40 protein-coding genes (1 of these 40 running past the window's edge) are annotated in these 52302 nt (G+C 65.4%); 28 read left to right on the top strand and 12 right to left on the bottom strand.

Going from position 1 to position 52302, the window contains the following annotated elements; all coding sequences use genetic code 11:
• The first annotated feature begins 142 nt into the window (after positions 1-142).
• Complete coding sequence (gene dnaN, locus PQV96_RS21110) at positions 143-1261, top strand: DNA polymerase III subunit beta (RefSeq protein WP_273624164.1); 1119 nt, start codon at positions 143-145, stop codon at positions 1259-1261.
• Positions 1262-1437: 176 nt separating this feature from the next.
• On the top strand, positions 1438-4053 hold the full coding sequence (gyrB, locus tag PQV96_RS21105) for a DNA topoisomerase (ATP-hydrolyzing) subunit B (protein ID WP_273624163.1): 2616 nt from the start codon (positions 1438-1440) through the stop codon (positions 4051-4053).
• A gap of 62 nt (positions 4054-4115) precedes the next feature.
• On the opposite strand, the gene PQV96_RS21100 is transcribed toward gyrB, so the two are convergent.
• Complete coding sequence (locus PQV96_RS21100; RefSeq protein WP_142082655.1) at positions 4116-4877, bottom strand: NYN domain-containing protein; 762 nt, start codon at positions 4875-4877, stop codon at positions 4116-4118.
• Positions 4878-4948: 71 nt separating this feature from the next.
• Here PQV96_RS21100 and PQV96_RS21095 point away from each other — a divergent pair, with 71 nt between their 5' ends.
• The 9 genes from PQV96_RS21095 to PQV96_RS21055 all read left to right on the top strand — a co-directional run bounded on the left by PQV96_RS21095 (position 4949) and on the right by PQV96_RS21055 (position 14785).
• Complete coding sequence (locus PQV96_RS21095) at positions 4949-6445, top strand: DUF3375 domain-containing protein (RefSeq protein WP_273624162.1); 1497 nt, start codon at positions 4949-4951, stop codon at positions 6443-6445.
• A gap of 107 nt (positions 6446-6552) precedes the next feature.
• Complete coding sequence (locus PQV96_RS21090; protein ID WP_273624161.1) at positions 6553-7203, top strand: DUF4194 domain-containing protein; 651 nt, start codon at positions 6553-6555, stop codon at positions 7201-7203.
• The gene (locus PQV96_RS21085) at positions 7200-10517 is read left to right on the top strand and encodes an ATP-binding protein (protein WP_273624160.1); all 3318 of its coding nucleotides are present in this window, start codon (positions 7200-7202) and stop codon (positions 10515-10517) included. Before PQV96_RS21090 ends, PQV96_RS21085 begins: the two co-directional genes overlap by 4 nt.
• Positions 10514-11707 carry a Wadjet anti-phage system protein JetD domain-containing protein gene (locus tag PQV96_RS21080; protein WP_066693905.1) on the top strand — a complete coding sequence of 398 codons (1194 nt, stop codon included), beginning with the start codon at positions 10514-10516 and terminating at the stop codon, positions 11705-11707. The genes PQV96_RS21085 and PQV96_RS21080 overlap by 4 nt, the downstream gene beginning before the upstream one ends.
• A gap of 93 nt (positions 11708-11800) precedes the next feature.
• The gene (locus tag PQV96_RS21075) at positions 11801-12202 is read left to right on the top strand and encodes a YkgJ family cysteine cluster protein (RefSeq protein WP_142082650.1); all 402 of its coding nucleotides are present in this window, start codon (positions 11801-11803) and stop codon (positions 12200-12202) included.
• Positions 12203-12229: 27 nt separating this feature from the next.
• The gene (locus PQV96_RS21070; protein ID WP_273624159.1) at positions 12230-12472 is read left to right on the top strand and encodes an ATP-binding protein; all 243 of its coding nucleotides are present in this window, start codon (positions 12230-12232) and stop codon (positions 12470-12472) included.
• Between the two features lie 52 nt (positions 12473-12524).
• Positions 12525-12962 carry an OsmC family protein gene (locus tag PQV96_RS21065; protein ID WP_273624157.1) on the top strand — a complete coding sequence of 146 codons (438 nt, stop codon included), beginning with the start codon at positions 12525-12527 and terminating at the stop codon, positions 12960-12962.
• A 157-nt stretch (positions 12963-13119) separates the two neighbouring features.
• Positions 13120-13248: a hypothetical protein gene (locus tag PQV96_RS21060; RefSeq protein ID WP_273624156.1), complete on the top strand. Its 129-nt coding sequence runs from the start codon at positions 13120-13122 to the stop codon at positions 13246-13248.
• Between the two features lie 133 nt (positions 13249-13381).
• Complete coding sequence (locus PQV96_RS21055) at positions 13382-14785, top strand: homoserine dehydrogenase (RefSeq protein ID WP_273624155.1); 1404 nt, start codon at positions 13382-13384, stop codon at positions 14783-14785.
• A 113-nt stretch (positions 14786-14898) separates the two neighbouring features.
• Here PQV96_RS21055 and PQV96_RS21050 read toward each other — a convergent pair whose 3' ends face one another.
• Both PQV96_RS21050 and PQV96_RS21045 read right to left on the bottom strand, forming a co-directional pair.
• On the bottom strand, positions 14899-15534 hold the full coding sequence (locus tag PQV96_RS21050) for an FMN-binding negative transcriptional regulator (RefSeq protein WP_273624154.1): 636 nt from the start codon (positions 15532-15534) through the stop codon (positions 14899-14901).
• A gap of 1 nt (position 15535) precedes the next feature.
• Entirely contained in the window at positions 15536-16018 is a 483-nt protein-coding gene (locus tag PQV96_RS21045) for an OsmC family protein (RefSeq protein WP_273624153.1), read from the bottom strand.
• A 77-nt stretch (positions 16019-16095) separates the two neighbouring features.
• Between PQV96_RS21045 and pdxR the strand changes: the two genes are divergently transcribed.
• Positions 16096-17568 carry a MocR-like pyridoxine biosynthesis transcription factor PdxR gene (gene pdxR / locus PQV96_RS21040; RefSeq protein WP_273624152.1) on the top strand — a complete coding sequence of 491 codons (1473 nt, stop codon included), beginning with the start codon at positions 16096-16098 and terminating at the stop codon, positions 17566-17568.
• Positions 17569-17579: 11 nt separating this feature from the next.
• Here pdxR and PQV96_RS21035 read toward each other — a convergent pair whose 3' ends face one another.
• Complete coding sequence (locus tag PQV96_RS21035; protein ID WP_273624151.1) at positions 17580-18437, bottom strand: SIR2 family NAD-dependent protein deacylase; 858 nt, start codon at positions 18435-18437, stop codon at positions 17580-17582.
• Positions 18438-18670: 233 nt separating this feature from the next.
• Here PQV96_RS21035 and PQV96_RS21030 point away from each other — a divergent pair, with 233 nt between their 5' ends.
• Positions 18671-19258: a gamma carbonic anhydrase family protein gene (locus tag PQV96_RS21030; protein ID WP_273624150.1), complete on the top strand. Its 588-nt coding sequence runs from the start codon at positions 18671-18673 to the stop codon at positions 19256-19258.
• 112 nt (positions 19259-19370) lie between these two features.
• Positions 19371-21239 carry a B12-binding domain-containing radical SAM protein gene (locus tag PQV96_RS21025; protein WP_420482172.1) on the top strand — a complete coding sequence of 623 codons (1869 nt, stop codon included), beginning with the start codon at positions 19371-19373 and terminating at the stop codon, positions 21237-21239.
• 134 nt (positions 21240-21373) lie between these two features.
• Here the strand turns inward: PQV96_RS21025 and PQV96_RS21020 are convergent, their stop codons facing one another.
• The 3 genes from PQV96_RS21020 to PQV96_RS21010 form a co-directional block, all read right to left on the bottom strand.
• The gene (locus PQV96_RS21020; RefSeq protein WP_242638067.1) at positions 21374-21724 is read right to left on the bottom strand and encodes a hypothetical protein; all 351 of its coding nucleotides are present in this window, start codon (positions 21722-21724) and stop codon (positions 21374-21376) included.
• Positions 21725-21934: 210 nt separating this feature from the next.
• Positions 21935-22996 carry a sensor domain-containing diguanylate cyclase gene (locus PQV96_RS21015; RefSeq protein WP_207373532.1) on the bottom strand — a complete coding sequence of 354 codons (1062 nt, stop codon included), beginning with the start codon at positions 22994-22996 and terminating at the stop codon, positions 21935-21937.
• Positions 22997-23110: 114 nt separating this feature from the next.
• A complete protein-coding gene (locus PQV96_RS21010; protein WP_207373531.1) occupies positions 23111-23353 on the bottom strand; it encodes a hypothetical protein in 243 nt (80 codons plus the stop codon).
• 302 nt (positions 23354-23655) lie between these two features.
• Here PQV96_RS21010 and dinG point away from each other — a divergent pair, with 302 nt between their 5' ends.
• From dinG to PQV96_RS20950, 12 genes are all read left to right on the top strand, one after another.
• Positions 23656-25995 (top strand): ATP-dependent DNA helicase DinG, encoded by a 2340-nt coding sequence (gene dinG, locus PQV96_RS21005; protein ID WP_273624146.1) that lies wholly within the window; start codon positions 23656-23658, stop codon positions 25993-25995.
• A gap of 50 nt (positions 25996-26045) precedes the next feature.
• Positions 26046-26408: a zinc ribbon domain-containing protein YjdM gene (locus PQV96_RS21000; protein ID WP_273624145.1), complete on the top strand. Its 363-nt coding sequence runs from the start codon at positions 26046-26048 to the stop codon at positions 26406-26408.
• A 164-nt stretch (positions 26409-26572) separates the two neighbouring features.
• On the top strand, positions 26573-27076 hold the full coding sequence (locus PQV96_RS20995) for a pyridoxamine 5'-phosphate oxidase family protein (RefSeq protein ID WP_273624144.1): 504 nt from the start codon (positions 26573-26575) through the stop codon (positions 27074-27076).
• A gap of 111 nt (positions 27077-27187) precedes the next feature.
• Positions 27188-27874 carry a 3'-5' exonuclease gene (locus PQV96_RS20990; protein ID WP_142082613.1) on the top strand — a complete coding sequence of 229 codons (687 nt, stop codon included), beginning with the start codon at positions 27188-27190 and terminating at the stop codon, positions 27872-27874.
• Between the two features lie 180 nt (positions 27875-28054).
• On the top strand, positions 28055-31705 hold the full coding sequence (locus PQV96_RS20985) for a WG repeat-containing protein (protein WP_273624143.1): 3651 nt from the start codon (positions 28055-28057) through the stop codon (positions 31703-31705).
• A gap of 317 nt (positions 31706-32022) precedes the next feature.
• The gene (locus tag PQV96_RS20980; RefSeq protein WP_273624142.1) at positions 32023-34035 is read left to right on the top strand and encodes a TonB-dependent receptor plug domain-containing protein; all 2013 of its coding nucleotides are present in this window, start codon (positions 32023-32025) and stop codon (positions 34033-34035) included.
• A gap of 3 nt (positions 34036-34038) precedes the next feature.
• Positions 34039-34581 carry a YfiR family protein gene (locus tag PQV96_RS20975; RefSeq protein WP_273624141.1) on the top strand — a complete coding sequence of 181 codons (543 nt, stop codon included), beginning with the start codon at positions 34039-34041 and terminating at the stop codon, positions 34579-34581.
• Positions 34578-36485 carry a putative bifunctional diguanylate cyclase/phosphodiesterase gene (locus tag PQV96_RS20970; protein WP_273624140.1) on the top strand — a complete coding sequence of 636 codons (1908 nt, stop codon included), beginning with the start codon at positions 34578-34580 and terminating at the stop codon, positions 36483-36485. Before PQV96_RS20975 ends, PQV96_RS20970 begins: the two co-directional genes overlap by 4 nt.
• Before the next feature lie 359 nt (positions 36486-36844).
• A complete protein-coding gene (gene leuA, locus PQV96_RS20965) occupies positions 36845-38530 on the top strand; it encodes a 2-isopropylmalate synthase (protein WP_273625295.1) in 1686 nt (561 codons plus the stop codon).
• Positions 38531-38668: 138 nt separating this feature from the next.
• Positions 38669-39172 carry a C40 family peptidase gene (locus PQV96_RS20960; protein WP_044397179.1) on the top strand — a complete coding sequence of 168 codons (504 nt, stop codon included), beginning with the start codon at positions 38669-38671 and terminating at the stop codon, positions 39170-39172.
• A 48-nt stretch (positions 39173-39220) separates the two neighbouring features.
• The gene (locus PQV96_RS20955; protein ID WP_273624139.1) at positions 39221-40330 is read left to right on the top strand and encodes a 3-deoxy-7-phosphoheptulonate synthase; all 1110 of its coding nucleotides are present in this window, start codon (positions 39221-39223) and stop codon (positions 40328-40330) included.
• Between the two features lie 246 nt (positions 40331-40576).
• On the top strand, positions 40577-45109 hold the full coding sequence (locus PQV96_RS20950) for a sensor domain-containing phosphodiesterase (protein WP_273624138.1): 4533 nt from the start codon (positions 40577-40579) through the stop codon (positions 45107-45109).
• A 764-nt stretch (positions 45110-45873) separates the two neighbouring features.
• Here PQV96_RS20950 and PQV96_RS20945 read toward each other — a convergent pair.
• On the bottom strand, positions 45874-46134 hold the full coding sequence (locus tag PQV96_RS20945) for a hypothetical protein (RefSeq protein ID WP_273624137.1): 261 nt from the start codon (positions 46132-46134) through the stop codon (positions 45874-45876).
• Between the two features lie 95 nt (positions 46135-46229).
• Positions 46230-46784, bottom strand: a complete 555-nt coding sequence (locus PQV96_RS20940) for a Spy/CpxP family protein refolding chaperone (protein ID WP_273624136.1) — start codon at positions 46782-46784, stop codon at positions 46230-46232.
• 350 nt (positions 46785-47134) lie between these two features.
• Here PQV96_RS20940 and PQV96_RS20935 point away from each other — a divergent pair, with 350 nt between their 5' ends.
• Complete coding sequence (locus PQV96_RS20935) at positions 47135-48208, top strand: recombination-associated protein RdgC (protein WP_273624135.1); 1074 nt, start codon at positions 47135-47137, stop codon at positions 48206-48208.
• 86 nt (positions 48209-48294) lie between these two features.
• On the opposite strand, the gene PQV96_RS20930 is transcribed toward PQV96_RS20935, so the two are convergent.
• The 3 genes from PQV96_RS20930 to PQV96_RS20920 form a co-directional block, all read right to left on the bottom strand.
• Positions 48295-49413, bottom strand: a complete 1119-nt coding sequence (locus PQV96_RS20930; RefSeq protein WP_420482171.1) for a glycerophosphodiester phosphodiesterase — start codon at positions 49411-49413, stop codon at positions 48295-48297.
• A gap of 139 nt (positions 49414-49552) precedes the next feature.
• Positions 49553-50719, bottom strand: a complete 1167-nt coding sequence (locus PQV96_RS20925) for an acyl-CoA dehydrogenase family protein (RefSeq protein WP_273624134.1) — start codon at positions 50717-50719, stop codon at positions 49553-49555.
• Positions 50720-50780: 61 nt separating this feature from the next.
• The gene (locus tag PQV96_RS20920; protein ID WP_273624132.1) at positions 50781-51968 is read right to left on the bottom strand and encodes an acetyl-CoA C-acyltransferase family protein; all 1188 of its coding nucleotides are present in this window, start codon (positions 51966-51968) and stop codon (positions 50781-50783) included.
• Between the two features lie 287 nt (positions 51969-52255).
• Here PQV96_RS20920 and PQV96_RS20915 point away from each other — a divergent pair, with 287 nt between their 5' ends.
• On the top strand, positions 52256-52302 hold the 5' end (the start) of the coding sequence (locus PQV96_RS20915; protein ID WP_273624131.1) for a TetR/AcrR family transcriptional regulator. 658 nt of this gene lie beyond the right edge of the window; 47 of the gene's 705 nt are visible here — the first part of the coding sequence; the start codon lies at positions 52256-52258; its stop codon lies beyond the right edge, outside the window.

Raw genomic sequence — 52302 nt, 5'->3', positions numbered from 1 at the left:
CGCCTCCGTGCAAACCACGCCCACTACAAACACTTTGCTGCCCCTGTTCAAGGGCAAAATGGCGTGCTGTGCAGCACGGGGAGGCGCGACCGGCGCCGCTGCTGTCCAAGCACCGTCCTAAAAACCACAAGAGGTTGATGACATGATCGTCCTGAAGGCAACACAAGATAAGGTTCTCGCGGTACTCCAGTCCGTGGCGGGCATCGTGGAGCGTCGGCACACGCTGCCCATCCTGGCCAACGTGCTGATCCGCAAAACCGGCAATGCGCTGCAGCTGACCACCAGCGACCTCGAAATCCAGATCCGCACCACCGCCGAACTGGGTGGCGACACGGGCGACTTCACCACCACCGTGGGCGCACGCAAGCTCATCGACATCTTGAAGACCATGCCCGGTGACCAGACCGTCAGCCTGGAGTCGCAGCAGTCCAAACTGATCCTGAAGGGCGGCAAGAGCCGCTTCACCTTGCAAAGCCTGCCCGCCGAAGACTTCCCGCTGGTGCAGGAATCTGCCGCCTTCGGCCCCGTGTTTGCCGTGCCACAAAAGACGCTGAAGGACCTGCTGGGCCAGGTGTCGTTTGCCATGGCGGTGCAGGACATTCGCTACTACCTCAACGGCATTCTGTTTGTGGCCGAGGGCAAGACCCTGAGCCTGGTCGCCACCGACGGCCACCGCCTGGCCTTTGCCAGCGCCACGCTGGATGTGGAAGTGCCCAAGCAGGAAGTCATCCTGCCGCGCAAGACCGTGATCGAACTGCAGCGCCTGCTGTCTGATGCGGGTGGCGAGAACCAGCCGCACATCGAGATGCAGTTCGCCAACAACCAGGCCAAGTTCACCTTTGGCGGCATGGAGTTCGTGACCAAGCTGGTCGAGGGCAAGTTCCCCGACTACAACCGCGTCATTCCCAAGAACCACCAAAACAGCGTGACCCTGGGCCGCGCGCCGCTGCTGGCCAGCCTGCAGCGCACCGCCATCATGACCAGCGACAAGTTCAAGGGCGTGCGCCTGAACATCGAGCCCGGCACCTTGCGCGTGGCATCGAACAACGCCGAGCAGGAAGAGGCGGTGGACGAGCTCGACATCGACTACGGTGGCGACGCCATCGAGATTGGCTTCAACGTCACCTACCTGATCGATGCCTTGGCCAACATGGGCCAGGACATGGTCAAGATCGACCTGCAAGACGGCAACAGCTCGGCGCTGATGACCATCCCCGACAACGACACCTTCAAATACGTGGTGATGCCCATGCGCATTTGACAGGCGCGCCATGCGTGATGCGGCACCTTCGGGTGCCGTATCCCCTTTTGCAAGCCACCGAAATTGCTATTTAATTTGTAGCTTCTAGCGCTTATTACATCTGCCCTAGAAGCTGATTTGACTCTTATTGACCAATTGCGAGACTCCCAAAGTCTCCACGGATTCCAAGGCCCACCATGACCGTTGACAACATTCCTTCCGAGCCCGAAGCCACCGGCGTCTCCGGCCATGTTGAGCCCACACTCACCAAGATCGACACCAACCAGGCAGGGGCCAGCGAGAGCTATGGCGAAGGCGCCATCACCATCCTTGAGGGCCTGGAGGCCGTGCGCAAGCGCCCCGGCATGTACATCGGCGACACCAGCGACGGCACCGGCCTGCACCACCTGGTGTTCGAGGTGGTCGACAACTCCATCGACGAAGCCCTGGCCGGCCACTGCGACGACATCGTCGTCACCATCCACACCGATAACTCCATCAGCGTCACCGATAACGGCCGCGGCATCCCCACCGGCGTGAAGATGGATGACAAGCACGAGCCCAAGCGCAGCGCTGCCGAGATTGCCCTGACCGAGCTGCACGCGGGCGGCAAGTTCAACCAGAACAGCTACAAGGTGTCGGGCGGCTTGCACGGCGTGGGCGTGAGCTGCGTGAACGCCCTTTCCAAATGGCTGCGCCTGACGGTGCGCCGTGAAGGCAAGGTGCACCAGCTCGAATTTGCGCGCGGCGTTGTGCAAAACCGCCTGCTCGACACCGTGGACGGCTTTGAAGTCAGCCCCATGAAGGTGACTGGCGAGACCGACAAGCGCGGCACCGAAGTGCACTTCCTGCCCGACACGGAAATCTTCAAAGAGAACAACGACTTCCACTACGAGATCCTGGCCAAGCGCCTGCGCGAACTCTCGTTTTTGAACAACGGCGTGCGCATTCGCCTCAAGGACGAGCGCAGCGGCAAGGAAGACGACTTCTCGGGCGCCGGTGGCGTGCGCGGCTTTGTCGAATTCATCAACAAGGGCAAGACCGTTCTGCACCCCACCTCGTTCTACGCCGCAGGCGAACGCCCGGCCGAGAGCTACGGCGGCATCCCCGGCACGCACATCGGCGTGGAAGTGGCCATGCAGTGGAACAGCGCCTACACCGAGCAGGTGCTGTGCTTCACCAACAACATCCCCCAGCGTGACGGCGGCACCCACCTGACAGGCCTGCGCGCCGCGATGACCCGCGTCATCAACAAGTACATCGAAGAAAACGAGCTGGCCAAGAAGGCCAAGGTCGAAGTCACCGGCGACGACATGCGCGAAGGCCTGTGCTGCGTGCTCAGCGTGAAGGTGCCCGAGCCCAAGTTCAGCAGCCAGACCAAAGACAAGCTTGTGTCGAGCGAAGTGCGCGCGCCTGTGGAAGACATCGTGGGCAAGCTGCTCACCGACTACCTGCAAGAGCGCCCAGCCGACGCCAAGATCATCTGCGGCAAGATCGTGGAAGCCGCCCGCGCCCGCGAAGCCGCCCGCAAAGCCCGCGAAATGACCCGCCGCAAGGGCGTGCTCGACGGCATGGGCCTGCCCGGCAAACTGGCCGACTGCCAGGAAAAAGACCCGGCGATGTGCGAGATCTACATCGTCGAGGGTGACTCCGCCGGCGGCTCTGCCAAGCAAGGCCGCGACCGCAAGTTCCAGGCCATCCTGCCCCTGCGCGGCAAGATCCTGAACGTGGAAAAAGCCCGCTACGAAAAGCTGCTGACCAGCAACGAAATCCTGACGCTGATCACCGCCCTGGGCACCGGCATCGGCAAGGCCGGTGGCACCACCGGCGGCGACGACTTTGATGTGGCCAAGCTGCGCTACCACCGCATCATCATCATGACCGACGCCGACGTCGATGGCGCCCACATCCGCACCCTGCTGCTCACCTTCTTCTACCGCCAGATGCCCGAGCTGGTCGAGCGCGGCCACATCTACATTGCCCAGCCACCGCTGTACAAGGTCAAGGCGGGCAAGGAAGAGCTGTACCTGAAGGACGGCCCCGCGCTCGACGGCTTCCTGCTGCGCATTGCGCTGAACCACGCCAGCGTGACCACCGGCGGCGCCAACCCGCAAACCCTGACCGGCGAGACCCTGGCCGAGCTGGCGCGCAAACACCAGATCGCTGAAAGTGTCATCGCCCGCCTGGGCAACTTCATGGACGCCGAAGCCCTGCGTGCCATTGCCGACGGCGTGAGCCTCAAGCTCGACACCGTGCAAGACGCCGAAGCAAGCGCCGTGGCCCTGCAAGCCAAGCTGCGCGAGTTGAACACCACCGGCGCCCCCGCCGAAGTGGCCGGCGAATTTGACGCCCGCACCGACAAGCCCCTGCTGCGCATCAGCCGCCGCCACCACGGCAACATCAAGAGCAGCGTCATCACGCAAGACTTCGTGCACGGCGCCGACTACGCCGCCCTGGCCGAAGCCGCCGAAACCTTCCGCGGCCTGCTGGCCGAAGGCGCCAAGGTAATGCGTGGCGAAGGCGACAAGCAGAAGGAAGAAAAGGTCAGCGACTTCCGCCAGGCCATGAAGTGGCTGATCAGCGAAGCAGAACGCACCACCAGCCGCCAGCGCTACAAGGGCCTGGGCGAAATGAACCCCGAGCAGTTGTGGGAAACGACAATGGACCCCAACGTGCGCCGCCTGCTGCGCGTGCAGATCGACGATGCGATCGAGGCCGACCGCGTGTTCACGATGCTGATGGGCGATGAGGTGGAACCGCGCCGGGACTTCATTGAAACCAACGCCTTGCGCGCTGGAAACATCGACGTTTGACGAAAACGATTCACCATGAAAATCGAAAACGCCATTTTCGATTTTCATGGTTCGCGTGGCTTTTACACCGTTGGCTTCTCCGTTAGTCGGGCAGTCCAGTGCCCTCCTGTCTCTTGTTGGACCTTCAACAAGTCGTAGGTCTTGAGCATGTCGAGCAGTCCTGAGTGACCATAGCTCTTGGGAGAAAACGACGGATCCGCGCGCTTGAGGTAGGAACCCAACCCTCCTACGCTCACGTTGCCTTCGGGGGTGTCTGCTGCCAAGAGCGTGACTGCTTCCACAATGAACTTGGGGCGCAGCTTGGGGGCTGGCTTGACTAGCTCAGCCTTGCTGGGTTGCTTGAGCGCGACAGACTCTGCTGCCGTAAGCTCGGATTCCGGCGCAGGTTTCACCCATTCAAAGAACTGGTCGCTCGCGTTGCGCAGCGCATCGGGCGACTTGGCCTCACCCACGATATGCACCGTCGCGCCCCGTTCTCGCAACTTGCGGCACAGATAGGCAAAATCAGAGTCGCTGGTGACGATGCAGAACGTCGTCGCGCGGCCGTCGAACAGCGCTTCCATGGCATCCAGCGCCAAAGCAAGGTCGGACGTGTTTTTTCCCGCCGCGTACTGGTACTGCAGGCATGGAGTGAACGCCAGGCGCACCAGCGCTTCCTGCCACTTGTTGGCCAACGTACTATGGTTGCCATAGCCCCTGCGCAGAACTACACGACCAAACTGCGCCACAACGCGCAGCGCGTACTCCAAAATCTCAGGGCTGGTGTTGTCGCAGTCCACCAGCACTGCGACACGCGACTCCGCATCGCCCATGTGATTTGCCATCGTGTGTGTCCTCCCGTGTGAAAAGTGTTGAATACTTGGCGCAAACCATTGGAACATCTCCGGCTTCGCATATGCCAACCCTCAACCAGCAGCGCACCCACAAGTACATCGCAGCCCGCCAGCAGCACCCGGCCTGGCTGCTGCTGGCCTCGCGGCGGGCACCGCTGGTGCTCAGTTGCCTGGACGCGCTGTTTGAACACCAGCGCGATGGCGTGCCGTTCGATGCCGCCGTGCAGGCGCTGGCGGAGATGCTGGTGGTGCATGCCAATGAGGTGGATTTTGAGATCGACAGCGACGACACCCTGAGCCAGGCCCGGCGCGAGGTGCGCGAATGGATTCGGCGCGGGCTGGTGGTAGAGCGTGAGGGGCGGGTGTTTGAGACCGATGCACTGAAAACCGCTCTGCGCTTCATCGCACAGCTGGACGGGCGCATGATGACTTCCACGGCATCACGTCTGGCGGTGGTGCAGCGCGAGATCGACAACCTGGCCGCCGCGCTCAACCCCGACCCGCAAAGCCGCACCGAACATTTGCAGCGCCGCATTGCCGACCTGCAGCAGCAGCTCGACAACGTGCAGGCGGGGCGCATCGCTGAACTCACGCCAGAGCAGGCCGTAGAAGGCATTCGCGAGGTGTATGCGCTCTCCGTCAGCCTGCGGGCGGACTTTCGGCGGGTGGAGGATTCGTGGCGCGAGGCCGACCGTGCGCTGCGCGAGGCCATCATCAGCGCCCGTCACCACCGGGGCGCGGTGATGGACCAACTGCTGGACGGTCACGCCAACTTGCTCAACACGCAAGAGGGCCGCGTGTTTGACGGTTTCCACCAGCAGCTTTCCAACCAGACCGAGCTGACCGAGATGCGCCAGCGCATCCGCCAGATCCTGGCGCACCCGGCTGCGGACAAGGCGCTGGATGGCCTGCAGCACAGCACGTTGCGCTTGCTGGTGCAGCAGCTCATCAGCGAAGCCAAGGCCGTGCAGACTGTGCGGGCGCGCAGCGAGCGCGAGGTCAGCCAGTTCATGAAGACCGGCCAGGCGGCCGAGAACCAGCGCGTGGGCCAGTTGCTCAACGACGTGCTGGAGCAGGCCCTGCGCATCGACTGGCAGCGCCAGGCCGTGCGCCGCCAAAGCGCGCCGCTGCCCCCGCTGGGCGTGGCCCTGGGCAGCGCGCCGCTGGTGGAGCGGCTGCGTACCAAATCACTCGACGGCGGCGAGCAGACAGAACTGCTGCTGACCACGGCCTACGCCGACCTGGGCCAGATGGACAGCGAGTTTTGGCAGGCCTTTGAAGGGCTGGACCGCGACGCCTTGGTGCAGCGCACTTTGCAAACGCTGGCAGACCGTGGCCAGCCCATGACCTTGGCCGAACTGGCCGCCGCGCTGCCACCGGGCGAACACGACCTGGAGACCTTTGCACTGTGGCTGGCCATGGCACGCGAGGCGGGGGTGGAGTTGCAGCCGGGTGAGGAACACATCGAAACGCAGGATGGCGACCAGCACTGGCGCTTCACGGTGCCGCGCGTGGCACTGGATGGCACACAGTTGGCGCACAGGGAATGGGAGCTGTGATGGGGCAAGAGCCGGATATTTTTGACCGCATGGCCGCGCAGGCGGCAGGTGTTGGGGTACCGCAGTCACTATCAAAAGAGGAGCTACCCGCGCTTTCTGAAAGCGCCTTGGCACCACAAACCACATCAAAAACCCCGCCCAACGTGCGCCAGGCGCTACAGTTTTTGCTAGCACATGGCTGGCTTGAATCTGCCGCCAAGCCCAAACTGTTCCACCTGATTGCGGCGCAAACGGCACTGTTCGATACGCTGCTGGAGCCCCTGGACTTGCGCGTGGTGGTGGACGACGTGCGCGGCCTGGCCTTTTTGGCGGTGGTTCCTGACTACGCAGGCGACGATACCGACGAAAGCGAGCAGGACGACTGGACACACCCGCTGATGAAGCGCCAGCGGCTGACGCTGGAGCAATCGCTGCTGCTGGCCCTGTTGCGGCGCGAGTTTTTGCAGCGCGAGCAAGAAAGCGGCACCGGCGCGGTGGTGCGCATCACGGTAGACAGCCTGCTGCCGCAGCTCGAAACCTACCTCGGGGCGATGGGCAGCGAGATGCAAGAGCGCAAGCGCCTGCTCCAGCTGCTGGAGAACCTGCGCACCCACGGCATGGTGAGCGAGGTGGATGCGCAAGACTGCATCACCATCCGCCCCATGATCGTGCATCTGCTCAACCCCGAGAACCTGCAAACGCTGCTGCTGCGCCTGCGCGAGGTGGCTGAAAAAGGCGGTGCACAAGGCAGTGCAGCCCAGCCAGAGGGCACACCATGAGCGCTGACGCCTCCTTCATCCTGCAAGAGCTGCACCTGTACCACTGGGGCGCGTTTGCGGGCCGCCACCAAGTGGCCATCGACCCTGGCAACAGCGCCATCATCGGCCCCACGGGCAGCGGCAAAACCACGCTGGTGGATGCGCTGATGACGCTGCTGTGCGCCAGTCCGCGCTACAACCTGGCCTCGACCGGCGGGCACGAGAGCGACCGCGATCTGGTGAGCTATGTGCGCGGTGCCAGCGGCCAGGGCAACGACAGCGGCGACCACATTGCACGCGCCGGGCGCTGCACCACAGGCGTGGCCGCCAAGCTGGTGCGCCAGGGTGCGGCGGGCCAAGAGACGGTGTGGCTGGGCGCACTGCTGTGGTTTGACGGCAGCAGCCAGTCGGCCAGCGACATGCAAAAGCGCTGGTTCTTTGCACAAGGGCCGCAACACAGCCTGGACCTGTGGCTGGAAGAGCAGCACAGCGGCGGTGCCAAGGCACTGACCCGGCTGGCCAAAGACACTGAGGGCCTGCAGATGTTCAGCAGCAAAGCCCCCTACCTGGCCAAGCTGCACAGCTTTTTTGAGGTGGGGCCCAACGCCTTCACGCTGCTCAACCGGGCGGCGGGCCTCAAGCAGCTCAACAGCATCGACGAGATTTTTCGGGAGCTGGTGCTGGACGATCACTCGGCCTTTGACGATGCGCAGAAGGTGGTCGATGGCTTTGCCGAGCTGGCCTCCATCCACGCCGATCTGGAGTTGGCCAATGCGCAGTGGGTGTCGCTATTACCGCTGCGCGAGTTGGCCACGCGAGAGCAGCAACAGGCCCAGCACCTGTCGCATTTGCAGACGCTGCAGCAACAGCTGCCGCAATGGTTTGCCGCCCAAGGTGTGCAATGGTGGGGCCAGCGCATAGCGCAGCTAGAGGCCCAGATGGCCGAACGCACCACGCAGCTACAGGCCGCACAGCAGCATGTGGATGCAGCACGAAAGCGCGAACAGGACTTGCACGGCCAATACCTGCAAGCCGGAGGTGCCAACATCGACGTGCTGCGCGAGAACATGGACCACGCACGCAAGGAGCTGGCGCGCATTGAGGGCAACTTGGCCCAATACCAAGCGCTGGTGCACAACCTGGGGCTGGGCGAGAACGCCAGCGCCAACGATCTGGCCCGCCACCAAGCGCAAGCCCACGCAGCGATGGAGCAGATCGACGCCGAACAGGCCGAGCTGCAAGCCCAGGCCGAGCACGCCATTGCCCAGGCCCACAACGCACACACCCGCCTGCGCGAAACCCAGGCCGAATACGACGCCGTGCGCCAGCGCCCCGGCTCCAATCTGCCGATGGAGTTTCAGCGCTTTCGCGCCGAGCTGGCCGACTACCTGGGCCTGCCGGAAAGCGACCTGCCCTTTGCCGCCGAGCTGGTCGAAGTGCGCCAAGCCGAACAAGTGTGGCGCGGTGCGATTGAGCGCGCACTGGGCAGCCACCGCCTGCGCATTCTGGTGCCCCAAACAGCCATGCACACCGCACTGCAGTGGGTGAACCAACGGCACAACCGGCTGCACGTGCGTCTTTTAGAGGTCCGCGATGCCACGCCCGCAACGTTCCTGCCCGATGGCTTTGCGCGCAAACTCAACCTCAAACCCGCCACACCCGCCGCGCACCTGAACACGCTGCGCCACCTGCTGCACGGCCTGGACCGCCACTGCGTGCCCGATGTGCAAACGCTGGAGCGCACACCCCACGCCATGACGGCGCAGGGCCTGATGTCCAGCCAATCGGGCCACTTCGACAAGCAGGACCAAAAGCGGCTGGACCAGGACTGGATGACGGGGTTTGACAACCGCGACCGGCTCGCGCATTTGCTACAACAAAGAGAGCAGCTTGCGCTGGAATATCAAGCGCTAGAGGCCCAAAAGACCCAAACCCTGAACGCCCAGCGCCAGGCGCACGAACAACGCCAACTGTGGGCCGCCCTGCAAGCGCTGCAGCACGACGACCTGGACACGGCGGCGGCCGAGGCACAGTGGCAGCACAAAGCGCAGCAACTGCAGGCGCTGCTGCACCCCGGCTCAGACACCGCGCAGGCCAAACACCGCTGGGACGCAGCGCAAGCGCACACCCGCGCGGCAGAGGAGCAACTGCGCGAACTGCAAACAGCCCAAACGCAAGACGACACCTTGCGGGCCGCCGCGCAAAAGAAGCACAGCGCCTACCAGGCACGCAGCGCTGGCGGGGCCGTGGTGGCGGCGGACTTGGCCGCAGACTTTGCGGCGAATCTGGCCCGCGCCGGGCACCGCCTGCCCGCGCTGGATGGCGACAACCTCGAAACCCAGGAGCGCGACGCCAGCGCCACCGTGCAAGCCAAAGCCGCCGAGGCCAGCAAAAAGCTGAACACCCTGCACACCGACATCGTGCGCCAAATGGGCAAAGCCAAGCACGAAGACCGGGGCGCACTGGCCGACCATGGGCCAGAGGTGGAGGCGCTGCCCCACTACCTGCAGCGCCTGCAAGCGCTGGAAGAAGAAGCCCTGCCGCACAAGCGCCAGCGGTTTCAGGAATACCTCAACAACACCTCGCAGCAGGGCGTGGACACCCTGCTCAACGGCATCGCCGCGCAGGTGACCGACATTGAAGAGCGCATTGCCCAGCTCAACGAAACGCTGCAGCGCGTGGACTTTCAGCCCGGCCGGTATTTGCAGCTAGAGCCCCGCGCCGTCGTCCACCAAAGCCTGCAAGAGCTCAACCGTGCCCAGGCCCAGCTGCGCACCGAAAGCCTGCGCGACGATGGCGGCCAAAGCCACTACCGGGCGCTGCGCGCCATCGTGGAGATGCTGCAAACCCACGCCAGCAACCGCCGCAGCAAGGCCGCGCAAGCGCTGCTGGACGCCCGCTACCGCCTGCAATTTGCCGTGCTGGTGCTCGACCGGGCCAGCGGCCAGATGCTGGAGCGGCGCACCGGATCGCAAGGCGGCAGCGGGGGCGAGAAAGAAATCATCGCCAGCTACGTGCTCACCGCCTCGCTGAGCTACGCGCTGTGCCCCAGCGGCGCCAGCCGCCCGGTGTTTGGCACCATCGTGCTGGACGAAGCGTTTTCCAAAAGCTCGCAGGCCGTGGCAGCGCGCATCATCCAGGCGCTGCGCGAGTTTGGCCTGCACGCGCTGTTCGTCACCCCCAACAAAGAAGTGCGCCTGCTGCGCAACCACACGCGCAGCGCCGTGGTGGTGCACCGGCGCGGCGCACAGGCCACGCTGGCATCGCTGCGCTGGGAGGAGATTGACGCCTTTCGCCGCAGCGCGCAAAGCACTTCCTCTGGCAATGCGGCATGAAGTCGCCACAAGTCCTGGCCGCCAAACTGGCCCAGCAATGGCACAGCGCCGACTGGCGTGAGCGCCAGCTATTGGGCGGTGGCACGGCATGGCCGCTGACCCTGCCCATCGGCCAGCCCGACACGGCCGTTTTTTTGAACGACGCCGCCGCGCTGCGCAGCCATTTGCAGCAGTGGCGGGCGGTAGAGCAGGACGGCCTGGGCCATGTGCAATGGCAAGAGCGGCGCTACCGGGGCAGCAGCGACGCCATTGCCGTGCCCACCCACTGGCAACTGGCCAAACCCTCGCAGTGCATCGCCGCCATCCGCCACTTCAAGGTGCTGGGGCATGCGCAAGTCCACAGCGACTACGCCCGGCTCAGCACCCTCATCGCCGGGGTAGAGCGCCCCGGCTTTCAGCGCCTGCTGGTGCGCCGCCTGGTGCAGTGGCGCGATGTGCCCGTCGATGCGGTCATGGCCGCAGCGCACATGGCCCTGCAACTGGAGCCCGGCTGCGCCCAAGGCAAACCCCTGCGCGCACTGGCGGTGCAGGGCAATGACACCAAGTTTTTTGAACGCCACGCCAGCCTGCTCACCGCCCTGCTGGACGAGCGCTTTGACGGCGAAGCCAGCCGCCAGGGGCTGGTGGGCTTTTTGGGCGCGCTGCCCGAAGACGACCACTGGCTGCTCATCGCCCCGCTGGCCCCCGGCCTGCTGCCCTTTGCGCAAATGCGCGTGCGCGCCAGCGAGCTGCTCACCACGCCACTGCCCGGCAGCCGCATCCTGCTGGTAGAAAACGAACGCTGCCTGCACCAACTGCCCGCGCCAGTGCAGGACACGATCGCCGTGTTGGGCGCGGGCCTGAACCTGGGCTGGCTGGCCGCACCCTGGCTGCAAGAGCGCAGCGTGGCTTATTGGGGCGACTTGGACACCTGGGGTTTGCGCATGCTGGCCACGGCCCGCCACCACCTGCCACACCTGCACGCGCTGCTGATGGATCGCGCCACCTTTAGCGCCCACCAACACCTGGCAGTGGCCGAACCGGTGCACGCCCCCGAGCCCATTTCAGGCGCACAGACGCCCGAAGAAGCCGCACTGCAAGCGCACCTGCGCGCGCAAGCCAGAGGACGGCTGGAGCAGGAGTTCTTGCCCACAGACACCGTACACCGCGCTGTGCGAACCTGGGTGAATGACAATGATGGGCAGGCCTGAGGACCTGTTCAAGTGCTGCGCAAGGCTTCGACAAGCTCAGCCCGAACGGATATTTGAGTTCCAAGAGACCCAACAGATAGCCCCATCACCCCTATGCGCTCCCCCATCGCCATCGTTGACGTTGACCGCCTGGACACCTGGTCCCGCTACCGCGCGGGGCTGTGCGAGACCTGCGCGGCCAACTGCTGCACGATGCCGCTGGAGGTGCAGCTGTCAGACCTGGTACGGCTGGGGCTGGTGGATGCGTTTGAGGCCGAGCACGAGGAGCCCCGACACATTGCCAAGCGGCTGCAAAAGGCGCGGCTGATTGACCACTTCAACCACAAGAACGTGATCTTCACCATGGCGCGGCGGGGCAGTGGGGATTGCAACTTTCTCGACCCCAAGACGCGGCTGTGCACGGTGTATGACCAGCGGCCCGAAACGTGCCGCCTGCACCCGCAGAAGAAAAGCCCCAAGCCGGGTTACTGCGCGTATGGGCGGCGCGGGGGCTGAGGTAATCCTCGGCACACCGCCACGGCCATGAAGGCAGCCGCCCTGCCGGTGATTGACCCGGCCCGGTGCACGGGTTGTGGCTGGTGCGTGGCGGTGTGCCCGCCGCATGTGCTGTCGCTGCAAGTGCAGGGGGACAGCCGCTGGGGGCCGAAGCGGTCGGTGCTGGACGATGCGCAGGGCTGCACGGGCTGTGCGCTGTGTGCGGTGCGCTGCCCTTTTGATGCGATTGCGATGCGGCGTTGTCCCACAGCCAAGCCAGCGCAGCCGTGATGAGATGGGGCCTTTGGGAGCCCCAGGGCTCCAGCACACCAAGGAGTTCACCATGTCTGAAAAGAAAGCCAGCGTTCATTGGGAAGGGGCCGGCAAGGCAGGCCAGGGCCAGATCAGCACCGAGACGGGCGCGCTGGAGCGTTACCCCTACGGCTTTGCGAGCCGGTTTGGCGACGACCGCAAGGGCACCAACCCCGAAGAGATTCTGGGCGCGGCCCATGCGGCCTGTTTCACGATGGCGTTTTCATTCGCGGCCGAGAAGGCGGGCGTGGCCACCGAATCTGTGGACACCACAGCCAGCGTGCGCTTGAGCAAGGATGGCGACCGGTTTGTAATTGACCGCATTGCGCTCACGCTGAAGGCCAAGGTGCCGGGCCTGGACGACGCGGCGTTTCAAAAACTGGCGGCCGATGCCAAGGCCCATTGCCCCTTGTCGAAAGCGCTGGCTGCGGTGCAAGAGATCACGCTGCAAGCACAGCTGGTGCCCTGAACGGGCCCGGGCCACAGCGGCTTCAAGCAAAAACAGCCACTGGCGCCCGTACAGCAAGCGCCGCTAGCTCTTAAAACAATAGCGACGATTGCCTGCAAGCGCACTCGCGCCGTGCGCAGGTGACGGGGCTGGGGCGGTGCGCTACACTGGCCGCCTCATGTCGTTCACTCCATCCGCCGTCATCGCACCTGCCGCAGCCTTTGCGTGCATGGGCATGATGCTGCCTGCGTTCACGCGGGCGATGGGTGCACGAATGATGATCACCATTACCACCGCGGCCACCTGAGCGCAGCGCAGGTGGCCGTTTCGGCAGCCACCTGGTGATCGCTCTCTCTTCCCCCACAAGACGAATGCACGAAACCCAGCTCTGGCAGCTGGGTTTTTTTGTTTGTTCGTTCGTTTGATGTTTGGAGAAGCCGATGTACCGCGATCCTGTCGAGAGTCTTGAGCCCCAGTTCAGCCACGCCGCCGCGTTGGCACCCCGCCCGCTGCGCGTGGGCATGATTGGCATTGGCACCGTGGGCTCGGGCACGTTCCGCGTACTGGCGCGCAACCAGGCGGAGATTGCGGGGCGCGCGGGGCGGGGCATCAAACTGGTGATGGTGTGCGCCCGCAGCCTGGCCCGTGCGATGCGCGTGGTGGGCAGAGATGCCGCGTTGACCAACGACCCGATGCTGGTGGCCACGCACCCCGATGTGGATGTGGTGGTGGAAGTGGCCGGGGGCACCAGCCCCGCACGCGAATGGGTGCTGGCCGCCATCCGCGCGGGCAAGCATGTGGTCACGGCCAACAAGGCACTGCTGGCCACGCACGGCAACGAAATCTTTGCCGCCGCCCGCCAGCACGGCGTGACAGTGGCATATGAGGGCGCGGTGGCCGTGAGCATTCCCATCATCAAGGCGCTGCGCGAGGGCCTCACGGCCAACCGCATCGAGTGGGTGGCGGGCATCATCAACGGCACCACGAATTTCATCCTGAGCAAGATGCGCGATGAGGGCCTGGGCTTTGCCGAAGCATTGGCGCAAGCGCAGGCGCTGGGCTATGCCGAGGCGGACCCGACGTTTGACATCGAGGGCATCGACGCGGCCCACAAAATCACGCTGCTGGCGGCCAATGCGTTTGGCATGCCGGTGCGCTTTGCCGATGCGCAGGTGGAGGGCATCACCCGCCTGCAGGGGCTGGACGTGGCTTGTGCCGAACAACTGGGCTATCGCGTCAAGCTGCTGGGCGTGGCGCGGCGGCGCAAGGAGGGCGATGCCGATGGCGTGGAGCTGCGCGTGCAGCCCGCGCTGGTGCCTGCCACGCATTTGCTGGCGCAGGTCAACAGCTCGATGAACGCGGTGATGGTGAAGGGCGATGCGGCGGGTGTGACGATGTTTTACGGCGCGGGCGCAGGGTCAGAGCAGACCGCATCGGCCGTGATTGCCGACCTGGTGGACGTGGCCCGCCTGCAGGGCACCACGCCCGCACAGCGCGTGCCGCACGAGGGCTTTCACGCCCACGCGGTGAATGAGCAACTGGCCGTGCTGCCACGCGCAGCCGTGCACACCCGCCACTACCTGCGCGTGCCCGTGCACACCGCACAGCAGCTGGACGAGGTGAGTGCATGGCTGGCAGCGCAGCAGGTGCCGGTGCAGCGCGTGGAACTGGCTCGCGACCAGGCGCTGCCCGCTGGCAGCGGCCCCGAGGCGCAAGCGCAAGTGCTGGTGCTGACCGACGCCGTGGCCCAGGCCACGGTAGACCGGGCCGTGCACGCGCTGGCCGACCACCAAGCGGTAGCGGGGCCAGTGGTGACGCTGCGGGTGGAAGTGCTGGAGGGTTGAGGGCGGGGCGGCAGGGTGCCACACACTGCACCATATTCAATCAAAAACAGGCTACAGCGCTTTCCCATCAAGCGCTGGCAGCTATTGATTCAATAGCAAATTCACCACACACCTCAGCCCATCAACCGCCCCAGCACCAGCGCCGCCATGTCTTCGGCGGCGGGGGTGCCTTCGGCCAGCAAGCCCTGCACCACGCCCGCACGGTCTTCGTCGGTGCGGTTCTGGCTCACCTTCCATACGCCTTCCCAGCGCTGCACTTCCAGCGCCACGCCCACAATGGCGCGCTGCATTTTTTCCAGGTAATCAGGCGGGGCGTCGTCCACGCGCCAGGGGTGGGGGCGATGGGCTTCTTGCGCATCGCTCAGGCGGCGCAGCATGTCGCGCAAAGGGCCTTCGCCGTCGAGCACGCGCAGGGTGCCGTGGGCGTGCACGGCGGCGTAGTTCCAGGTGGGCACCTGCTTGCCGTCCACCGCCTTGGACGGGTACCACGACGGCGAAATGTAGGCCTGCGGCCCGTGGAAGATGGCCACGGCGTACTGCGGCAGCAAGGGCCACACGCCGTTGGCCCGCGCCACATGGCCCAGCAGCGTGCCGTGCGGGCCCTGGTGCGGATCGAGGAACAAAGGGATGTGGTTGGCGTGCAGCGCTCCCTCGTGCGCAATGACCAGCGTGGCCAGCGGCTGCGTGCGCACCAGCGCCTGCAGGGTGGCAGGGTCCGTCACCTGAAACTGGCGGTTGGCGTTGGCCATGTCAGGCACCTTCCGTTTGCAAGACGGGCGCGCAGTCGATCTGCGTCTTGACCGAGTTGGCCAGAAAGCACGCCGCATGCGCCTGGTGGTGCAGGTCGGCCAGCACGGCGGCAGTGGGCGCGTGGGCTGCATCAAACACCGTGACGGGGTGCAGTTGCACGTGGCTTACCACCAGGCGGCCTTCGGCATCCTTGGCCATGGTGCCCGTGGCCGCGTCGGTGTAGCGGTTCACGCGCCAGCCCGCGCGGCTGGCAATGTCCAAAAACCACAGCATGTGGCAACTGGCCAGGGCGGCGATGTAGGTCTCTTCAGGGTCCACCGCCGCGGCATCCGAGTAGGGCAGGGGCACCACATGGGGCGACGAGGACGCCGCCACGGTGGCACCGCTATCAAACTGCCACTGGTGGCTGCGGTGGTAGCGCTGGTCCAGAAAGTCATCGGTGCCACGGGTCCAGACGACGGTGGCGGAGTGCGGTGCGGCCATGGGGTAAAGCTCCGGCGTGGGTTTCTACAATGGTTCTTCAGTTTAGGAGCCATTACACGTCCACAAGGAGCCAATTTTTGCCCGTTGCCAGAGCCAATCCCGCACCCGGCGCCGCGCCTTCATCGGCCACCTTGCGCCAGCAGGTGTATGCGCAATTGCGCAGCGCCATTGAGCAAGGCCGCTGGCCTGCGGGCACGCGGCTGCCGCCATCTCGCACGCACGCGGGGCTGCTGGGCGTGTCGCGCAACACGGTGCTGTGGGCCGTGCAGCGCCTGCTGGCCGAGGGCTATGTCGAGGCCCGCGTGGGCGATGGCACCTATGTGGCGCAAGCCCTGGCCCCGCGCCCGCGTGCCAGCGCGCCCGCGCTGGCAATGCCGCCCCGGGGCCTGTCGCAGCGCGGGCAGCTGGTGGCCGACACGGCCGCACGCTGGCGCCCGCCGCTGGTGCCGGCGCGGGCCTTTCGCATTGGCGCGCCCGAGGTGGCCAGTTTTCCGTTTGCCGTGTGGGACCGCCTGGCGCGCCAGGCCAGCCAGGCCCAGCGCACCGCCCGCGCCCACTACCTGGACCCGGCGGGCGACCCGGATCTGCACCAGGCCGTGGCGCAGTGGCTGTGGGCGTCGCGCGGCATTCGGTGCGATGCGGCGCAGGTGGTGGTGTGTTCAGGTTCGCAGCAGGGCATTGACCTGATTGCGCGCCTGCTGCTGGATGTGGGCGACGAGGTGCTGGTGGAAGACCCTGGCTACCCCGGCATCCGCGCCAGCCTGCTGGGCCACGGCGCGCTGGCACGGCCCGTGCCGCTGGATGAAAGCGGCCTGTGCATTGCGCAGGGCGCTGCGCAGTGGCCTGCCGCGCGCATGGTGGTGGTGACGCCCACGCACCAGTTCCCCACCTGCGTGCGCATGGATTTGCCACGCCGCCAGGCCCTGCTGCAATGGGCGCGCGAGCACGATGCCTGGGTGGTGGAAGACGACTACGACGGCGAATTTCAATACGGCAATGCCGCCCAGCGCGTGCCTGCGCTGTGCAGCCTGCCGGGGTCGGAGCGCGTGCTGTACGTGGGCACCTTCAGCAAAACGCTGCACCCCGGCCTGCGCCTGGGCTTTGTGGTGGTGCCGCCCGCGCTGGTCGAAGCCTTTGCCATGGCCCGCGCCATCACCGACCGGCACGCACCCGGCGACACGCAGGCGGTGCTGGCCCGCTTCATTGCCGAAGGGCACCTGCTGCGCCACTTGCGCCGCATGCGCGAGCTGTACCTGCACCGGCAGCAATGGCTGATCGACACCCTGGCCGATGCCAGCGACGGCACACTGCAATTGCAGCCCAGCGACCGGGGCATGCACCTGCTGCACGAAGTGCCGGTGGGCACCGACGACGAACCCCTGGCCCGCAGCGCGCAGGCGGCGGGCGTCATGCTGGGCCCGCTGTCGCGCTACGCCGTGCAATCACCGCGCCGGGGCTGGCTGTTCGGCTACGCAGGCTATGGCGACGAAGAAATCTGCGCCGCAGCGCGGGTGGTGGGGGCGCTGGCGCGACGCGCTAACAAGGCCTGAACACTCCCCTGTCACGCAGCGCTCAGGGCCTGCTCCACCAGCGCCAGCCCTTGCGCCGCGCCCAGGCGCAAGCCCACGTCGCTGCGGGTGGGCACCTCGCATTCACGGGGGTTGATGCGAATGAGGCGGCCACCGTGCGCGTGAAGAATGCGGTGGCTGAAGTGGCGCACGGACGGAATGGCCGTGCCCGCCCCCAGCTCGATCACCACAGGGCGGCGCACGCGCTGCAGCCAGCGCTGCTGGTGTGCGTGCTGGGCGGCGGTGCGCGCCTCCAGCCAGTCCCAGTCGTTGAACATGAGGATGTTGGGCCGCGCCAGGCCACCGCAGTGGGGGCAGTGCGGGGGTGCATTGCGCAGGCGGCAGGTGCTTTCATCCACATCAGGCACAAAGTCGTCGGCAGGCCAGATGGCGTCGCTGCAGCCTTCCAGGCACTGCAGATGGTGGATGGAGCCGTGGCATTCATGCACCGCGTCGGCAAAGTAGCCTGCCATCTGGAACTGCCCGTCCACATTGCTGGTGAACACGCTCAGGCCCTGGTGCATGCGCGCGCCCCAGCGCTGCAGTTGCCCAAAGCCCGCGTGGGGCACCGTGCGGCGGTACAGCGCCAGCCGATGGCCGTAAAAGCCCCAGGCCAATTCAGGTGCCGAGCGAAACGCCGCAGGCGAAGCGATGGAGGCAAAGTCCAGCCGCGCCTGCGCCAGCGCAGGGTAGGCGCGCCAGAACCCTTCATTGCCCCGAAAGTCGGGCAGGCCGGAATCCACCCCCATGCCCGCACCAGCGGCCACGATGAGGGCATCGGCCTGCTCCAGCAAGGCGGCTGCATGCTCGGCAGCAGCGCGTGTGGCGGGGTCGGTGGGGTGGGTGTGCATGGGGGTCTCCTGGGGCGCCAAGGATAAGAGCGGCTAACAAAACTCAGCGAAGCGGTTCTGGATAGGCGCTGTGTCGTAGGCAGTACGAGCAGTACGACAAGACACAGCAACGACGCCAGAAGAGTTTTGTTAGCCGCTCTAAAGCCGGGCACCACCCTGCGGCGGTGTTTTGCACTACGCTGTGGCACCACGGCGCCGCGCGCCAGGCTTTTTTCAACCTCGCTCTGATACCCATGCCTCTGGAACCCTACCTTGACACCACGCCCCAGCTGGGCCGCCATGTTTTCGTGCACGCCAGCGCACAAGTGATTGGCGATGTGCAACTGGGCAATGACAGCTCGGTGTGGTGCAACGCCGTGCTGCGCGGCGATGTGAACCGCATCACCGTGGGCCGCTGCAGCAATGTGCAGGACCTGACCATGGGCCATGTCTCGCACCGCAGTGCCAGCAAACCCGAAGGCTCGCCGCTGGTGATTGGCGACTACGTGACGGTGGGCCACTCGGTCATCCTGCACGGCTGCCGCATTGGCAACGAATGCCTGATCGGCATGGGCTCCATCGTTATGGATGACGCCATCATCGAAGACCGCGTGATGCTCGGCGCGGGCAGCCTGGTCTCGCCCGGCAAGGTGCTGGAGAGCGGCTACCTCTACATCGGCCGCCCTGCGGTGCGCCAGCGCGCGCTCACCGATGCAGAGATTGCGTACCTGAAGTATTCGGCCGAGCACTATGTGCGGGTGAAGAACAACTACCTGACGGGCAGCCCCGCTGCACCGTTGCCAGAGGCAGCGGCCAGCAAGGGGCAAGGCACACCCGGATAATCCGGGGCCTGCACCGACCTTTTCACGGCGGCACCGCTTGCTCTCCGTATCCACCATGTCCGCCGTCACGCCAACGCCAACCGCCCTACGCGTCCTGTCCGTCATCCCCCCGATGACGCAGCTGAACACGCCCTACCCCTCCACCGCCTACCTCACAGGGTTCTTGCGTTCGCGCGGGGTGGATGCAGTGCAGGAAGACCTGGCGCTGGCCCTGGTGCTGCGCCTGCTCTCACCCGAAGGCCTGCGCGCCATTGCCGACAAGGTGGATGCGTTGCCGCCCAAAAAGCGCAGCGCTGCGGTGCAATCGTTTGTGGAACAGAAGGACCGCTACCTCGCCACCATCCGCCCGGCCATTGCCTTTTTGCAGGGGCGCGACAGCACGCTGGCTCACCGCATCGTGGGCCGCCATTACCTGCCCGAGGGGCCGCGCTTTGCATCGCTGGATGTGTACGTGGACGACGAAGGGGGCGACCCGCTGGGCTGGGCCTTTGGCGCGCTGGGCCTGACGGACAAGGCCAAGCACCTGGCCACGCTGTATTTGAACGACCTAGCCGATGTGCTGCGCGATGCGGTGGACGAGCGCTTTGAGTTTGTGCGCTATGCCGAATCGCTGGCGGGCAGCCAGCCCACGTTTGACCCGCTGGCCACCGCACTGGCTGCGCCGCCCACGCTGGTGGACGAACTGCTGGAGCAGCTCACGCACGAGGCCATCGCCAAGCACCAGCCCACGGTAGTCCTGCTCTCGGTGCCGTTCCCCGGCTCGGTGTATGCGGCGTTTCGCATTGCCCAGGGCATCAAGGCACGCTGGCCACACATCACCACCGTACTGGGCGGCGGCTTTGTGAACACCGAGCTGCGCGAGCTGGCCGAGCCGCGCGTTTTCGACCACTTTGATTATGTGACGCTCGACTCTGGCGAACGCCCGCTGCTGGCGCTGCTGGAGCACCTGCGCGGCGAGCGCGGCCGCCAGCGACTGGTGCGCACCTTTGTGCGCGGTGACGATGGCGCGGTGCAGTACATCAACATGATGGAAGCCGACATTGCCTTTGCCGAGGTGGGCACGCCCACCTGGGACGGCCTGCCGCTCGACCGCTACCTCTCGCTACTCGACATGCTCAACCCCATGCACCGGCTGTGGAGCGACGGGCGCTGGAACAAGCTCACGGTGGCGCACGGCTGCTACTGGAAGAAGTGCAGCTTTTGCGATGTGAGCCTGGACTACATCAGCCGCTACGAAGGCGCGAGCGCGGGCGTGCTGGCCGACCGCATCGAGCAGATCGTGCGCGAGACGGGGCAGACGGGCTTTCACTTTGTGGACGAAGCGGCACCACCCAAGGCGCTCAAGGCGCTGGCCACCGAGCTGATTGCGCGGGGCACCGGCATCAGCTGGTGGGGCAATGTGCGGTTTGAGAAAACCTTTACGCCCGAGCTGGCTGAACTGCTGGCGGACAGCGGCTGCATCGCCATCTCCGGCGGGCTCGAAGTGGCATCCGACCGGCTGCTGAGCCTCATGAAAAAAGGGGTGTCGGTGGACCAGGTGGCGCGGGTCACCAAGGCCTTCACCGATGCTGGCATTCTGGTGCATGCGTACCTGATGTATGGCTTTCCGACCCAGACGGTGCAGGACACCGTGGACGCGCTTGAATACGTGCGCCAGTTGTTTGCCAACGGCTGCATCCAGAGCGGCTTCTTTCACCGCTTTGCCTGCACCGTGCATTCACCCGTCGGCAAGAACCCCGAGGAATACGGCGTGACGCTGGCCCCGCTGCCGCCGGGCGACTTTGCCAAGAACGATGTGGCCTTCATCGACCCCACGGGCGTGGACCACGACGCGCTGGGCGCAGGCCTGAAGAAGGCCATCTACAACTACATGCACGGCATCGGCCTGGAAGAAGACGTGCGCCTGTGGTTCCCGTTCAAGGTGCCCAAGACCACGGTGCGGCGCGACCGCATTGAGCGCGCGCTGCGCGAGCGCGGGTGACCGCATACGGCATTTAAGCTTTTTTGGCCTGTAGCGCCCGCCTAGTAAGCGCCAATAGCTATTAAATTAATAGCATTCAAGATCCTCTGGCCATGAGGCTGAACCTTGGGCCGTGCAGGCCCAGATGGATCCCGTCACTTCTTTTGCTGCTGGTAGGCGCGGTGCATGGGCGGGCCCTTGTCGGTGTCGGTAAGTCCCCGGGTCACATCCTCATAGGCCTGGCGCACCTCGCGCGACGGAATCCCGCCCGTCATGTTCGTCGCTTGATCGCGTTCGTGCGGCAAGCGGGCTTCTGGCTCTTGCAAGGCTTCCGGGTGGCTCTTGGGCGTTTGCGCTTGCGCTTCGGGGCGCTGGGTGGTGTCCACCCGCCGCTCGGTGCGCACCGGCACGGGCGAGGCAGGCTCCTTGCGCTCGTCGGGCAGGGCATCTGGCGCGGGGCCGGGGAAGGTGGCGGGCGAAGAAGTAGGGTGTGGAGGGTTTTTCATGGCCTCCACGCTAAAAGCCGATTTAAGTCGGGCCTGTAGGTGGGGACGCACTCTGTGCGCAGGAAAATCACTTCGGAGAATTTAAAAATACGGGGATGCGCATATATCCTCGTCGTGGCCAGCGATTTTCAGTGATTATTTCATGGGAGCCACATTTCGTCCCTCAGACAAATCAACGCCTCACCGGAACATTATTTTTCGAATATCGGATCAAGCAATTTCATTGAAAAGCGACACACGGCCCCTGCCTTGGCGCTTGGCTTCGTAGCAGGCGGCATCCGCGTCGTTCAGCAACACATCTGCCCCATGGGCCCGGCCGCTGAAGCTGCGTGCGCCCACGCTCGCTCCCACCTGATACACCTGGCCATCGATCACCACGGGGGTGGAACGCACCACCTGCACCATCTTCTCAGCCACCGCCACGGCCTGCTGGGGGCTGCAGCACATGAGCAGCAAAACGAACTCGTTGCCCCCGATGCGCGCCAGGGCATCGCCGCTGCGCACACAGCCCTGCAACGCCGCAGCCATCTGGCCCAAGACGCCATCGCCCTGGGCATGGCCGGCCGTGTCGTTGACCTGTTTGAAGCCATCCAGGTCGATGAACAGCAAGGCGTGCTCGCCCGGCGTGTCGGTGGCCTGCTGCAGCAAAGGCAACAGCCCGCGGCGGTTCAACAGGCCGGTGAGAGCGTCGCGGTGGCCCTCCAGCAACAGCTTTTTGTTGAGCTGCACCATCTCGGAAATCGCCCGCTTTTCCTGCGTCTTGCCCCATGCGTCTTCCTGCGTGCGCAAACCGTAGATCGCCAGAAAACGATCATTGGCAAAAATGATACGGCCTTGCTCGTCGTGGACGGTCATGCCATCGCTGAGCTGGTCAAACATCCGCAGCGCCTGCTGGCCCGTCGGGCCTACCCCCTGCGGTAGGGCAGAGTCCTGCTGGCCCGCCAGGTTCAGCAAAACGGACTCCATCGCCGAGAGGTCTTGCCACACGCGCACCCGGTCACCATTGGGCTGGGCCACGCAGGCCACGCGCAACTGGCGGCCCCGGTGCGCAAAAAGGTAAGCGCCTACTTGCTCTCTATGCCTTTTGATGCCGTCCTGAACGTAGCGTTCTATCGAGGTCTGAGGTTCTGCCGGCAGGCGCACACGGTAAAAACGCCGCAGGTTCTCCTGGTAGGGCTCCCCGGAATGGATGTGGTCTGCATGCTCTGGAAAGAAGCGCAGGAAATGCTCGTTCCACAGCACCGTCCGGTCCTGCGCGTCAAAAACGCACAAACGATAAGTTCATGCTCACTGCGGTGCAATTTGATTATTTTTACCAGGTGATCAGAAAGACACCGGAATGCTTCCTTGATATTGCTGATCAAGTTTTATTTCAACAAGGTGCTTTCATGAAATTCCGATTTTCTGAAGTTTGGTGCAATATCTGCTTGCGTCCATTTTTGCAGATATATCTTCATGAAAAGCATGCGCAGGATCTGAATTTTCTCTGGATATTTCATGATTTTCACTAACACGCATCTGGTGCAAATTATAAAATTCAGAAAAATTTTCATATTTTCCATGGAATGAAAATAAAATTTTGAAATAAGATTTTTCAAAAAATCCTGGATCGCCTTCAGAAAAATCCAAAAAACCTCGTTTTAATAATTTTCATTAATCAAAACAGGGCTCCAAAAGTAGGGGAAAGGGGCCAAAAGAGGGGGGTCACCGGCCTGCAGGGGCTGATCGCCCAGGCTCTTGGGAAAAGTTCGCACCCCAGCAAACCGAAAAGGGAGGGTGGCTGTTCGCGCAGCAACACGAAAAAGCGCGAAATTGCCGCGAAACAGGGGGGTTTGCCCGGCACAGGCAACCCACCCGCCAAAAAACCTGGGCATGCATACAGTAAAAATTCCCCGGCCGTGCCACACTCTCACCCCTCAAAGCAGGTGGTTATGTCTTCTACAGAATGGGCCCAGGCGGCCCTGCAGTCGTTTGATGCGGTGGTCAGCGCCACCGAAGGTTTCCGCAGCCGCGCCGGGCAGCGGCTGATGGCCGAGCAGGTGGCGCGCACGTTCAGCAGCGCCACGCTGGGCAAGGTGGACGAAGAAAGCGGCGAGGCGGCGCCCACGCGCTCCATTGCCGTCATCCAGGCGGGCACGGGCGTGGGCAAGTCGCTGGCGTATTGCGCACCCGCCATTGCGCTGGCGCTGTCGCGGGGCACGCGGGTGCTGATCTCCACCGCCACGGTGGCGCTGCAGGAGCAACTGGTCAACAAAGACCTGCCCGCGCTGGCCGCGCTGATGCCGCAGCCCTTCAAATTTGCGCTGGCCAAGGGGCGCGGGCGCTATGTGTGCAAGCTCAAGCTCGACCGCCTCGCAGGCCATGGCGAGGCGGAAGAAGAGGGCGAAGACGACCTGTTTGCCGAGGAAGAAGCCGCGGCCCGCGCCAAGCGCCCCCGGCACGAGACCGAGGCGCGCATCCAGTTCTATTCGACGATGGCGCAGACGCTGTCGAAGGGCGCGTGGGATGGTGACCGCGACAGCCTGGACACACCGCCCGAACCCGAGGTGTGGAGCCCCGTGGCGGCCGAGGGTGCCTCGTGCACCGGCAAGCACTGCCCGGCCTTCAGCCAGTGCACTTACTACGACAAACGCAAGGAGCTGGTGGGTGCGCAGGTGATCGTGGCCAACCACGATTTGCTGCTGTCGTCCCTGGGCGCGCGCGTGCTGCCTGAGCTGGACAACTGCCTGCTGGTGCTGGACGAAGCCCACCATCTGCCATCGACCGCTTTGGATCAATTCGCGTGCAGCATGGACCTGTCGCGCATCACCTGGGTCGAGCGCCTTGCCAGCCGGGGCCTGCGCATTGGGGCACTGCTGGAGGTGGAGGAGATTGCCGACATCCCCAAGCACTCGGCCCAGCTGCGGCAGACGCTGCAGGACCTGGCGCGCATCGTGATGGAGGTGTACGGCGAGCAGCTCAAGGGATTCTCTGGACGAATCGAGCGGCAAGTGGGCGCTGCGGATCGGGATGGGCTGCAAGGCGCAAAGCACAGCCATAGCGGGCGCTATGGCGAGCATTTGCAACGCGGCAGACCGCCCGAGCCCGCAGATGCCCACGGCGCGAGGATTCGTGCAGAGAATCCCCTGCGCCAGCCCAGCGCCTGGGGACCGGCGCGCGTGCGTGTGCCACGCGGCGAATTGCCCGAGCAACTCATCGCACCGCTGGGCCTGCTGGCTGCGAGTGCCGAAGGCTTCCTCGACGCGCTGCGCGCCATCAGCAAGGCCCTGCGAGCCGAGATGCGGGACAAGCCCGACGAGGCCAAGCGCCTGTCCACGCTGTATGCGCAGATCGGCATGCTGGCCCCGCGCCTGGAAGAGCTGCACGCCACAGCCCAGTTGCTGCTGCAGGACGCGCCCGAGGGCGCTGATCACACGTTTGTTCCCGCCGCCAAGTGGTTCACGCTGGAGGTGGATGGCGACTTCATCGTGGTCAAGGCCCACGCCAGCCCCATCCTGCCCGGCACCACGCTGCGCAACCACCTGTGGAGCGCGGTGCGCGGCGCGGTGCTCACCTCGGCCACGCTCACCAGCTGCGGGCACTTTGATTTCTTCCTGCGCGAGGCGGGTCTGCATGGCGACGAGGCCACCACCACGCTGGAAGTGCCCAGCCCCTTCAACTACGCCGCGCAGGGCACGCTGATTGCCGCCGAGACGCGCGCCGACCCCAAGAACGCCGCCCAGTTCACCACCGAGATGGTCGAAGCGCTGCTGCACGACATTGCCCGTGTGGAATACGGCGCGCTGGTGCTGTTCACCTCGCGCGAACAGATGCGCCAGGCCGTGGATGCGCTGCCCACCGCCATGCGCAGCGTGGTGCTGGTGCAGAACGCACTGCCGCGCACACAGCTGCTGCGCCGCCACCGCGAGCGGGTGGACAACGGCGAGCCCTCGGTCATCTTTGGCATGCAGTCGTTTGGCGAGGGGCTGGATTTGCCCGGGCGGCTGTGCGAATCGGTCTTCATCACCAAGCTGCCCTTTGCCCCCCCCGACGACCCAGTAGGCGAGGCCCGCGCCGAATGGCTGCGCGCCGTGGGGCGCGACCCGTTCAGCGAACTGGTGGTGCCCGCCACCGCCATCCGCCTGGCGCAGTGGGTGGGCCGCGCCATTCGCACCGAAGAAGACATGGCGCATGTGTACTGCTACGACAAGCGCCTGACGCGCACCAGCTACGGCCAGCGCCTGCTCAAAGGGCTGCCGCCGTTTGCGCTGGAGCAACGCGCGCCGCTGTGAGCGCTGTAAAGTCGCCACCCCGTTTCACCACGACAACCAGAAAGACCCCCATGCCCCACACCGTGCCTGCCTGCCCCCAATGCGGCCTGGAAAACACCTATCCCGATGGCAGCAACTACGTGTGCCCCGACTGCGCGTTTGAATGGCCGCAGGTGGCTGACACGACGGACACCGACGCAGGCGACGGCATCGTGCGCGATGCCGTACGTGATGCGAATGGCAACCCGCTGGCCGATGGCGACGCGGTGATCCTGGTGAAAGACCTCAAGGTCAAGGGCTCGTCGTCCACGCTCAAGAAGGGCACCAAGATCAAGAGCATCCGCCTGGTCGATGGCGCCGACGGCCACAACGTGGACTGCAAGACGGACCTGGGCAGCATGCTGCTGAAGTCTGATTTTTTGAAGAAGGCCTGACGGCGCAGGCCACTGCCACGGGGTGTGCGCAGGTGTCATACAACGCCCCACAGGCAGGCGCGCGGGCTGCCGACGCCGCCGCGCCGCGCTGCCTCCTACAGTGCATTGGAGTGCCTGGCCATCGCCACGCACCATCCCTTTGACACCGCTGGAGGCACCTGCCCATGACACACGATTCCCCCGCCCACGAAACCCTCTGGAAGCTCATCAAAGACATTCGTTTCGCCATGCTCACCCACCGCACGTCATCGGGCATGCTGCACGCACACCCGCTGACCACGCAAAACCGCAAGGTGGATGAGAAGGGCGAACTGTATTTCTTCATTCCCCAATCGGGCGAGTTGTACGAGCGCCTGCTGACCGACGGAGAGGTCAATGTCTCGTATGCCGACCCCGGCGCAGACAGCTATGTTTCGCTGTCAGGCCAGGCACGTTTTTCAGACGACATGGCGTTGAAAGAAGCGCTGTGGTCGCCCGCTGCGCAGGCCTGGTTCCCAGGCGGCGTGTCGGACCCGGATCTCGCCCTGCTGGTGGTGCGCGTGCGCCACGCTGAGTACTGGGATGTGGACGAAGCCAAGATCACCCAGCTGTTCAAGATGGCCAAGGCCGTGGTCAGCGGCGAGCCACCGCGCAGCCTGGGTGAGCACAAGGAACTGGCGATGCCCTGAGGCGACGAGCCCACAGGGGGCGGACAGCGCCCCTGCGCACCCCACCCGCCGGGCGGAAGGTCGGCCGTTGTACCCTTGGGGCCAGCCCCTTGCGTTTGCCTGCCTTCCCCCATGCCCCCCATTGCTGTCATCGACTTTGAAACCACCGGCATGTCGCCCAGCCAGGGTGCGCGGGCGACCGAGGTGGCCATCGTGCTGCTGGAGGGCGGCCAGGTGGTGGACCGTTTTCAAAGCCTGATGAAAACCGGGGCGTGGATTCCGCCCTTCATCACCGAGCTGACGGGCATCAGCAACGCCATGCTTCAGGATGCGCCCAGTGCTGACGCCGTGATGCGCGATGCGGCGCGCTTTGTGGGCAAGGCGCCCATGGTGGCGCACAACGCATCGTTTGACAGCAAGTTCTGGCAGGCCGAGCTGCAACTCGCCGATGTGCCGGCGCCGCAGCCTTTTGCCTGCACGGTGCTGCTGTCGCGTCGCCTGTACCCCGATGCTCCCACGCACAAGCTGGGGCCGCTGGTGCAGCACCTGGGCCTGCCGCGGGCCGAGCGCGCCCACCGGGCGCTGGCCGATGCCGAGATGGCTGCCGCGCTGCTGGCCCGCATGCAGCACGACCTGACCACCCAGTGGCAGCTGCCCAGCGCCGACTTTGCGCAGCTGCAAGCCGTGCAGCGCTGCACGCGCAAAACCCTGGCGCAATGGCTGGCCCGGCAGGCCCACAACGCCCACGCCGCCAGCGCGGCGAAGGCAAGCCCCCGTGCAACGGCAGCCATACCGCAAATGTCGCTGCTATTTGATTGATAGCTGCTGGCGCTTACCCCATAAGCGCTGGAGGCCTTTTTCATTGGAATCACTGGGGCTGAAGCGTGGGGTGCACTGGGGGTGAGGTTCCCAGGTGTCGGGTTCTTGCCTACGGGTGCAAATGGTTACCACGGCGGCGGCGGGCGCTGGCTACGATGCCGCCCGGAGGACCCCAACCCGATGACCCAGACCGCCCCGGCAACGCCCTGCCTGGCCAAGGTCCCGCTGGACGCGGACCGCCAGGCGTACGCGCTGCTCATCGTGCATGCCGACCGCGCCATCGCGCCCCAGCCTGCGCTGCGCCAGGTGGTGGAGTTTGAAAGCACGCCGCACGGCGGCTTCATCAGCGCGGCGCAGGCGCACGATGGGGGTTGGGGCTACATCAACGAACAGGGCCAGTGGCGGGTGGCGCCCACGCTGGACAACGCGCGTGGCTTCACCGAAGACGGCGTGGCCCGCTTTTGCAGGGCCGGCCGCTGGGGCTACCTCAACCTGCTGGGGCAGGAGGTGATCGCGCCACAGTTTGACGACGCACGCCCCCTACGCAACGGCCTGGCAGCCGTCAAGATTGGGCCGCATGCCTGGCGCATCATCGACGTGCAAGGCCAGTTCACCTGCAACGCCACGTTTGCCGACCTGGGCAACTTTGGCGCGGTGGGGCTGGCTCCGGCCCAGCACTGGGACCCCGACCGCGACCTGCCGCTGTGGGGCTATGTGGACCACCGGGGCCAGTGGGTGGTGGCGCCACGCTTTGCGCAAGCGCACAGCTTCGACGAACAGGCCGTGGCAGCGGTGTCGGCCAACGGCAAGACCTGGGGCCTCATCAACGCGCAGGGGCAATGGGTGCTGCAGCCCTGCCACGCACGCATGGATGCCTTCAACTGCGAAGCGCTGGCCTACTACGCCGACGCCACGGGCGACGGCCCCTGCGGCTACCTGAACACGCGGGGCAAGGTGGCGGTGCGGGGCGGGCAGGGCCTGTCGCACCAGATGGCGTGCGGGCTGGTGGCAGACCGCACCCACAACACATGTTTTTGGGACCTGCACGGTGCCCTGCTGCCAAGCCCTGCGCTGAGCTACGCCACCGACTTTCAGCCCGAGCTGGAATGCGCTGTGGCAAGGCTTGCCAGTACAACATCACCCGATGCCAACCCCTGGGGCTTGCTGCACACCGACGGACGGTTGGTGCCCGCACCGCAAGGCTTGCGGGAGCCGCTGACGGAGAGCGATGGCTCCATCCCCCCCACCCAGCCCGACACCGCGCTGGTGCCCTTTCTGGCCAGCGATGGGCAGGTGGTGTGGATCGACAGGGAAGGGCAGGTGGTTTGGCGCGCCCGTTATGACGGCGGACAAGTCATTTTTTGCAACGCGCAAGATCAGATTCTGTGGCGCAGCGCGGTCGCTGCCAGCCACCGCGCGCCACGCGCGTTTTTCCAGCCCCACGCGGCAGACTGGCTGGAACACCTGGAAGGCCTGGACCACATCGTCCCCGCAGCCACGGCCCTGGCACACGAAGCCGAAAGCCGCCTGCACGCATGGGCCCAGGCGCAGGAGCCTTATGCAGCGCAGCCCATGGCCCAGCGACGCGTGGTGCACGCCCACCTGGGCCCGGCGCAGCGCAGGGCCTACCCGTTCATGGAAGCAAGCTTGCACGAAGCACTGGCCCACGCCCGGCAGGCATTGGTGCAGCACCTGCAGGCGCAATGGGGCGTGGCAGACCCCGACCCCGAACACGCAGCGCCCGCGCAGAGCCTGGGCACGCCCCTGGCCGCATGGCAGCGGCCTTTGCAAACGCCCTTGGCCCCCAGCCCCACGAGCGGCGAGTGGGTGAATCTGCCGGAAGCAAATGCGCTGTGGATCAGCCTCTACCCGCAGACCGGTGCCGACGAAAACGGCGCCTGGTGGTCGCTGTGGTTGATGGCCGCCCCCAGCGTGGACGCCCTGCTGGCCGCACAGCACGCGCGCGAAGCGGTGCTGGCGCACACCGCTGCCCCCTCGCTGAACACCGCAGAGGAGGCAGAAAACACCGAGGCACCCACCACCCGCGCAACGTGGCTGGCCGCTGTGCTGAACCAGCCGCAAGCCCTGGGCCAGGTGCCCGCCGCGTGGCTGGACGACGCCATGGTCGATGCTGCCCTGCAAGCCCACCCCGCCGCGCTGGCCCAGGTGCCTGCCGCCTTGCAAACCCCTGCGCGGCTGGAGGCCCTGCTGCGCCGGGGTGTGGGCGTGGCGGTGCAGATTCCGCCCCACTGCATGACCCGCGACGCCCTGCTGCTGGCCCGCGAGCTGTACGCGGGCGACCCCACCTGGGACGCGCGCGACGAGCGTTGCAGCCAGCCCCCGCCGCAGCCAACGGCGCCCGTGTGGGGCTGCCTGCTCACGCCAGAACAGGCCCTGCACGCGGTGCGGGCCGGTGTGCCTTTGTGCGATGTGCCCCACTGGCTGCGCACCAATGCCCTGGAGCAGGCGGCGCTGGACGCTGACATCGCCAACCTGGCGCACCTGGCCCCCAGCCAGATCACGCCCGCGCTGGCCCAGCGCGCCGTGCTGCACGCCAACGGCCGCCTCATCCGCCATGTGCCCGCAGAGCTGCTCACGCCAGCGTTGTGCCTGGCATCGGCCCAGGCCAACGGGCTGACGCTGCAAGACATCCCGCAGCCACTGCGCAGCCTGGAAGTGTGCGTGGCCGCGCTGGAAGACCAGCCCGACCTGTTCCCCCAGGTGCCGCCTGAACTGGCAGTGGCGGTGACCACCGCGCTGATCGACAACGACCTGGACCGCGCCCGCGAGCAGGGCGCACCGCGCGAGGGCAGCGCCTGGCATGTGGCGCGGGCCTGGGCGCAACTGGCCGTGAACCGACCCCAGGCGGCTGTGGACGACGCCCTGCGCGGCCTGCCCCATGTGCCAGCGCCCCAGCACGCCCACTACGTGCTGGCCCGCGCCTACCAGGCGCTGGGCCACACCGCGCAGGCGGCGCTGGCCGCGTGCAGCGTGTTGTCGCTGCAGTCGCCCTACCAGCCGGCATGGGCCCCCACAGAAGACACGGGCTGGCTCACCGCCCTGGCGCGCTGGCACCTGGGCCATGCCGATGAAGCCACCCTCATCCGCCAGCTGGCGCTGCACCCGCAAACCCTGGCCGCCATGCCGCGTGCGCGCATCACCCCCGCCATGGTGGACGCAGCCCTGGCAGCCGACCCTGCCACGGTGCGCTGGGTGCCCAAGCGGCTGATGACGCCCGCCCACTACGCCGTGGCGCTGCGCGTGGGCGTGAAACGGCCTGAGGACATTCCACCCGCCATGGTCATGGCCCTGGACCAGGCTACCCAAGCACAGCCCGCTGCCAGCGCAGCGGCCATGCCTGCACCACGCCCGTTGCAAGCAGAGCGCCGTGCGCAGCCCCCTGCAGAGGCTCCTCGCCCCCCACACCCAGACACCCCGCGTGTTGCCACGCCATGGGCCTGGTGGCTGCTGGGCTCCGTGCTGCGCAGCGCCGTGGGCCGCCCCGCCAGCGCGCGGGGCCTGGTGCACTGGCTGGAACAACGGCCGCTGGTCGCGTCTGCGCTGCATGCCCTGCTGAGCCTGCTGGCCGTGGCGCTGCACACCACCGTGGCGGTGGCCGTGTGGCTGGCCGAAGGGCCCGAAGCCGGGCTGGGCACCTTTGTGCTGGTGGGCTTTGCCGACGCCTACTGGGCCTGGCAATTCGCCTGGGAGGCCACCCGCCCCAGCCTGACCCTGGCCGCCAGCGCGGTGGTGCTGTACCTGGTGGTGTGGTGCCCGCTGTACCGCAAGGCCGGGCGCGCCCTGGGCCACCCCCGGCAAACCAGCAGCTGACTGCGCCCCGCTTTGCGGCGGCCGGTGGCACAAATCAGTATCATTTTGATAGCTGCTGGCGCTTTATACATGGGCGTTAGATCCGTTTTTCATCTAAAACCACTTCGTTTCAGCCATTTGCACGGTGTGGCTACCGCGGCCTGCATTCGCTCCAAGCCCTCCCACATTTATTTACAACACGGGTATCTGCAGCAAAGCACGCACAGGTCATTTGCTACAATATTGATAATTCTGATAAAAATGTTCTTCCACTAGCCAGCCGCCCTGTTTAACCCTGTTTGACAGACCACCGGCCAGCCACTGACTGTGCAACGCCCATGAAACGAGGCTCACCCCCTCGCCAGCGCACGCTGCGGCCCCTGGTCGTTTCCTGGCTGCTCGCTGGCATCACCAGCGTCTATGCGCAGGCAGACATGGTCGATCTGCCACTGGAACAGTTGATGCAGATGCAGGTGACCACCGCCAGCCGCTACGCACAAACCGCGCTGGAAGCTCCGGCGGCCGTCAGCGTGGTCACTGCCGAGGACATCCGTCTTTTTGGCTACCGCTCGCTGGCAGAGGTGCTGGCCAGCATGCGCGGGCTGTATGTGTCTTACGACCGCGCCTACCATTACCTCGGCACCCGGGGCTTTGCCACGCCGGGCGACTACAACACGCGCGTGCTGTTGCTGGTCAACGGGGTGCGGCTCAACGACAACCTCTACGACCAGGCCAATATTGGCACCAACTTCCCGATAGATCTGGACCTGATCGAGCGGGTGGAGTTTGTCTCCGGGCCGGGCTCGGCGGTGTACGGGGCCAACGCTTTCTTTGGCGTGGTCAACGTCATCACGCGCGACGGGCACCAATTGCCCGGGCCCCAGGTGGCTGTGGAAGCGGGCAGCCAGGGCAGTGCCAAGGCGCGCCTGTCGGTGGGCACCGTGGATGCCTACGGCGGCGACTGGCTGGTGGCAGCCACCCGGGCCACGCGCCGGGGCGCAGACCTTTACTTCCCAAGCTACGACGCCCCCAACAGCAACCACGGCGTGGCCCAGGGGCTGGACTTTGACCGCAGCACCCAGCTGTTTGCCCGCATGCGCCGCGATGGTCTGGCGCTGACCCTGGCGCATGCCGAGCGCCACAAGGGCGTGCCCACGGCGGCGTACTCGCAGGTGTTCAACGACCCGCGCTCCCGGGTCACCGACCAGAGCACCCGCCTGGCGGCCGAGTACACCGCGCAAGTCTCGCCCACGCTGGCCTTCACCGGCCGTGCCCACGCAGCGCGCTACCAGTACGTGGGCGACTATGTGTACGACTACCCACCGCTCACCGTCAACCGCGACGTGGGTACCGGGCAGTGGTGGGGCGGTGAATTGCAGTGGGTGAGCACAGCCCTGGCACGCCACAAGCTGGTGTGGGGCCTGGACTACCGGCGCGACACGCGCATCACCCAGACCAACGCCGACCTGGACCCACCGGCCGAGTACCTGAACGCCCGGCGCACAGGCGACGTGGCAGGCGTGTATGTGCAGGACGAATTCGCCTTGCAACCCAACCTGACGCTGCACACCGGCCTGCGCTGGGGCAAGCAGACGGGCAGCTCCGGCACGCTGAATCCGCGGCTGGGGCTGGTGTACTGGTGGAACCCGGCCACCGCCATCAAGCTGCTGCACGGCACTGCCTACCGGCCACCCAACGCATACGAGCGCGACTACCGCGTGGACCAGCCCGGCGGCATTGTGGACAGCCAGCATGTCCGCTCGGAGCGTGTGCGCACCACCGAGTTGGCGCTGGAGCACGCCCCCTCCGGCGGCACACGCTACCTGCTGACGGCCTTCCGCTCTGAAGTGAAAGACCTCATTTCGATGAGCGCTGCAGCCAGCATCGACCGCTACCTGCTGGACAACACGCACTCGGTCAAAGTGCACGGCGTGGAGGCCGAGCTGGAGCAGCGCTGGCAGGCCGGGCAGCGCCTGCGCCTGGTGTATGGCTGGCAAAAAGCGCGCGACTCGTCCGTGGATGGCACGCTGAGCAACTCGCCGCGCCATTTGCTCAAAGTGCAGTGGTCTGACACGGTGAGCGCAGCCCCCGCCAGCGCCTGGGGCCGGGGCCGCTATGCCATCGAAACCATTGGCGTGGGGTCGCGCAGCACCTCCCGCGGAACCAACCTGCCGGGGCATCTCCTCACCAATGTGAACTATTCCATGCGCATCTCGCAGGTGGATGTGTCGCTGGGCATCTACAACCTGTTCAACCAGCGGCATTACAGCGCCACATCGCTGGAAATACGGGACGACGCCCTGCGGCAGGACGGGCGCACCTTCCGCGTGAAGCTCACTTACGCGTTCTGAGCCATGCACAGCTTCTTGCGCTCCTGCGGCAAGCCACTGTGGTGGCTGGCCCTGCTGTGCGGCGCCTGGACTGCGGCGCACAGTGCAGAGCCCGTGGCAGAGCAGGACCTGAAGGCTGCCTACATCTTCAACTTCATCCAGTTCATCGAATGGCCCGAAAAGCAGGGAAGCGGCAACGAATTCACCGTTTGTGTATCGCCCTTCAGCCCGTTGAAGCGCTCGCTCACGGCGCTGGAAAACAAGCAGACCACCCGGGGCCAGGCCATCAAGATCCGGCACCTGGAAGTCGCCACCCTGCGGGAGTGCGAAGCCCTGATCGTGCACAACCCTGATGCCGAACATGTCTTGCGCGCTCTGCGGGCCGCGCCGCAGGGCCACGGCGTATTGACGATTGCCGACGACATGACTTTCGTGGACCCCGACATCGTGATCGCGCTGGCGCAATCCGATGGGCGCGTGGTGTTCCACATCCACGCCGAAGCGGCCACCAAGGCCGGCCTCACCATCAGTTCCCGGCTGCTGCGCCTGGCCAAAGGCACCCGATGAAAAGCAAGGCATCCCCCACATCTACCGTGGCCCTGCAGTTGCAGCCGCTGCTGCTGTCGTCCAAGCTGGTCGTCACGGGCATCTGGACGGCTGGGCTGGCACTGCTCACGGTGGTGCTGGCGCTCACGGCGGTGGATTACTGGAGCGCACGCGCCTCCATGCTGCAAGACAGCGCCGTGGAGGCCGCCATCGTGGCCGACAACGTCTCGGCCGCCGTGGTGTTCCGCGACACCGAAACCGCCACCGAGATGCTGTCGGCCCTGCGCTCATCGTCCATGGTGCTCAGCGCCGGTGTGTATGACCGGGACGGCGTGCTGTTGGCGCACTACGCCCGCTCGCGCGACCCCCAATTCCCCACCACCTTGCGCGCCACGGGCATGGACCGCATTGCCGAGCGCGCCGGGTGGACCATGCTGGAGATCACGCACCCCATCCACGGCGCGGATGCCGAAGTGGGCACCCTGTACGTGCGCAAGTCGATGGAGGCTGTGTACAAGCGCCTGGGCTTTCGCTTTCTGAGCGCTTCGCTCATCGCCGCCTGTGTGATGGCATTGGCCACGGCCATTGTGCTGCGCAGCCGCGCAGTGGTGCGCGAGGCCGAAAACCGCCTGCAAGTGCTGGCCCACACCGATGCCATCACCGGCGTGAACAACCGCCATGCCTTCAACGAGCGGCTGGCCGCAGAGCTTGAACTGGCACGCAGCACGGACCAGCGGGTGGCTCTGGTGTACATCGACCTGGACAACTTCAAGACGCTCAACGACACCTTCGGCCACGCAGCGGGCGACGGGCTGCTGCGCCAGGTGGCCAGCCGCCTGCAGTCGGTGATGCGCCGCAGCGACAGCATCTCGCGCATGGGTGGCGATGAATTCGCCGTGATCCTGCGCCAGAACATGGATGACGAGGCCCTGAGTCAGTACGGCGAGCGGATCATCAGCGTCTTTGAGCTCCCCTATACCGAAGCCGGTCAGCAGGTGAACGTGACGTGCAGCGCCGGCATTGCGTCCTTTCCCGACGACGCTCCGGACATGGATGCCCTGGTCAGCAACGCAGACACGGCGATGTACCGCGCCAAGGAGCTGGGCAAGAACCGCTGCGTGCGCTTTGACGCGTCGATGAACCAGGCCATGGTGCGCCGCCAGGCGATCGAGCAAGCGCTGCGCGCCGAGCTGGAAGGCGGCCACGGCCTGGCGCTGCATTACCAGCCGCTGTTTAGCGCGCGCGACAAAGCCCTGGTGGGCGCCGAAGCCCTGCTGCGGTGGACGCATGCCGAGCTGGGCAACGTGCCCCCGCTGGAGGCGATTTCAGTGGCGGAAGACTGCGGCCTGATCGTGCCGCTGGGCTACTGGGTGCTGCGCACGGCGTGCCGTGACGCATCGCGCTGGCAGGGCAGACACGCCCACCCACTGCGTGTGGCCGTGAACATTTCGGCCCGCCAGCTGGGCGACCCGCAGTTTCTGGAGCAGGTCATGGACATCCTGCGCGCAGAGAAGCTGCCTGCCGACCTTCTGGAGATCGAGCTGACCGAAACCGTGCTGATGGAAAACATGGAAGCCGGCGCGTACACGCTGCACCGCCTGAGCCAGCTCGGCATCCACCTGGCGATTGACGATTTTGGTACCGGGTATTCGTCGCTGGCCTACCTGCGCCAGCTGCCCATGCGGCGCCTGAAGATCGACCGCAGTTTCGTGCGCGACCTGCCCGCGCAAGAGCACAGCCGCAAAATCGTCACCGCCATCGTGGCATTGGCGCACGGCCTGGGGCTGGAAGTCACCGCCGAAGGCGTGGAAACGCTGGAGCAGGCCGAGTACCTGGTGGAGCAGGGCTGCGATGTGCTGCAAGGCTATGCCTTTGCGCGGCCCATGCCCGTGCAGCAGTTTGTGGAACTGCAGGCTTCGCACTGACGGCATTGCATGTGTCACTGCGCATGACCGCGCGCCGCCCGCAAGGCTCCGCGCCCAGGTGCCTGTGCTAGCATTTGTCTCCTATGCAACGCACCCTGCGCCTGTCCCCACTACCGCTAAGCCTACTAGTGCTTGGCCGGGGTCTGCACGCGTTCGCACACCCGGCTGCCACCTCGCGCAGCCGTTGAACCACCCGACATCCCCCTGACCCCGGCCCCCACACCAGCTCTTGTGCCATGCGCAAGGGGCTGCAGGGGACGTCATCCGATTTGTTTCTGATGACCCGTGCCGGGGCTGCTGCCACAACGCACTCCACGTGCTCCCGCAGCCCGGCACCACCGAAGTGGAGCCTTGCCATGATGATCGCCAAACCCGCCACCAAATACCAAGCCATGGCCCCCGTGGCATTGCCCGACCGCCAGTGGCCCAGCCGCAGCATCACCCGCGCGCCGCGCTGGCTCTCTACCGATCTGCGCGACGGCAACCAGGCGCTGTTTGAGCCCATGAACGGCGAACGCAAGATGAAACTCTTCATGGAGCTGGTGCGCATCGGCTTCAAGGAAATCGAGGTGGGATTTCCGGCCGCCTCGCAGACCGACTTTGACTTCGTGCGCCGCCTCATTGACGAAGACCTCATCCCCGAGGACGTGACCCTCATGGTCATGACCCAGTCGCGCGAAGACCTGATTGCGCGCACCGTTGAAGCAGTCAAAGGCACACCGCGCGCCATCGTGCACCTGTACAACGCCACCGCGCCCGCGTGGCGGCGCATGGTGTTTGGCATGAACGTCACACAGGTGATGCAGCTCATCACCCACCATGTGGGTTACCTCAAGCAGCTCACCGATGCGCGGCCCGAAACGCAATGGACGCTGCAATATTCCCCCGAAACCTTCAGCGCCACCGAACTGCACGTCTCGCTCAAGGCCTGCCAGGCAGCCATTGCCGCGTGGAACGCCGGGCCCGGCCGCCCCATCATCATCAACCTGCCCACCACGGTGGAAAACGCCACGCCCAACGTGTTTGCAGACCAGATCGAGTGGATGGATCGCCACCTGAGCCCGCGCGAGCACATCGTGCTGTCGGTACACACCCACAACGACCGGGGCACCGGCGTGGCCGCCGCCGAGCTGGCAGTGATGGCGGGCGCCCAGCGCGTGGAAGGCTGCCTGTTTGGCAACGGTGAGCGCTGCGGCAACATGGACATCGTGACCATGGCGCTGAACCTGTACACCCAGGGCGTGCACCCGCAGCTTGATTTTTCCAACATCACCGCGGTGGCGCGCGTGGCCGAAGAATGCACAGGCATCCCCATCCACCCGCGCCACCCGTACGCGGGCGACCTGGTGTTCACCGCGTTCTCGGGCTCGCACCAGGACGCGATCAAGAAGGGCTTTGCCGCGCAAGACCCGAATGCGCTGTGGGAAGTGCCCTACCTGCCCATCGACCCGGCGGACCTGGGCCGCACCTACGACAGCGTGATCCGCGTGAACAGCCAGTCGGGCAAGGGCGGCATTGCGTTCTTGCTGGAGCGCGAACACGGCGTGGTGATGCCACGGCGTATGCAGGTGGAGTTCAGCGCCGTGGTGCAGCGCCATACCGACGCGAGCGAAACCGAGATGGGCGCCACGCAGTTGTGGGAACTGTTCCAGGCCACCTACCTGCGCGCCCCGGCCGCACCCGCCGTGGTGTGCCACACCCACCGGCTGGACGAAGACGGCCAGGGCATTGAACTGGACGTGACGGTGCATGGCGTGCGCCAGACCTTGCGCGGCCAGGGCAACGGCCCCATTGCCGCCACGGTAGACGCGCTGGGCCTGCCGCTGCGCATAGACCACTACGAAGAGCGCGCCACCGGCAGCGGCGCCAACGCCCAGGCGCTGGCCATTGTGGAAGCCGCCATGGAGGGCGTGAACGGTGCCACCTTTGGCGCGGGCATGAGCCACAACATCGTGACCGCATCGGTGCAGGCCATTGTGAGCGTGGCCAACCGCCTGGCACAACGGCTGCCGCACCAGGCTGGCGCAGCTGCTGCGCACGCCTGAACCATCGGCCTAGTGATGCTATATAAAACATAGCTGCTAGCGATTATCCAGCAAGCGCTGTAGCCTTGTTTCATTCAAAAACCCTGCGGCCCCGGGCAGCATTGGCAAGGGCCCACGGCATCCGTTACCCTTCGGCCCATGCGAGCCCTTTCCTGTTCACTGCTGCTGGCGGCCACTGTGGCCCTGGTCGGTTGCAGCACTCCACCCACCCCATCGCCCACCGCCCCAGGGGCCTGGCCCACACAGCGCTCGGCAGCGCCCACGCTGTCGGACGAGCAAGCCCACGGCATTGCCATCCACGCCCTGGGGCTGGTGGGCACGCCGTATCGCTACGGGGGCAACACACCAGACTCGGGCTTTGACTGCAGCGGGCTCATTGGCTATGTGTACCGCAACCAGGTGGGCTCCGCGCCGCCACGCACCGTGGCGCAACTGAGCAGCTGGGGCCAGGTAATTGACCGCAGCGAACGGCGCACCGGCGACCTGGTGGTGTTTGGCCGGGGCCGCAACCCTTCGCACGCCGGCATCTACGTGGGCGAAGGCCGCTTCGTGCATGCGCCTTCCACCGGCGGCGAGGTGCGCATGGACCACCTGGAATCCAAGTACTGGGCGAAGCAAAACGCCTCGTTTCGCAGGCCCTGAATTCGGCCGCCCTGAGCGGCTTCGCCGCGCCGCGCGACAATCGGGGGCATGACCCACGCACACCGCTCAGCCACCCCCGTTTCCACCCACGACACCACACGCATTGATGACACGCGCATCAAGGCCGTGCGCCCGCTCATCACGCCCGCGCTGCTGCAAGAGTGGCTGCCGCCCACCGAAGCCGCCCTGGCGCTGGTGGAATCGAGCCGCGCCGCCATCTCGCGCGTGCTGCACGGCCAGGACGACCGGCTGGTGGTGGTGGTGGGTCCGTGCTCCATCCACGACCATGCCCAGGCCATGGAATATGCCCACGCCCTGAAGGTACAGGCCGATGCGCTGCAGGACGACCTGCTGGTGGTGATGCGCGTGTACTTTGAAAAGCCCCGCACCACCGTGGGCTGGAAGGGCTACATCAATGACCCGCACCTGGACGGCAGCTTCGCCATCAACGAAGGGCTGGAGCTGGCGCGCAAGCTGCTGCTGGAAGTGCTGGCCACCGGCCTGCCCGTGGGCACCGAGTTTCTGGACCTGCTCTCGCCGCAGTTCATCAGCGACCTGGTGAGCTGGGGCGCCATTGGTGCGCGCACCACCGAGAGCCAGAGCCACCGCCAGCTGGCCAGCGGCCTGAGCTGCCCCGTGGGCTTCAAGAACGGCACCGACGGTGGCGTCAAAGTAGCGAGCGACGCCATTCAGGCCGCGCAGGCGGCGCACGCCTTCATGGGCATGACCAAGATGGGCCAGGCCGCCATTTTTGAAACGCGCGGCAACCAGGACTGCCACGTGATCCTGCGCGGCGGCAAGCAACCCAACTACAGCGCTGCCGATGTGGACGCCACCTGCGCCGTGCTCAAGGCCGCTGGCCTGCGCGAGCAGGTGATGATCGACGTGAGCCACGCCAACAGCAGCAAGCAGCACCAACGCCAGATCACCGTGGCGCAAGACGTGGCTGGCCAGATTGCGGCGGGCGACCACCGCATCACCGGGCTGATGATTGAAAGCCACCTGCAGGAAGGCCGCCAGGACATCGTGCCCGGCCAGGCGCTGCAAAAGGGCGTGTCGGTGACGGACGCCTGCATCAGCATGGCCCAGACCGTGCCGGTGCTGCAGGAACTGGCCGCCGCCGTGCGCGCCCGCCGGGCCCAACGCGCAGCGGCATAAACGCCTGAGGCGGGCGGTGCCCACCCGCCTCACTGGCTGAAGGGAACATGAGGGCCAGGAACGGGCAGAGCGTCTGCCAGCCCCAATGTGCGCGCGCACTTGTTGCAAGGTGTAGCATTGGCGCCGAGCGCCCCCGAGCTTGTCCATCCGTTCCTGGCGGGGCCCAGGCCATTCCATGCTGGTGAATTTTTCTGATCGACCACTGCCGATACACCGCAGGCCATCCCCATGGAGGTCTGTGTGACCATGGCAGCCTTGCAGTCCCCGCCCCTGCCCTCCACCGATGCCGCCAGGCTGCGGGCGCTGGCAGAGTACGCAATCCTGGACACTGACCACGAAGATTCTTTCGACCAGCTGGCCGTGCTGGCGGCGCGGCTGTGCAGCGCGCCCATGGCAGTGGTGAATTTTCTGGATGCCGAGCGGCAGTGGTTCAAGGCCGCCGTGGGCCTGCCCATGCGCGAAACGCCGCGCGCTGTGGCGTTTTGCGACCACGCCTTGCGCAACCCGCACCAGCCCACCGTGGTGGAAGACGCGACCCGGCACCCCCTTTTTGCCACCTACCCTTCGGTGGTGGGTGAGCCCCACATCCGCTTTTACGCCTGCATCCCCCTCGTCACGGACGAAGGCCATGCCCTGGGCACCCTGGCGGTGATGGACACACGCTGCCGGGGCCTGGCGGCGGAGGAATTACAAGCGCTGCAGATGCTGGCCCGCCAGACCATGGACCAGCTGGAACTGCGCAGGCAAAAACTGCAGCTGTCCCTGGCGCTGCAAGAGCGCGAACAGATGCGTGCCGCGCTGCAAGCGCAAAACAACGTGCTGCAGGCCGCGGGTCGCGTGGCGCGCCTGGGTGGCTGGGTGATGGAACTGCCCAGCCGGGCGTTCACGCTGTCTTCCGGCATTGCCAGCACCTTTGGCATGCGCCGCGCAGAAGAGTCCACCAGCGAAGACCGCCCTGCCACGTACGCCCTGGACGAGGTGTTGAAAGCCTTCCAGCCCCCCTTTCACGAACGGATGCAGCAGGCCTTTGCTAACTGCATACAAACCGGGCGCGACCTGGACGAGGTGGCCGAGGTGCCGCTGCCGCAAGGACAGCGGCTGTGGGTGCGCACCAGCGGCCATGCCGTGCGCGATGAAGCGGGCCGGATCGTGCGGGTCGAAGGCGCGTTCCAGGACATCTCTGCGCAGCACCAGGCCGAAATGCAGGCCCAGCGCAACGCACAGCACCACGCCGAGCTGCTGCAGGTGCAGCAGCAAATCTCGTCGCTGGACATGGCGCTGCCCGACGCCCTGCGGCTGGTGGCCCACACCGTGCAAAAACAGACGGGCGCGCGCGGGGCCATGATCGAGTTGCTGGAGGCCGAGCAACTGGTGGCCAAGGCGTCGGTGGGCGACATGGTGCGCCCTGAAGGCAACCTGCTGTCGGTGCACGACAGCATCTTGTGGCCTGCGCTGCGCAAGGGTCGCACGGTGTGGTGCAACGACACCCAGGCGGCCGGGTGGGACATGGCGTCCATGCCGCACCGCTGGGGCGTTCGCTCGGTGATCGCCACTCCGCTGCGCGCGGGCAACCCCATCGTGGGCAGCCTCAAGGTTACCTCCGACCAGCCCGATGCCTTTTCGCGCAAAGATGTGAACCGGCTGGAAATACTCACCGAATCCCTCGGCACCACGGTGCAGCTGCGGCATGTGACCAGCCAGCTTGAAGCGTCTGCGCGGCAGTACCGCCTGATGTTCAACGAGCACCCGCACCCGATGTGGGTGTACGAAAGCGCCAGCCTGCGCCTGCTGGCGGTGAACCGGGCCATGCTTTTGCAATACGGCTACACCGAAGCCGAGGCGTTGCAGTTGACGCTATTGGACCTGTTTCCCGCTTCGGAGCGTGAGAACGTGCGCACCGCCGTGCATGCCACGGCCTCAGAAAGTCGGCATGTGCCCGCACTGTGCCAGCAGTTGCGCAAGGAAGGCAGCCTGTTTGACGCAGAAGTGACTGCCGGCAGCATCAGCTTCAACGGCGTAGCTGCCCGCCAGGTGCTGGCGGTGGATGTGACCGAGCGCCTGCGGGCCGAACGCGAGATCGCGCGCATGGCGCGTGCCCAGAAGCTGCTGAGTGCCTGCAACGAAACCCTGGTGCGCGCGACGTCTGAATCTGCCTTACTGCAGGCCATCTGCCAGATCGCGGTGGACATTGGCGGCTACCGCATGGGCTGGGTGGGCTTTGCCCACAACGACGAACACAAGACGATTGCCCGCGCGGCCCACGCTGGCTACACGCACGAGTATCTGGACAAGTTGCGCGTGAGCTGGGACGAAAACAGCCCCTCCGGCCGAGGGCCTGCCGGTCAGGCGGTGCGCAGCGGCCAGCCCGTGATCGTGCACGACCTGCGCAAGAGCAACGACCTGGGCGACTGGACCCAGCGCATGCTCGACAACGGTTTTCATGGCGTGATTTGCCTGCCCCTGCGCGCACAGGACAAGACCTTTGGCCTGCTGTACCTGTACGCCCCGGAAATCCTGCACATCAGCCCGCAGGAAACGGCGCTGCTGCAAGACCTGACCAACGACCTGGCGTTCGGCATCACCAGCTTGCGTGCCCAAAAGGCGCAGCAGCGCATTCTGGATTCGGTCATCAAGGTGGCGGCGGCGGTGTCGGCCAGCACCGGCACGGCGTTTTTTGTGCAGCTGGCCACCAACATGGCCGAGGCGCTGGGCGCGCAGGCCGGCTGTGTGATGCGCATGAGCCAACCTTCCGGCCAGCCCCCCCGTGCCATCAGCCTGGCCACCGTCATCGACGGGGTGGAGCAACCCGCCTTTGACATGCCCATGGAAGGCTCCCCCTGCATGCAGCTGCTGACGCAGCGGCAATACGTGGTGGCCGACCATGTGCTGCAGCATTACCCGCACTCGTACCTGGGCGGCAAGATCGGAGCCCGCGCCTGTGCGGGCCAGCAGCTGTGCAGTACCGACGGACAGGTGATTGGCGCCATTTTCGTGCTGTTCCGCCAGGCGTTGACCGACCCGGACTTTGTCACCTCCACCCTGCAGATTTTTGCGGCCCGGGCCTCGGCAGAGATCGAGCGCCAGGCCGCCGATGCCCGCATCCGCCACCAGGCGTCGCTGCTGGACAAGGCGCAGGACGCCATTCTGGTGCGCGACCTGGAGCACCGCATCATCTACTGGAACAAAAGCGCCGAGCGCATGTACGGCTGGACGCAGCTGCAGGTGCTGGGCCAGTCGGTGCAGACCTTGCTGTACGAAGACCCCACGCCCTTCCTGCGGGGCACCGAAGCCACCCTTGAACACGGCGAATGGACGGGCGAGCTGGTGCAGCGCCACCGTGACGGGCGCACCATCGATGTGGAAGGGCGCTGGACCCTGGTGCGCGGCGAAGACGGGCAGCCCCAGTCCATCCTGGCCATCAACACCGATATCACCCAACGCAAGGCCACCGAGCGTGAAATCCAGCGCCTGGCCTTTTACGACCCGCTGACCCACCTGCCCAACCGCATGCTGCTGATGGACCGCATGCACCATGCCCTGGCTGCCGCGCAGCGCCACCAGCAGGGCGGGGCGCTGCTGTTCATCGACCTGGACAACTTCAAGCAGCTCAACGACACCCTGGGCCACGACCAGGGCGATTTGCTGCTGCAGCAAGTGGCCAAGCGGCTGGGCCACTGCGTGCGCAGCGTGGACACCGTGGCGCGGCTGGGTGGCGACGAGTTTGTGGTCATGCTCGAAGAACTCAGCGCCTCGGGCGACGACCTGGTGCTGCAGGCGCGCAGCGTGGGTGAAAAAATCCTGAACATGCTGTCCATGCCCTACCCGCTGCAGGGCTACCAATACCGCAGCACCCCCAGCGTTGGCATTGCACCCTTCACCGGCACCGAATCCACCACCGTGAGCGAGCTGCTCAAGCAGGCCGACCTGGCCATGTACCAGGCCAAAGCTGCAGGGCGCAACACCCTGCGGTTCTTTGACCCGCAGATGCAGGCCGTGGTGACGGCGCGCGCAGCGCTGGAGGCCGACCTGCGCGCAGCCCTGGCGCAAGACGAGTTTTTTCTGCACTTCCAGCCCCAGGTGCGCCAAAGCGGCGCGATTGCGGGCGTGGAAGCGCTGCTGCGCTGGAAGCACACCCAGCGCGGCATGGTGCCGCCTTCCGACTTCATTGCCCCGGCCGAAGAAACCGGGCTGATCGTGCCGCTAGGCCGCTGGGTGCTGCACCACGCCTGCAAGCTGCTGGCCAGCTGGCAGGACGACCCCCTGCGCCGCGACCTGACCATGGCGGTGAACGTCAGCTCCAGCCAGTTCCGCAGCCCCAGCTTTGTGGACGACGTGGCGCGCGTGCTGGCCATCACAGGAGCGCCTTCCGGCCAGCTCAAGCTGGAACTGACCGAAAGCGTGCTGGTGGAAGACATGGAAAGCACCATCGCCACCATGGAAGCCCTGCGCGCCTATGGCGTGGGTTTTTCGCTGGACGACTTTGGCACCGGCTATTCCTCGCTGAGCTACCTCAAGCGCATGCCGCTCGATCAGCTCAAGATCGACCAGAGCTTTGTGCGCGACGTGCTCTCCGATCCCAACGATGCCGCCATCGTGCACACCATCATCGGGCTCTCGCGCAGCCTGGGGCTGGACGTGATCGCCGAAGGGGTGGAAACCGAAGAGCAGCGCATTTCGCTAGGCGAGGCCGGTTGCGACCTGTACCAGGGCTACCTGTTCAGCAAACCGCTGCCTGTGGCAGACCTCGAAGCCTTCCTCACGCAAGCCCTGAAGGGCTGAGCGTGTTGTCGGCACCCTGTGCCGGTTTTCCCCGCCGCGCCCACAGCTTTTGTCTTCTTGGGCCGTGCGCGCCACTTGCCCAGCTCCTCCAGCCCCGCCAAGGGGCCTTGCGCGGACTGCGCCATTGCAGCGCCACCCCCCCAGCCGTTGATGTCATCCAGCGCGTTGTGGGCTGCCTGACGGCCTTTGAAGGCCCCGGCACCGCACCAGAACCCCCACACCTGGCTGCCAACGCCGGGGTTTCCTGTCTTTTCCATCGCCAGCGTCTGCCCGGCGTACCGCATGGGCCTGCGCTGCGCCTTCCCGGTTGTTCTTCTGTCTTCTTCTTTAATGTCTTTATAAAAACATAGTCGTAGTAGTAGAGCAGGGCCCTGGGTGTGGACAACCCTTTTTTTCCTTTGCACCACAAGCACTTGCGTGGATGCAAACCCTGTGCGCCGAACCCTGTTGGCGCTGTCACGCCAGCGGGGACAAAACGGGCACATCGACTTTTTCTGTGGATAAGCCAGCACTTGTGCCAGAAATATCCCCAGTTTTATGCAGCACCGCGTCGGCAACGCCTTTTTTCAGCCAAAACGCAGGCTAGCGCTTTACCAGCAAGCGCTATCAGCTCATTTTTTAATAGCAAAACGGGGCATTGCCGCAAAAAAAGGGTTGCACCTGCCAGCGTTTGCCCAGGTTCGTGCCTGCAAGCCCACCCCATGCGCCGGCCAATCCCCCCTTTTTTCTACACCCCGCACACCGCCCCGCCACTTTTCAGGTATTCACAACCCTGCCCGTTTTGCCTCCCGGCGGTTGATAGGTTGTTCTTTAAAAGCTTTATATTGAAATAGCAGTAGTAGTAGAGCAACGCCTTTTTTGTGGACAACTACATTTTTCTCAATGGCTGCGCGCACTTGCGTTGCAAAAAACCATGTGCGCTGGTCTGTATGAAATCGCTGGCTGACAGACAACAACTTTGGCGCGGCGGATTTTTGTGTGGATAACTGGGTAGTTGCTCCGCCAGAAAGCACAGCTTTATCCACAGGCTGCTGCCAGCACCATGAAAAAAGCCCGCAATCCGGGTGGATTGCGGGCTGCTGGGGGCGGTAATGGCCCCCAGGGGTAGGGATGCGCCAGATCAGCGTGCGGGGCCGCCTGGGCCGCGGCCGCCGTAGCCATCGGGGCCATGGTGGTGGCCATGCATGCCGCCATGGTCGCGCCCACCCCGGTGCTTGCCGGGGCCTTGGCGGTGGAATTCGGCGTCAAACGTCTTTTGCTGCTCGGGGCTCAAGGCGGCATAGAAGGTTTTCACGGCGTCATCGCGCTTGTCGGCCTGGGCAGTGTGCCGGGCGCGCAGTTCGCGCATGCGGTCAATGCGCTCGGGGGTGGTGAGCTTGTCCAGTTCCTTGAAGTCAGGGCGGGCGGGGCGCTCGCCAGGTTGCATGGCGGCGGTGAACTGGGTCCAGGCGCTTTCCTGGGCAGAGGTCAACTTGAGTTTTTCTTTCAGGGCAGCCTGGCGCTGGGCCATGCGTTCCTGGTAGCGCTGCGCCATGTCACCGGCCTTGCGGGCGGGGGCGCTGGCGGCTTGCGCGGCAGCGGGTGCAGGAGCCTGGGTTTGGGCCAGGGCGGGCAAAGTGAGTGCGGCCAGCATGGCGGTGGCTACCCAGCGGCGGCTTGAAAATGCAGCGGTCATGGAATCAGTCCTTTCACAGGGGGTGAAGTTCTCCGCCACAACGACCGTTGCAGCGGTTGAAGGCAGTGTGCGCCGCCCATGTATCGCCTGCGTGAGCAGGATTGAAGCCTGTGTAAAGTTGTGACAAGCCGGGGTGTACGGCGCGGCGGTGGAACCGCCGCAGTTTTTAGCAAAAAGTGACTCCAGGCCAATCAATGAAAGCGCAGGCAGCTATTGAATTGATAGCGATTGCTGCAGGCTGTGGATATCTTTAGGGTTCGGCGCGGAGACCTCGAATGGCGCGTGGCCCGGCGGAGCCCGCGCCAGCGCCGACAATTGCCCTTAGTCAGACAACGAAGCGAAGGATTTCCGTGTTCAAGAACATGATCGTGTACCGCATTGCCCCCGGCTGGCAGGCGGATTTGGTGCAGGTGGAAGAAGCCCTGGCCAAGGCCCCTTTCATGGAGTGCGGGGCCACCCAGGAAAAATCGCTGGGCTGGGTGCCGCCGCGCGGCGAGCAGCATGGCGCGCTGGCCGAATCGGTGGGCGGGCAGTGGATTTTGCGTTTCATGGTCGAGTCCAAGGTGCTGCCTGGCTCGGTGCTCAACCGCCGCGTGAAGGAAAAGGCCGCCCGCATCGAGCAGGAAACCGGCCGCAAGCCCGGCAAGAAGGAAAGCAAGGAGCTCAAGGAAGAAGCCAAGCTGGACTTGTTGCCCATGGCTTTCACCAAGCAGGGCAGCATGTGGGTGTGGATTGACACCGAATCGCGCCTGCTGGTGCTGGACACCTCCTCCCAAGGCCGCGCCGACGAGGTGGTGAGCCTGCTGGTGGAATCATTGCCAGGCCTCGCGGTGTCGCTCATCAACACGCAGACCAGCCCCCAGGCCTCCATGGCGCACTGGCTGGCCACGCAAGAGCCGCCCGTGGGCTTCAGCATTGACCGCGAGTGCGAGCTCAAAAGCGCGGACGAAGCCAAGGCCGTGGTGCGTTATGCGCGCCACCCGCTCGACATCGAGGAAATCCAGGCCCACATTGCCGCTGGCAAGCTGCCCACCAAGCTGGCGCTGACCTGGGACGACCGCGTCTCGTTCATGCTGACCGAAGGCATGCAGCTCAAGAAGGTGGCTTTTCTGGACACGGTGTTTGAAGGCACCAAGGCCGATGACGGCGGTTTTGACACCGATGTGGCGATTGCCACGGGCGAGCTGGTCAAGCTCATCCCCGACCTGATCGAAGCCCTGGGCGGCGAAGCCGAAAGCGGCGTGGCCAGCGCGGCCGAAGCCATTGCAGCGGGTGGCCCTGCAGCGGCTCCCAAAGTAGCGGCAGCAACCGCCGCACCCGCTACGGCAGCTGCCACGCTGCCGCCCCGCAAGTCGGGCGCGGGCGTGGTCACCGGCCCGGCCACTGCACCGGTGGATACCGACCCGGAATCGGCGCCGTTCTGAGCGCCGGTTCTGAACCTTGGCGCGGCCGGTGCGCCAACAAAAATGCCGAGGGTGACCTCGGCATTTTTCATGGGGGGCGCAGCGGTTTACTTCAGGCTGTCCACCGCCAGGCGGCCCACGGCCGAGTCATCGGTGAAGAAGCCATCCACCCCGGCCTTCAGGAAGGTCTGGATCTCGCTCACGCTGTCGCCGCGCACGGTGTTGTCCGTGGTGGGGGCCTTTTTGTAGGCGGCGGGCAGGAAGGCGTTTTCAGGCCGCAGTGTCCAGATGTGCACAGCCAGGTTCAGCGCGTGGGCGTCTTTCACCAGCGTGGTGGGGGTGCCCAGGGCACCGTCTTTCACGGGGATGACCAGGTCCTTGTGTGCGCCCACCACATCGGCGTAGGTGGCGATTTCCTTGAGCCCGGCGGCCGTGGCCATGTTGGCGTAGGTCTGGGGGTTGCCCGAGGCGGTGAAGTCATACGGGCGGCCGCCGTTGGACAGCAACTGCACCAGACGCACCGTGCTCTGCTTGCGCAGCGCCTTCAGGTTGGCCACCTCGAACGACTGCACGAACACGGGTGCATCCTTGCTGTTCCAGCCATTCTTGGTCAGCACCGCCAGCAGCGCGGGCTCCAGCGGCATGCCGATCGACTGGAAGAAGCTGGGGTGCTTGGTTTCAGGCGCGATACCGATGACTCGGCCCTTCACGCTGGACTGCGCCTTGGCCAGGTCGATCACTTCCTGCAGCGTGGGCACTTCGAACTGGCCGTTGTAGGCCACATTGGCCGGGCGAATGGCCGGAATGCGTTCGCGTGCGCGCAGGGTCTTGAGTTCTGCCAGGGTGAAGTCCTCCACAAACCAGCCGGTGATGGCCTTGCCATCGATGGTCTTGGTGGTCTTGCGGGCGGCAAACTCGGGGCGGTCCATCACATCGGTGGTGGCTTCGCGCACGCTGCCGTCGGCGTTGACGATGGCAATCGCGTTCTCGTGGCGGGCTACCAGCACGCCGTCTTTGGTGATGACCAGGTCGGGCTCAATGATGTTGGCGCCGTCGTCAATCGCCTTTTGGTACGCAGCCAGCGTGTGTTCGGGCCGCAGCGCCGAAGCCCCGCGGTGGGCAATCACGGTGGGGGTGGGCGGCCAGGCCGTTGTATCGCTGCCAGCGCAGGCCGTGGATGCCACCACCGCGGCTGCCATGGCCAGTAGTACGTTTCGAATTTGCATACGGTTCTCCTCGTTTTGTGAAAGACGGGCGATACTCCCTGCCCCTTGTGAAAAGGGTGTGACGTACTGTGCCCGGGCGGGGCTGCCACCGCTGAGTGGCCGCTGGGTGCGTACTGTTGGTATTTTGCGGTGCCGTCTCTCAACGCCCCAGCAGCGATCGCGCCACCAGCTCTTTCATGATCTCCGATGTACCGCCGTAGATGCGCAGCACGCGCGCGTCGGTCCAGAAGCGCGAGATGGGGTATTCGGCCATGTAGCCGTAGCCGCCAAAGAGTTGCAGGCAGGCATCGGCCACGCGGCCCATGACTTCAGTGGTGTGCAGCTTGAGCGCACTTGCGGCTTCGGGTGAGAGTTCGCCGCGCTCGTAGGCGGCCACGCTGGCATTCAAAAACGCCTCGGCGGCGGCGATGTCGCTGGCGCATTGCGCTAGCGTGAAGCGCGTGTTCTGGAACTGGCCAATCGCCTGGCCAAAAGCCTGGCGTTCTTGCACGTACTTCACCGTGGCATCGAGCGCACCCTTGGCGCCATACACCGCCTGCACGCCGATGATGAGGCGCTCGCGCGGCAGCTCGCGCATCATCTGCACAAAGCCCTGGCCTTCCACGCCGCCCAGCAGGGCGTCGGCAGGCACGCGCAGGTCGTTGAAGAACAGCTCGGAGGTATCGCCCGCGTGCTGGCCGATTTTTTCCAGGTTCTGCCCGCGCGTGAAGCCGGGGCTTTTCGTATCGACCAGGAACAGGCTCACGCCCTTGGCACCGGCGGCCGGGTCGGTATTGGCGGCCAGCACCAGCAGGTCGCAGTGCTGGCCGTTGCTGATGAAGATCTTGCTGCCGTTGATGACGTACTCATTGCCATCCCGTTTGGCCGTGGTGCGGATGGCTTTCAGGTCGCTGCCCGCGCCGGGCTCGGTCATGCCAATCGCTGCCACTGCTTCACCGCTGACCATGCGCGGCAGCCAGTATGCGCGCTGCGCTTCGGTGCCGCAGTGCAGCAGGTAGGGCGGGATGATGTCGTTGTGCACCTGCAGCCCGCCCACAAAGCCGCCGTAGCCCCGGCGCGAGAGCACCTCCACCACGGCGAACGAGAAGTGCACGCTGGCCCCCGCGCCGCCGTACTGCTCGGGCACGTCGGCGCACAGGTAGCCGTTCTCGCCCATCTTGCGGAACAGCTCGCGGTGGACGAGGCCCGCCTTTTCCCAGTCGCGGTAATGGGGCTCGATCTCGCTATCGCAAAAGCGCTCCAGCGATTCGGTGAAGACTTGCAGTTCGGCCTTCTGCTCGGCCGTGAGGAGGGTGTTGGGAAGCATGGTTGCTATGAATGTAGGAGCTGCCAGCGCTTTCTGGATAAGCGCTGGAGGCCAAAAAGACTCAAACTCTTTCGAAGATAGCCGCAATGCCTTGGCCGCCGCCAATGCACATGGTCACCAGCGCATGGCGCCCGCCCGTGCGGTGCAGCTCGGCAATCGCCTTGGTGGTGATGATGGCGCCCGTAGCGCCCACGGGGTGGCCCAGCGAAATGCCCGAGCCGTTGGGGTTGACCTTGGCGGGGTCTAGGCCCAGTTCCTGCACCACGGCGCAGGCCTGGGCGGCGAAGGCCTCGTTGGCCTCGATCACATCCATGTCCTGCACCTTCAGGCCGGTGCGTTGCAGCACCTTTTGCGTGGCAGGCACGGGGCCAATGCCCATGTAGGCCGGGTCCACGCCTGCGTGCGCATAGCCCACCAGGCGCGCCAGGGGTTTGAGGCCCAGGGCCGCCACGCGGTCACCCGCAGCCAGCACCACGGCAGCCGCGCCGTCGTTGATGCCCGAGGCGTTGCCAGCAGTCACGGTGCCACCTTCCTTCTTGAACGCGGGTTTCATGCCCGCCAATACGTCCAGCGTGGTGGCGGCGCGCACATGCTCGTCTTCCTGAAACAGCACGGTGCCCTTGCGCGTGGCGATTTCGACCGGAACGATCTGCTCCTTGAAGTAACCCGCAGCGATGGCGGCGGCGGCGCGCTGCTGGCTGGCCAGGGCGAGCTGGTCCTGCATCTCGCGGCTGATCTTGTAGCGCTCGGCCACGTTCTCTGCGGTGATGCCCATGTGCATCTTCTGCCAGGGGTCGTGCAGGATGCCGAGCATGTAGTCGATGCTCTTGCTGTCGCCCATGCGGGCGCCCCAGCGCGCGCCCTGGTCGAAGTAGGGGCCGCGGCTCATGCTTTCCGAGCCACCGCCCACGGCCACGTCGCAGTCGCCATAGCCAATGGCCTGCGCCGCGCTGATGATGGCCTGCAGGCCCGAGCCGCACAGGCGGTTGACGTTGAACGCGGGCGTTTCGATGGGGCAGCCCGCGTCGATGGCGGCCACGCGGCTCAGGTACGCGTCTTTGGTGTCGGTGGGAATGACGTTGCCCATGACCACATGGCCCACGGCGTCGGGCGCGATGCCGGCGCGCTGGATGGCGGCCTTCACGGCGGTGGTGGCGAGCTGGGTGTTGGGCATGTCCTTCAGGCTGCCGCCGAAGGTGCCAATGGCGGTGCGGGCGGTGCTGACGACGAAGACGTCACGGTGGGTCATGAAAAAACTCCTGGAAATGAAAAAGGGGGTGCGCCGTGGCTGGGCAAATCAGGGCCGGTGGGCAAAAACATTGATGCCGTGGGAACCACTGCCCTGGTCTGCCGTGCCCATCCAGCCATTTCTAAACGCGGCAGGAGCTTCAGCACCTGCGGGGTTTGCCTCTGCGGGTTTTCTTGCAGTCGAGTGGGGCTACTTTTACGTAGACTAGTTACTTGAAAGTAGATTTTTGAAGCGTCCGCCCCCGGCGGCATCAGGATTTACCCGGTACACCGACCAGAAGACATCCCATGGCCCCACCTTCCACCCCCCACGCGGCACCCAAGCCCCGCGCGCG

The organism is Acidovorax temperans (assembly GCF_028596105.1).
GTDB lineage: Bacteria > Pseudomonadota > Gammaproteobacteria > Burkholderiales > Burkholderiaceae_C > Acidovorax > Acidovorax temperans.
This window is presented reverse-complemented; position numbering and strand designations above follow the sequence as displayed.

Coding starts and splice junctions, on each gene's coding strand:
- dnaN (WP_273624164.1), top strand. CDS start 143: ATGATCGTCCTGAAGGCAACACAAGATAAGGTTCTCGCGGTACTCCAG.
- gyrB (WP_273624163.1), top strand. CDS start 1,438: ATGACCGTTGACAACATTCCTTCCGAGCCCGAAGCCACCGGCGTCTCC.
- PQV96_RS21100 (WP_142082655.1), bottom strand. CDS start 4,877: ATGGCAAATCACATGGGCGATGCGGAGTCGCGTGTCGCAGTGCTGGTG.
- PQV96_RS21095 (WP_273624162.1), top strand. CDS start 4,949: ATGCCAACCCTCAACCAGCAGCGCACCCACAAGTACATCGCAGCCCGC.
- PQV96_RS21085 (WP_273624160.1), top strand. CDS start 7,200: ATGAGCGCTGACGCCTCCTTCATCCTGCAAGAGCTGCACCTGTACCAC.
- PQV96_RS21080 (WP_066693905.1), top strand. CDS start 10,514: ATGAAGTCGCCACAAGTCCTGGCCGCCAAACTGGCCCAGCAATGGCAC.
- PQV96_RS21075 (WP_142082650.1), top strand. CDS start 11,801: ATGCGCTCCCCCATCGCCATCGTTGACGTTGACCGCCTGGACACCTGG.
- PQV96_RS21070 (WP_273624159.1), top strand. CDS start 12,230: ATGAAGGCAGCCGCCCTGCCGGTGATTGACCCGGCCCGGTGCACGGGT.
- PQV96_RS21065 (WP_273624157.1), top strand. CDS start 12,525: ATGTCTGAAAAGAAAGCCAGCGTTCATTGGGAAGGGGCCGGCAAGGCA.
- PQV96_RS21060 (WP_273624156.1), top strand. CDS start 13,120: ATGTCGTTCACTCCATCCGCCGTCATCGCACCTGCCGCAGCCTTTGCG.
- PQV96_RS21055 (WP_273624155.1), top strand. CDS start 13,382: ATGTACCGCGATCCTGTCGAGAGTCTTGAGCCCCAGTTCAGCCACGCC.
- PQV96_RS21050 (WP_273624154.1), bottom strand. CDS start 15,534: ATGGCCAACGCCAACCGCCAGTTTCAGGTGACGGACCCTGCCACCCTG.
- PQV96_RS21045 (WP_273624153.1), bottom strand. CDS start 16,018: ATGGCCGCACCGCACTCCGCCACCGTCGTCTGGACCCGTGGCACCGAT.
- PQV96_RS21035 (WP_273624151.1), bottom strand. CDS start 18,437: ATGCACACCCACCCCACCGACCCCGCCACACGCGCTGCTGCCGAGCAT.
- PQV96_RS21030 (WP_273624150.1), top strand. CDS start 18,671: ATGCCTCTGGAACCCTACCTTGACACCACGCCCCAGCTGGGCCGCCAT.
- PQV96_RS21025 (WP_420482172.1), top strand. CDS start 19,371: ATGACGCAGCTGAACACGCCCTACCCCTCCACCGCCTACCTCACAGGG.
- PQV96_RS21020 (WP_242638067.1), bottom strand. CDS start 21,724: ATGAAAAACCCTCCACACCCTACTTCTTCGCCCGCCACCTTCCCCGGC.
- dinG (WP_273624146.1), top strand. CDS start 23,656: ATGTCTTCTACAGAATGGGCCCAGGCGGCCCTGCAGTCGTTTGATGCG.
- PQV96_RS21000 (WP_273624145.1), top strand. CDS start 26,046: ATGCCCCACACCGTGCCTGCCTGCCCCCAATGCGGCCTGGAAAACACC.
- PQV96_RS20995 (WP_273624144.1), top strand. CDS start 26,573: ATGACACACGATTCCCCCGCCCACGAAACCCTCTGGAAGCTCATCAAA.
- PQV96_RS20990 (WP_142082613.1), top strand. CDS start 27,188: ATGCCCCCCATTGCTGTCATCGACTTTGAAACCACCGGCATGTCGCCC.
- PQV96_RS20985 (WP_273624143.1), top strand. CDS start 28,055: ATGACCCAGACCGCCCCGGCAACGCCCTGCCTGGCCAAGGTCCCGCTG.
- PQV96_RS20980 (WP_273624142.1), top strand. CDS start 32,023: ATGAAACGAGGCTCACCCCCTCGCCAGCGCACGCTGCGGCCCCTGGTC.
- PQV96_RS20975 (WP_273624141.1), top strand. CDS start 34,039: ATGCACAGCTTCTTGCGCTCCTGCGGCAAGCCACTGTGGTGGCTGGCC.
- PQV96_RS20970 (WP_273624140.1), top strand. CDS start 34,578: ATGAAAAGCAAGGCATCCCCCACATCTACCGTGGCCCTGCAGTTGCAG.
- leuA (WP_273625295.1), top strand. CDS start 36,845: ATGATCGCCAAACCCGCCACCAAATACCAAGCCATGGCCCCCGTGGCA.
- PQV96_RS20960 (WP_044397179.1), top strand. CDS start 38,669: ATGCGAGCCCTTTCCTGTTCACTGCTGCTGGCGGCCACTGTGGCCCTG.
- PQV96_RS20955 (WP_273624139.1), top strand. CDS start 39,221: ATGACCCACGCACACCGCTCAGCCACCCCCGTTTCCACCCACGACACC.
- PQV96_RS20950 (WP_273624138.1), top strand. CDS start 40,577: ATGGCAGCCTTGCAGTCCCCGCCCCTGCCCTCCACCGATGCCGCCAGG.
- PQV96_RS20940 (WP_273624136.1), bottom strand. CDS start 46,784: ATGACCGCTGCATTTTCAAGCCGCCGCTGGGTAGCCACCGCCATGCTG.
- PQV96_RS20930 (WP_420482171.1), bottom strand. CDS start 49,413: ATGCAAATTCGAAACGTACTACTGGCCATGGCAGCCGCGGTGGTGGCA.
- PQV96_RS20925 (WP_273624134.1), bottom strand. CDS start 50,719: ATGCTTCCCAACACCCTCCTCACGGCCGAGCAGAAGGCCGAACTGCAA.
- PQV96_RS20920 (WP_273624132.1), bottom strand. CDS start 51,968: ATGACCCACCGTGACGTCTTCGTCGTCAGCACCGCCCGCACCGCCATT.